Raw genomic sequence first — 54,753 nt, 5'->3', positions numbered from 1 at the left:
AGCATTATGGCGGCGAGCATTGATGAGCTCGATGAAGTGGACGGCATCGGAGAGGTGCGGGCGCGCACGATTAAAGAAGGTCTGAAGCGTCTGCAGGATCAAGTATTTATTGACAGACAAATGTAAATATCATACAATCTATTAACGTGATGTAAAATCTAACGAGGTGAACAACCCATGACGAAATCAATTCCGAACATGTTTACTTTAGGTAATCTGTTTCTCGGAATGATTGGCATAATTCTTGCGGTAAACGGTAACACCAGCACAGCGGCTATTATGATTATCGTCGCTATGCTGCTTGACGGACTGGATGGCAGAGTGGCTCGCGCCCTCAATGCGCAGAGTGATTTTGGCAAAGAGCTGGATTCCCTGTCTGACATCGTATCGTTTGGCGTAGCACCGGCGCTCATTATGTATTCCGTAGCTTTTATGGATATGAACAGTGCGCTGGCCTGGACTGTAACCGCGGTCTTTCCGATGTGCGGAGCGCTCCGACTGGCACGATTCAATGTCCGCCCGGGTATTCCGGGATATTTCATCGGGCTGCCAATTCCGGCGGCGGGCGGTGTACTGGCTACACTGGCTCTGTTCCACGAAGAAATTTCAGCGCCCTATATGATGATTGCCATGCTGCTGCTCTCTTATCTGATGATTAGCCGTGTGAAATACCCGAACTTCAAGAAGATCGGCCTTCCGAAGAAGGCGATCAAGTTTACGCCGCTGGTCGTTATTGCTGCGGTCGCTGTAGCGGTGTTCTTTCCGGAGCAGACCTCTATGCTGATCTTTGTACCCTTGGTGCTGTATGCAGGCTTTGGCCTGAAGCAGAGTGTGCAGCGTCTCATTCGCGGCCGCCGTATGAAGCGGAATTCTGAGGAAGAGGCGTATCGTTCTTCGGACCGGTAATGCCATCTGTGACCATGTATAGCGTTACTCGGATCCATACCGACATATCCACGAATGAATAAAAAGCATTTATTTCCTGTCCTTGAACGTAAGGGCAGAGAAATAAATGCTTTTTTTGCTTAGAACATCTTTACGATAGATTGAACAATCCCAGCGTCGAGCATTTCTTGGATTCCTTGTTGAGTACTTCCTCCAGCTGAATATCGAGCAGGTTGGCCATAGCAGACATATAAAACAAATTGCGCCCCAGCTCAGAGCTTACAGCCTCCCGGCAATTCTCGCACAAGCTTCCCTCGATATGAGTGCCGGCATGCGCTCTGGCCGATTCAAGATCGGTCCCGGCGTCAAAGCTTTGTTTGGTGGCATGCAGCTCAATACAACCGCATTCCGTGATCGCTTTGGTGACAGCCCGGTTAACGGAAGCACTGCTTTGGCCATTCTTGGAGAGGACGTCCAGCAGACTGCGGTGGCGGAGCAGCAATTCGGAGACCTGATCCTGAAAGGCCTGTAAATTAGGAGCGTTCATCGTTTAACATCCACCTCGATTTGTTGATATAGTTGCATTCATTATAGTCCACCCCATCTAGGGATTCAACCTGGCCAGCTTGCCGGGAATCGGCTTGAACCGGGGATTCTCTCCGTCATGCCCTGATATGCCCTGAAAGTCAGCCACATGACCGCGCATTTTCCTCTTCCAATAAAATTTTACATTTCTATACGATTATCCATTGGAAAATCAGACCATACTGAGTGCTATAAGTTGACACTATTTTGTTAAAGGAGGTGCGCCGGACCTATGTTAAAAAAAGCTATCTTAGTATTCACCTTACTGTGCGGGGCATGGTGCGGAAATTCGTTATATGAGTGGCTGGAGCCATCGTTTCCCGAGCTGGGGCTCGTATTTGGCCAAGGCATGCTGGGAGGGGGAAGCGGGGTGTTTGCTCTCTTGGGTGCGCTGCTGTTCGGGATGAGCGGGACGCTTCTGGCCGACCGATTCGCCGGAAGGCTGCAGGGAGTGATTGCTGCCTGCGCAAGAGTGCCTATGAACGAGCTGGCTGCCGGTATGGCGGGTCTATTGGGAGGCCTGCTGCTGTCGCTGCTCCTCTCCCCAGGCCTTGCCTGGCTGGGCCAGGGAGGACGCCTGCTTCAGGTCGGCCTGACGCTGCTGGGAGGCTATGCGGGCTACCGGATCGGCCTGGAGAAGAAGGACGAGCTGGCATCCTTCTGGATGAGCGGCCGCTGGAGTCAGAGCGCCGAACCGGAGCCGAGCTGGTTCGAGGAGCATAAGATTCTGGATACCAGTGTCATTATTGACGGCAGGATTGCTGATATTTGCAAGACCGGGTTTATTGAGGGGACGATTGTCATTCCTGAGTTTGTGCTGGAGGAGCTGCAGCATATCGCGGATTCATCTGACCTGCTGAAGCGCAATCGGGGACGGCGGGGACTGGATATTTTGAACAAGATCCAGAAGGAGCTGGACGTCAAGGTACTCATCTATGAAGGAGACTTTGAAGACATCTCCGAGGTGGACAGCAAGCTGGTCAAGCTGGCAAAGGTGCTTCAGGGCAAGGTGGTAACCAACGATTTCAATCTCAACAAGGTATGTGAGCTGCAGGGCGTGTCGGTGCTGAACATCAATGATCTGGCGAATGCGGTGAAGCCGGTCGTGCTGCCAGGCGAGGAAATACTCGTGCAGATCATCAAGGATGGCAAGGAGCACGGTCAGGGCGTGGCTTATCTGGATGACGGGACGATGATCGTCGTGGAAGGCGGACGGGATTATATCGGCAACATGATGGAGGTGCTGGTCACAAGTGTCCTTCAGACCTCGGCGGGACGGATGATTTTTGCGAAACCGAAACTGTTGGAAAAAGCGCAGTAAACAGGTATGATGGAACATGTACCTATACTGCGCGCCGCAGCAGGGATGACAGGCAAGCTTCTCTAAAGCGGGGCATTTTGGAACAGGGGTTTTGATATGTTTACGGGCTTCGGAGCCGTGATTGTAGCGGCAGGAAAAGGTTCAAGAATGGGCACCCGGGAAAGCAAGCAGTTTCTGGACATTGGCGGCAGGCCAATTGTGGTCCAGACCCTGGATATATTTAACCGCCTGCCATGGATGGAAGAAATCGTGCTGGTGACGGGGGAAGACGATGTGCCGCGCTGTCAGGACTGGATCTCGGAGTACGGATTGGACAAGGTCAAGGCTGTCGTCCCCGGCGGCCGGGAGCGTCAGGAGTCCGTGTATCTCGGGATCCTGCAGCTGCACAGTGAATGGGTGATGATCCATGACGGGGTACGTCCCTTCGTGACGCACGAGGAGATCGCAGCCTGCAGGGATACCGCGATCCGGGAGGGAGCGGCTGTGCTGGCCGTGCCTGTGAAGGATACGATCAAGCAGGTCAACGGGCAGGGCCTGATTACGGGCACACCGGCCCGTCAAAGTCTGTGGGCTGTGCATACGCCGCAGGCTTTTCGTCTTGCTGATTTGCTGCGAGCCCACGAGACGGCACAGCAGGACGGCTTTACGGCAACGGATGATGCGATGCTGCTGGAGCATCTCGGGCTGCCGGTGGCGATTACAGAGGGCAAATACAGCAATATCAAAATTACGACGCCGGATGATCTGGTGCTGGCGGCGTTGATGACACGAAACAAGGAGGAGTCGGATTCATGATTCGCGTAGGCCAGGGATTTGATGTGCATCAGCTGACGGAGGGCAGACCCTGCATTATCGGCGGGGTGCATATTCCGTACGAGAAGGGACTGCTGGGGCATTCCGATGCCGATGTGCTGCTGCATGCTTTGAGTGATGCGATTCTCGGCGCATTAGGTCTGGGCGATATTGGCAGACATTTTCCGGACACTGATCCCGCTTTTAAGGATGCCGACAGTCTGAAGCTGCTGGAAGAGGTGTGGAGCATGGCCAAGGAGAAGGGCTATTCGCTGGGGAATGCGGACTGTACCATTATTGCACAGAAGCCGAAGATGGCGCCGTACATCCCGCAGATGGCCGAAATTATGGCCAAGGCCATGAATGCCGAGCCGGAGCAGATCAATGTGAAGGCGACGACGACCGAGCAGCTGGGCTTTACGGGACGGGGCGAAGGCATTGCCGCGCAGGCGGTTGTCTGTCTCGTTTCAGATATGCTATCATCTTGAGCAAAGAAATCATTCAATATTTTACCAAAAAATGAATATGCCTACGGAGGAATCATCCATGACTGAAGAAGTCCGCGTCCGTTATGCGCCGAGTCCAACCGGACATCTACATATCGGCAATGCCAGAACGGCGCTGTTTAATTATTTGTTTGCCCGCAAGCATGGCGGGAAATTCATTATCCGGATCGAAGACACAGACGTGAAGCGCAACGTGGCCGGCGGCGAGGAGAGCCAGCTGAAATATTTGAAATGGCTCGGCGTGCAATGGGATGAAAGCGTGGACGTAGGCGGCGCCTACGGCCCTTACCGCCAGACCGAGCGCCTGGACCTGTACCGCACCTACTGGCAGGACCTGCTTGACCGCGGCCTGGCATACTACTGCTACTGCACAGAGGAAGAGCTGGAGCAGGAGCGGGAGGAGCAGATGGCCCGCGGTGAAACGCCGCGCTACTCCGGTAAGCATCGGAATCTGACAGAAGAGCAGCGCGCAGGCTTTGAGGCTGAGGGCCGGGTACCGAGCATTCGCTTCCGTGTTCCGGACGAACGCATTTATACCTGGGATGACATGGTGAAGGGCACGATCTCCTTCAACAGCAAGGAAACCGGCGACTTCGTCATTGTGAAAAAAGACGGCATCCCTACGTACAACTTTGCTGTAGCGCTGGATGATTCGCTGATGAAGATCAGCCACGTGCTTCGCGGCGAGGATCACATCTCCAATACGCCGCGTCAGCTGATGATCTACGAAGCGCTGGGCCTGACTCCGCCGCAGTTCGGTCATATGACCTTGATTACGAATGAGCATCACAAGAAGCTGAGCAAGCGGGATGAGTCGATCATCCAGTTTATCGAGCAGTATGACCAGCTGGGCTATTTGCCGGAGGCGCTGTTCAACTTCATCGCGCTGCTGGGCTGGTCCCCGGAAGGCGAGGAGGAAATTCTCTCCCGGGAGCAGCTGATCGAGATGTTTGATGCAAACCGTCTGTCCAAGAGCCCGGCTGTATTCGATACGAAGAAGCTGGAGCATCTGAACAATGCTTATATCAAGCAGGCGGACCCGGATGTGGTGGCGAATCTGGCGATTCCTCACCTCCAGAAGGCCGGCCGTCTTCCTCAGGAGCTGGATGCACAGGAAGAGTCTTGGGCACGCGCTTTGGTTGCCCTGTATCAGGAGCAGCTGACATCCGCTTCAGAAATTGTTGAATTATCCAGCGTATTTTTCCGCACTCATCTGGAAATGGATGAAGAGGCGGCAGAGATTATGGCAGGAGAGCAGGTGCCTGCTGTGCTGTCCGCACTTCGCCAGAAGCTGGAGGCAAGCGAGACATTTACCGCTCAGCACATCGCTGCCCTGATTAAGGAAGTGCAGAAGGAGACCGGCTTTAAGGGCAAGCAGCTGTTCATGCCGATCCGGGTAGCATTGACCGGGCAGACGCATGGCCGGGATTTGAATCAGACCATCTGGCTGCTGGGCAGAGATCGGGTGCTGGTGCGCCTTGAATCCCAGATCAAGGGCTAGGCTTGCAGCCTGGGCATGGAGACCTCTTGCCACAGCGTCTTCTTTTGAGTAGAATATAGAGCAGTATCAAGGTACGAAGTCATAATGAAACAGCAATGATCAGGAGAAGTACGCGTGAATGAAGGCGGATTACAGAGAGGATTGCGGGAGTGATGGTCATGCCAGGCATGGCTCCTCCAGGCTGAAAGCGATCCACTGCCGAGAGCGGAAATGCGCCTGGGAGCTGCATTGTTGAAGCGGTTTTTACGTTAGACAATGCCGGTCGTCCCCGTTACGGACTGGAGTGGAATCCGGGGTTTACCCTTGTTGGCGCTGTCAAGACGGCAGCTGATCAGGGCGTGCCAGGATTCAAGCAGAGTGGGACCGCGTAATCGACGTCTCTGCAGCGAGAGCTGCAGGGGCGTTTTTTGTTTTATATTTTGCAGACAGCGGGACGGTAGTGGTAAAGAGAGAGGGGGAGGACCATGTTCAAGCAGATGAAGTCGGATATTCGCACGGTGTTCGAGAACGATCCGGCCGCCCGTGGGTGGTTTGAGGTTGTATTCACGTACTCCGGACTTCATGCCCTGTGGGCGCACCGGGTGGCTCATGCGTTGTTCAAGAGACGATGGTACACGCTGGCCCGCGTCATTTCACAGATCAGCCGGTTTATGACCGGCATTGAGATTCACCCTGGTGCGCGCATCGGCCAGCGGCTGTTTATCGACCATGGAATGGGTGTAGTGATTGGGGAGACCTGTGAGATCGGCGATGATGTTGTCATTTATCAGGGAGTTACCCTGGGGGGCACGGGCAAGGAAAAGGGGAAACGGCATCCGACCATCGGCAGCAACGTGGTTGTCGGCTCTGGCGCCAAGGTACTGGGCTCCTTCTCCATTGGGGATAATTCCAATATCGGCTCCAATGCCGTCGTGCTCCGGGAGGTGCCGGCGAACAGCACGGTGGTGGGCAACCCGGGCAAGGTCGTGAAGCAGAACGGAGAGCGGGTGCGGGATCGGCTGGATCATACCCGGCTGCCGGATCCGGTGGTGGATATGCTGCGAACGATGCAAAAGGAAATTGATGAGCTGCGCGAGGAGCTGAGCCGCCGTCAGGAGACGGGGTCTGGGTCCGGTGATCCCGCTCGTGAACCTCTGGAGGCAGCGGTGCATAAAGATTTACAAAAGCGATAGGACGAAAGGAATGTGACCCTAACCATGGCACTTCACCTGTATAATACACTAACCCGCAAGAAGGAAGCTTTTCAGTCCAATGAACCTGGCAAGGTCAGCATGTATGTGTGCGGCCCGACCGTATACGACTATATTCATATCGGCAATGCGCGCCCGATGATCTTTTTTGATGTGGTGCGCGGTTATTTGGAGCAGCAGGGCTATGCTGTGAATTATCTCGTTAACTTTACCGATGTGGATGACAAAATGATCCGCAAGGCGGAGCAGACCGGAACGACCGTGCCGGAAGTGGCAGAAAAGTTTATTTCTGCTTATTACGAGGATCTGGACGGCCTGGGCATTCCGCGGGCAACGCTGAACCCGCGGGTGACAGAGAACATGAAACCGATCATCGGGTTCATCTCGGAGCTGATCGACAAGGATTTCGCTTATGAGAATGGTGGAGACGTATTCTACCGGACGCGCAAGTTTCAGGACTATGGAAAGCTCTCTCAGCAGAACCTGGATGAGCTGCAATTCGGCATCCGGATCGAGGTAGACCGGCGCAAGGAGAATCCGGAAGACTTCGTGCTGTGGAAAGCAGCCAAGCCCGGTGAAATTTCCTGGGATAGCCCATGGGGAAGCGGCCGCCCGGGCTGGCATATTGAATGCTCGGCCATGGCCCGCCGGTACTTGGGGGATACGCTGGATATTCACGGCGGCGGCCAGGATCTCCAGTTCCCGCACCACGAGTGCGAGGTGGCTCAGTCGGAAGCCTTGACGGGCAAGCCGCTGGCGAACTATTGGATGCATAACGGCTACATTCGAATCAACAATGAGAAAATGTCGAAATCACTCGGTAACGGTGTGCTGGTGCGGGAGCTGCGGAATCAATATACGAAGGAAGCGATTCGCTATTTCATGCTCTCGACACACTACCGCAACCCGCTGAATTTCAGTGATGAGGTGATGGATCAGGCACAGAGCAGCATTGATCGGATCAGCAATGCAGCCGGCAACATCCGTCACCGTCTGGAGCTGGCTGTGTCTTCACCGGATGGACATCCCAGCGAGACGGTTACTAAGAGAATGGCTGCTGTGCTGGCGGAGTTCCATCACAAAATGCAGGATGACTTCAATACACCGGACGCCATCACAGCGATGTTCCAATGGGCAGCAGAAGCCAATCAGCTGCTGCAGCAGACCTCCATCCCGTCAGAGGACCTGAAGCTTGCGCTGGCTGCCTTTGAAGAGATGAACGGGGTGCTTCGCATCGTGGACACACCGGCAGAAGAGCTGCTGGATGAAGAGGTTGAGCAGCTCATCCGCGAACGTGTAGAGGCCCGCAGCAGCAAGAATTGGGCGAGAGCCGATGAAATTCGCGATTTGCTGGCAGCTCGGGGCATCCTGCTGGAGGATACGGCGCAGGGGATGCGCTGGCGGCGTAAATGAGCGGCGGTCCTATGCAGGGACAGGACGGATGGTTTCCTTATCCGTCCTCCCGCCCTCTCCGCTTAATACCGCCGATTGTACTGGCGTATATAGGAGATGCTATATATGAGATGGCAGTTCGCCAGTATTTGATTTCCAAGCCGGGCTTGCGGCCGAATCACCTGCACCGGGCTGCAACCAGCCTGGTCTCCGCCCGGGCCCAAAGCGCAATTCTAAGCTTTCTGGAGTCCCGGTTAACGGAAGAGGAGAGAGATGTGGTCCGCCAGGGACGGAATGCCAAGTCCGGCAGCGTACCCAAGAATGCCGATGTACTGGAGTACAGGCATGCTACGGCGTTTGAATGTCTGGTAGGCTATCTGTATTACGCCAATCAGCATGACCGGCTTCGGGAGCTGATCGGCCAAGGTATTGAATACAAAGAAAATCATGTCGAATCATAAATGTCGAATCATGAAATAACCCAGCCGCCGACCTGCAGCACTCGCAGCATTGGCAGGCATCAGGAGGAAGCTGTTATGCAGGAAGAAGAAATCATTGCCGGGAAGCACTCGGTAACAGAGGCGCTCCGTTCGGGACGCACCATCAATAAAATATGGATTGCTGAAAATGCACAAAAGCATCTGACGCAGCCCATCATTGCTGAAGCCAGAAAAGCGGGGATCGTCATTCAAAATGTGGACAAGCGCAAGCTGGACCAGATGGTGCCCGGCGTGCAGCACCAGGGTGTTGTAGCCCAGGCAGCCCCATACGCGTACGCAGAGCTGGATGACCTGCTCAAGCGTGCTGAAGAGAAGGGGGAAGCGCCCTTCCTTTTGCTTCTCGATGAGATCGAGGATCCTCACAATCTGGGCTCCATCCTGAGAACCGCAGACTGCACGGGCGTTCATGGCGTCGTTCTGCCCAAGCGCCGGTCTGCCCAGGTGACAGCCACGGTATCCAAAACCTCGGCCGGAGCAGTAGAGTACGTTCCTGTCGCCCGCGTGACGAATCTTGCGCAGACGATTGAGCAGCTTAAGGAAATGGGTGTATGGATCGTAGGCACGGCCGTGGATGCAGCGGAGGATCTTTTTGAATCGACGGTATTCGACGGACCGGTTGCTATTGTTATTGGCAACGAAGGCAAAGGCATGGGGCGGCTGATCCGGGAGAAATGTGACGTGCTGGTCAAGCTTCCAATGTCCGGACAGATCAACTCCCTCAACGCTTCCGTAGCGGCAGGAGTCATTATGTACGAGGTGCTCCGCCGCCGCCGCGCCAAGGGGTAACGGGAAGATGGCCGATTGGCGGGATGTACTGCTGGTCGACGGCTATAATATGATCGGCGGCTGGCCCTTTCTGGCGAAGCTTGCCAAGGTCAGCATGCAGGAGGCGCGGGATGGCCTGTTGGAGAGGCTGGCGGACTATCAGGCTTTTTCGGGACTGCGCGTTATTGCGATTTTTGATGCTTATCTGGTGCCGGGGATCGGCAAGTCGTTTACGCAGGGGAAGGTGCAGGTGTATTTCACCAAGGAAAAAGAAACCGCTGATGAGTGCATCGAGCGCCTGGTAGTGGAGTTCAGCCATCGTCGACGCAAGATCTATGTCGCGACCAGCGATCTCATGGAGCAGCATGTTATTTTTGCGCTGGGCGCGCTGCGGATTCCGGCACGGGAGCTGCTAAGCCAGATCGAGCAAAGCGAGCAGGAGGTAAAGCGCCGGATCAGAGAGGACCGGGAGCGTTCACAGCGAAACACCCTGGAAGGCAAGGTTTCCGATAACATTCTTCAACAGCTGGAGCGCTGGCGGCGTGAGAAATAAAGACCGTTTAAAGACATCAAGCAGCACTTTACAGTTATGTTATTAATGTTCTAAAACAGGGATACTGTGGTTGACGGTCTGAAAGGCATCATATATACTTGTCATATATTTCAAGCGAGTGACGGGCTACCGTGCGTTCCGGGCCGGAGGGATTCTATTGAGTGTCGACCTCAAGGAAGTCATATTATTGTCGAGGTATGATGTTGCTAGTGATGAAGACATTGTCGAGGCGGTCCGTGAAGGTGAAATCGGGGCGTTGGAATATCTGATCAATAAGTACCGGAATTTTGTTCGTGCCAAGGCGCGCTCTTACTTTCTTATCGGCGCCGACCGAGAGGACATCGTTCAGGAAGGCATGATCGGTCTGTACAAGGCTATTCGGGATTTTAAGGGAGACAAGCTGTCTTCATTTAAAGCGTTTGCGGAGCTGTGCATTACACGGCAGATCATTACGGCCATCAAGACGGCTACGCGTCAGAAGCATATTCCCCTGAACTCCTATGTATCCTTGGACAAGCCGATTTATGATGAGGATTCGGACCGGACGCTGCTGGATGTCATTTGCGGCACGGCGGTGTGTGATCCGGAAGAGTTAATTATTAACCAGGAAGAGTTTGTCGGGCTGGAAGATAAGATGTCAGAAATTCTGAGCGACCTTGAACGCAAAGTACTCATGCTTTATTTGGACGGCCGCTCTTATCAGGAAATTGCCGTGGATTTAAGTCGTCATGTTAAGTCGATTGATAACGCCCTTCAGCGTGTAAAGCGGAAGCTGGAGCGATATTTAGAGGTGCGGGATCATTGATTGCGGAAGGGGAAGGCTCGGATTCGGGCCTTTTTTTGTTAGTGTGGGCTCTTGCAAAGGTTTCGTCTGGAGCGAGATTGACCATAATGGAAAGTAATGCATCCTTGGGATCAGAGAGAAAAAGGCTTGAAATGGCGAGTTCCATGTGATAAAGTGTTTCAGGTAGGCCTAAATTCGCGTTTTCATGAATGATCGCAGGAGCACCTAAAGCTCTAGCGGTTTATTCAGAATATGAGCAGGTACTGATTTTTTTTATTTGTGCAGGCTTATGTTCCGCGGGAATATTGGTGATCCGTCTTTATTCGGATAGCCGGTATTTCTACTAGGATTAATATCGGTTCTTCTGATGAAGAAGGACGTCTTCGGGAGGTGTACATCATGCGGGTAATTATCACTTTGGCTTGTACAAGCTGCAAACAAAGAAACTACACAACCACCAAAAACAAGCGAAATCACCCCGACCGCATGGAGATGAAGAAATTTTGCAAGTTCTGTAACGAGCAAACTCCTCATCGCGAAACCAGATAGTTTTTTGGAGGTGTAGTCGGCGTGAAACGTGGTTTCAAGTCTCTGTTTTCCTTTTTCTCTGAAAGCTGGGGTGAACTTAAAAAAGTTCGCTGGCCCAATCGTAAAGAATTGACAAACTACACGTTGATCGTTATCGGCACCATTGCGTTTGTCACTGTTTATTTTTGGGTTCTAGACATCGGCATCTCCGCTGTGATCGAAGCGATAATTTAGAAGGGTCCCAGGTGGCTTGATATGGAAAAAAGATGGTACGTAGTTCATACCTACTCTGGGTATGAGAATAAGGTCAAAGCCAATTTGGAAAAACGCGTCGAGTCCATGGGCATGGAGGACAAAATATTCCGCGTTCTTGTTCCGATGGAAGAAGAAGTGGTAGACAAGGACGGTAAGAAGAAGACCGTCATGCGTAAAGTTTACCCGGGATATGTCTTGGTCGAAATGATTCAAACGGATGACTCCTGGTATGTTGTTCGCAACACGCCTGGGGTAACGGGATTTGTCGGATCGACAGGTTCGGGCTCCAAACCCACAGCTTTGCTTCCAGAAGAGGTAGAACAGATTCTGAAGCATATGGGCATGGCAGAACCGAAGCCGAAGATCGAGTTCGACATCAAGGAATCCGTTCGGATCAAGGTAGGTCCTTTTGCGAATTTTGTGGGCTCCGTGGAAGAAATCTTGGTTGAGAAGAGTAAGCTGAAGGTGCACGTCAACATGTTTGGACGGGAAACCCCGCTGGAGTTGGATTATACTCAAGTGGAGAAGATATAAGGTTTCTTGTGGGAGGGCGCTACAAGGCGTCCGAGTACCACTATTGATGCAAGGAGGTGTCTCACATGGCTAAAAAGGTAATCAAGGTTGTTAAACTGCAAATTCCTGCAGGTAAAGCGAATCCAGCTCCTCCAGTAGGTCCGGCATTGGGTCAAGCGGGTGTCAACATCATGGCATTCTGTAAAGAATTCAACGCTCGTACTGCTGATCAGGCTGGCCTCATTATTCCGGTTGAAATCTCGGTATTCGAGGATCGTTCCTTTACATTCATCACTAAAACTCCACCGGCTGCTGTTCTGCTGAAGGTTGCTGCTAAGATCGAAAAAGGATCCGGCGAACCGAACAAGAAGAAGGTTGCAACGGTAAAGCGTGACGCAGTGCGTCAAATCGCGGAGCAAAAGATGGAAGACCTGAACGCTGCATCTGTTGAAGCTGCAATGCTGATGGTTGAAGGTACTGCCCGCAGTATGGGTATTACAGTTGAAGACTAGGTTCTATTGATCTTTACCCCGGACTTGATCCGGAATATGTGGGAGGACATTCCGCTAATACCACAAAGGAGGAACATTTAACATGGCTAAACATGGTAAGAAATATGCCGAAGCTGCCAAGCTGATTAACAGCGAAGCAACTTACGAGCCTTTGGAAGCCGTTGAACTGGTGAAGAAGGCAGCAACTGCCAAATTCGACGAGACGGTCGAAGCGGCTGTACGTTTGGGCGTTGACCCGCGTAAACAAGACCAGGCTGTCCGCGGTGTTGTAGTCCTGCCTCACGGCACGGGTAAAACACAGCGCGTACTGGTATTTGCAAAAGGTGAAAAAGCGAAGGAAGCCGAAGCGGCTGGCGCTGATTTTGTTGGCGATCAGGACATGATCAACAAAATCCAACAGGGCTGGTTCGAATTCGACGTCTGCGTAGCTACACCTGATATGATGAGTGAAGTAGGTAAATTGGGCCGTCTGCTCGGCGGTAAAGGTCTGATGCCTAACCCTAAAGCCGGAACGGTTACTTTTGATGTTGCCAAGGCTGTTCAAGAAATTAAAGCCGGTAAAATCGAGTATCGTCTGGACAAAGCAGGTCAAATCCACGCGCCAATCGGCAAAGTGTCCTTTGATGCGGCTCAACTGAACGACAACCTGAAAGCTTTGGTTGACGCTCTGAACCGCGCGAAGCCAGCGGCTGCTAAAGGTGTATACCTGAAGAACATCGCGATCTCTTCGACGATGGGACCTAGCGCACGCGTGAGCACAGCTAGTTACAGATAATAATTGCCATTGACTTTTGTCATGGACATTGATATGCTGTAACAGTTGTCATGAAGATGACTTGTTATTACATTCGAATATGCTTACCGTAGACAGTAGGTGCCGTTAGCAGGCTTAATCTCCTACCGAGGTGTTATGATAGAACGTCAACAGCTATGCCGATGATTCGGTATAGTGATGATTCATCAGGCCTTCGTGATTCTACGGAGGCTTTTTTGATGCCCGTAGGATGGGAAGTGTGACTTTCCAGCTAACCATACAATCAGGAGGTGTAAATATTGGCAAACGCAAAAGTGATTCAATCCAAGCAGGAAGCGGTGGACGCGGTTACTTCCAAGCTGCGCGAAAGCGTATCGACCGTTGTAGCGGACTATCGTGGACTGAACGTTGCCCAGGTAACTGAACTGCGTAAGCAGCTTCGTGAAGCCGGCATCGAATTTCAAGTATTGAAGAACACACTGCTTCGTCGTGCGACAGCAGCTGCAGAGCTGACTGAGCTGGACGAAGCGCTGACAGGACCTACCGCGATTGCATTCAGCAAAGACGATGCTGTTGCTGCGGCTAAAATCCTGAATGATTTCGCCAAGAAGAACGACGCATTGAAATTGAAGGGTGCCGTTGTTGAAGGCCGTGTTATCAGCACGGAAGAGATCAAGGCACTGGCAGAGCTTCCTTCTCGCGAAGGTCTCCTCTCCATGCTCCTCAGCGTGCTTCAAGCGCCAGTTCGCAACTTCGCGCTTGCAGTTAAAGCTGTGGCCGAGAAAGAAGAGCAAGGAGCGTAAGCTTCCTGTTCACCTAGCAGTATAAAACCAATAAACCTAATATAAATGGAGGTTCAACCCAAATGAGCAAAGAGCAAATCTTGGAAGCAATTAAAGGTATGTCCGTTCTGGAACTGAACGATCTGGTTAAAGCAATCGAAGAAGAATTCGGCGTAACTGCTGCAGCTCCAGTTGCAGTAGCTGGTGGCGGCGCAGCAGCAGCTGAAGCTGAGCAAACTGAGTTCGACGTAATCCTGAACTCCGCAGGCGCGTCCAAAATCAACGTAATCAAAGTTGTTCGCGAAATCACAGGTCTTGGCCTGAAAGAAGCGAAAGAACTGGTTGACAACGCACCGAAGCCACTGAAAGAAAAAGTATCCAAAGAAGACGCTGAAGCTGTTAAAGCGAAGCTGGAAGAAGCAGGCGCTGCAGTAGAAGTGAAGTAATTCATTTCTCCAAAGCTTGTGATTGAAATGACCAAACCCCTTGAATTTCGGTTCAAGGGGTTTGTTATTATAGGCAGCCACGGGAAGCTGATCCAGCTAGAATATGGCTTGCTGCATTCGGGTATACTGAAACTATGCAGGCATTTTTCGGCCCGAGGGTGCTAAGAGGTTGATAGGATGATTTCGGAAGGTGTGAGAAGGAGAGATTATGCCGAATCAGCATTACTATTCTAACAATCCGGAGTCGGGTCATGATCGGCGAAAGCTGGATGTTGTTCTTCGCGGTACGAAGCTGAGCTTCATCAGTGACGCGGGGGTGTTCTCCAAAGGGGGAATCGATTACGGCAGTAAGGTCTTGATTGAAGCCATGGAATTTCCGGCACAGGCTAAGGTGCTGGATGTGGGCTGCGGCTACGGGCCTATCGGATTGTCTGCAGCAAAGCTCGCCTCTGCCGGGCATGTCACGATGATAGATGTGAACAGCCGGGCTGTTGAACTGGCGAAGGAGAATGCTGCTCTGAACGGGATTGGCAATGTCACCATCCTGGAGAGTGATTTGTTTTCGTCTATTCAAGGCGAAGCCTTTGATGTCGTGCTGACCAATCCGCCGATCCGTGCAGGCAAAGAAACAGTGCACACTATTTTTGAAGAAGCGTATCGCCATCTTCGGGACGGCGGGGCGCTGTGGATCGTCATTCAGAAGAAGCAGGGCGCTCCATCTGCGAGAGCCAAGCTTGAAAGTCTGTTTCAGCAAGTAGAGGAAGTGACCAAGGATAAGGGATACCGTATCCTCAAGGCCGTTAAAGCGACAACATAAATGCAACAAACTGGGCATTGACCCGGCTTGTTCATTGTGGTATTATTATAAAATGTCAGTATTAGGATGGTCTCTTTATCTGTAGTTTGCTGAAATGTCAAGCCTTGACATGGCTAAGGCTGAATAAAGTCAGTCGTGTTGACGTATAATATGTACATTTTGGGCAAATCTACTGGATATGAGATGATTATCATAACCATGGATAAGCTGCTCTTTTTTCGAAACGTCTTCGATAAGGGCTTTTCTCTATTTATGGGAGTATCCTCTGTATGTTCCATTATAGTGTTACAAACAGAGGTTCGCAATGTATTTTTAAAAGTGAGTAGACATGAGGGGTGAGTTTAAGTTGGCAGGACATCTTGTTCAATATGGTCGACGCACTCGGCGAAGTTATGCACGTATTAACGAGGTACTCGAAGTTCCGAACCTGATTGAGATCCAACAAAAATCCTACGAATGGTTTTTGGAGGAAGGACTTCGCGAAATGTTTCAGGACATCTCGCCAATTCAGGACTTTACAGGAAACTTGGTGCTGGAGTTTATTGACTACAGCCTCGGAGAACCGAAATATACCGTCGATGACGCGAAAGAACGCGACGTTACTTATGCGGCGCCGCTCCGCGTAAAGGTTCGTCTCATCAACAAGGAGACAGGAGAAGTCAAGGAGCAGGAAGTGTTCATGGGAGATTTCCCGCTGATGACGGAAACCGGAACATTCATCATTAACGGTGCCGAACGGGTCATTGTCAGCCAGTTGGTTCGCTCTCCCAGCGTCTATTTCAGCACTAAAGTGGACAAAAACGGAAAGAAAACATACACCGCTACCGTTATTCCGAACCGTGGTGCCTGGCTGGAGCTTGAAACGGATGCGAAGGACATCGTTTATGTCCGGATCGACCGTACACGCAAAATTCCAGTGACGGTGCTGCTTCGCGCTCTGGGTTTTGGCACGGATGCCGAAATTCTGGACCTGCTCGGCAATGACGAGTACATTCGCAATACCCTAGATAAAGATAATACAGATTCTACAGAGAAGGCGCTCATTGAGATCTATGAACGTCTCCGTCCAGGCGAACCGCCGACGCTGGAGAATGCAAAGAGCCTGCTCGTCGCACGTTTCTTCGATCCGAAGCGTTATGACCTGGCGAATGTAGGCCGCTATAAGATTAACAAGAAGCTCCATATCAAGAACCGGCTGTTTAACCAGCGTTTGGCTGAAAGTCTGGTTGATACAGAGACGGGTGAAATTATCGCTGAAGCGGGTCAAACCGTGGATCGCCGTCTGCTGGATGAAATCATTCCGTACCTGGAGAACAATGTAGGCTTCAAAACCTATCATGTTGCCGGTGGCGTTATGGAAAGCGATGATATTCCGCTTCAGACTATTGATGTGTTCTCTCCGTTTGAGGACGGCAAGGTCGTTAAGGTTATTGCGAACGGAATTATCGACAAATCCGTAAAGCACATTACTCAAGCGGACATCATTTCTTCGATCAGCTATTTCATTAACCTGCTGCATGGCATCGGCGATACGGATGATATTGACCACCTGGGCAACCGTCGTCTTCGTTCTGTGGGTGAGCTGCTGCAGAATCAATTCCGTATCGGTTTATCCCGTATGGAGCGCGTAGTACGGGAGAGAATGTCCATTCAGGACGCTAGTGTGATTACGCCTCAGGCGCTGATCAACATTCGCCCGGTTATCGCATCGATTAAGGAATTCTTCGGAAGCTCTCAGCTGTCACAGTTTATGGACCAGACGAATCCGCTGGCAGAGCTGACGCATAAGCGTCGTCTGTCTGCACTCGGACCGGGTGGTTTGACTCGGGAACGTGCCGGCTTTGAAGTACGGGACGTCCACCACAGTCACTACGGCCGGATGTGTCCGATTGAAACACCGGAGGGACCGAACATTGGTCTGATCAACTCCCTTTCGACCTTTGCCCGCATTAACGAGTACGGCTTTATTGAAGCGCCGTATCGCTGGGTAGATCCGAAGACCGGACAAGTGACCACGCAGATTGATTACTTGACCGCGGACGAAGAGGATAACTATGTCGTGGCCCAGGCTAATGCGGAATTGACAGAAGAGAGTAAATTTAGGGACGATATGGTTATTGTCCGTTACAATAAGCAGTCGGATAACATTTTGCCAATGCCAAGTGAACGTGTAGACTACATGGACGTTTCACCGAAGCAGGTTGTATCTGTTGCGACCGCGCTTATTCCGTTCCTGGAGAACGATGACTCCAACCGCGCACTGATGGGATCGAACATGCAGCGTCAGGCTGTACCTCTGTTGATTCCTAAAGCTCCGCTGGTTGGAACGGGAATGGAACATAAATCCGCGAAGGATTCCGGTGTATGTATTGTATCCAAATACGATGGAATTATTGAGCGTTCGTCTGCGAACGAGATCTGGCTGCGCCGAGTTGAATCGGTAGACGGTCAAGAGGTCAAAGGCGATATCGTTAAGTATAAATTACACAAATTTATGCGTTCGAACCAAGGTACCTGCATTAACCAGCGCCCGATCGTACAGCGCGGTGATGTGATCCAGAAGGGTGACATCCTGGCGGACGGTCCATCCACGGAGATGGGTGAACTGGCACTGGGACGTAACGTAGTCGTTGCTTTCATGACCTGGGAAGGCTACAACTATGAGGATGCAATCCTGCTCTCCGAGAAACTCGTGAAAGAGGATGTTTACACATCCATTCATATTGAAGAATATGAGTCTGAAGCACGGGATACGAAGCTCGGTCCGGAAGAGATCACACGGGATATTCCGAACGTCGGGGAAGAAGCACTGAAGAACCTGGATGAGCGCGGTATTATTCGCATCGGAGCAGAAATCAGCGCGGGCGACATTCTCGTTGGTAAAGTAACGCCTAAGGGTGTTACTGAGCTGACAGCAGAGGAACGCCTCCTGCACGCAATCTTTGGTGAGAAGGCTCGTGAAGTCCGTGATACCTCGCTCCGCGTACCGCATGGTAGTGACGGGATTATCGTGGATGTTAAGGTGTTTACTCGCGAGAACGGCGATGAGCTGCCTCCGGGCGTGAATCAGCTGGTGCGCGTGTATATTGCTCAGAAGCGGAAGATCTCGGAAGGCGATAAGATGGCCGGACGCCATGGTAACAAGGGTGTCGTTGCGCGGATTTTGCCGGAAGAGGATATGCCTTTCCTTCCAGACGGCACGCCGGTACAGGTTGTTCTTAACCCGCTGGGGGTACCTTCCCGGATGAACATCGGACAGGTGCTGGAGGTTCACTTGGGTATGGCTGCGCTGCAGCTGGGAATCCATGTCGCGACCCCGGTATTTGACGGTGCCAGCGAGTACGACGTGTTTGATACGATGGAAGAAGCAGGCATGCAGCGCAATGGTAAGACCGTGCTGTATGACGGACGTACGGGAGAGCGCTTTGAGCGCGAGGTTACCGTTGGCGTCATGCACATGATCAAGCTCGCGCACATGGTTGACGATAAGATTCACGCCCGTTCCACGGGTCCTTACTCTCTCGTTACACAGCAGCCGCTGGGTGGTAAAGCTCAGTTCGGCGGTCAGCGTTTCGGGGAGATGGAGGTATGGGCACTGGAAGCCTATGGTGCTGCATATACCCTTCAGGAAATCCTCACCGTCAAGTCCGATGATGTGGTTGGTCGTGTGAAGACTTACGAGTCTATCGTCAAGGGCGAGAATGTACCGGAGCCAGGAGTTCCGGAGTCGTTCAAAGTATTGATCAAGGAGCTTCAGTCCCTCGGTATGGATGTCAAAATCCTGAGCGAGGACGAGCAGGAGATCGAAATGAAAGAGCTGGACGACGAGGATGAGGGCGGCAACGATAAGCTGAGCCTCAACCTGGAAGGTGCGGAAGTCGGAGTAGAATAATTGTCATGCCACCCCGCCGGTGAACAGCCGGCGGTGGTGTTGTGAGTGAAAGCCATATAACTAGGACTAGGTTGAGGAGGGTTGCTCCTTGTTGGATGTTAACAATTTTGAGTACATGAAAATCGGCCTGGCTTCCCCGGAGAAGATTCGTTCTTGGTCCCGAGGTGAAGTCAAGAAGCCGGAAACGATTAACTACCGTACATTGAAGCCGGAGAAGGAAGGCTTGTTCTGCGAACGTATTTTTGGTCCTCAGAAGGACTGGGAATGTCATTGCGGCAAGTATAAGCGCGTCCGTTATAAAGGCGTTGTGTGCGATCGCTGCGGCGTTGAGGTTACTCGCGCGAAGGTTCGCCGCGAACGCATGGGCCATATCGAGCTCGCTGCTCCTGTATCTCATATCTGGTACTTTAAAGGCATTCCGAGCCGGATGGGCCTTGCGCTGGATATGTCTCCACGATCCCTGGAGGAAATTATTTATTTCGCTTCGTATGTCGTGACTGACCCGGGTGATACACCTCTTGAAAGAAAGCAGCTGCTGTCCGAGAAGGAATACCGCAGCTACCGTGAGAAGTACGGGTACGGATTCCAGGCTGGTATGGGTGCCGAGGCTGTGAAGAAGCTTCTTCAGGACCTGGACATCGATAAAGAGCTGGAGTTCTTGAAAGAAGAGCTGCGTACCGCTCAAGGGCAGCGCCGCAACCGTGCGATCAAGCGGCTGGAGGTTATTGAGGCCTTCCGTAACTCCGGTAACAATCCAGAGTGGATGGTTATGGATGTGCTTCCGGTCATTCCGCCGGAGCTGCGCCCGATGGTTCAGCTGGACGGTGGACGTTTTGCGACATCGGACCTGAATGATTTGTATCGCCGCGTCATTAACCGGAACAACCGTCTGAAGCGTCTTTTGGACCTGGGTGCGCCGGATATTATCGTTCAGAATGAGAAGCGGATGCTGCAGGAAGCGGTAGACGCCCTCATTGACAACGGACGCCGTGGCCGTCCGGTAACTGGTCCCGGCAACCGTCCTTTGAAATCTCTCAGCCATATGCTGAAGGGTAAGCAGGGCCGTTTCCGTCAGAACCTGCTGGGTAAGCGGGTAGACTACTCCGGCCGTTCGGTTATCGTAGTCGGTCCTTACCTCAAAATGTATCAGTGCGGCCTGCCGAAGAAGATGGCACTGGAGCTGTTCAAGCCTTTTGTGATGAAAGAGCTCGTGAACAAGGGTCTTGCCCACAATATCAAGAGTGCTAAACGCAAGGTAGAACGCGTAAGCCCTGAGGTATGGGACGTTCTTGAAGAAGTTATTAAGGAGCATCCGGTTCTGCTGAACCGTGCCCCAACTCTGCATAGACTCGGAATCCAGGCGTTCGAGCCGATTCTGGTAGAAGGTCATGCAATCCGTCTGCATCCGCTCGTATGTACGGCCTACAACGCCGACTTTGACGGTGACCAGATGGCGGTGCACGTACCGCTTTCGGCGGAAGCTCAAGCAGAGGCTCGTTTGCTCATGCTGGCCTCCGGTAACATTTTGAACCCGAAAGACGGCAAGCCAGTCGTGACTCCGTCCCAGGATATGGTTCTCGGCTCCTTCTACCTCACGATGGACAACAAAGAGGAAAAAGGCACCGGCATGATTCTGGGTAGTGTCAACGAAGCAGTGTCCGCTTATCAGCGTGGTGCTGCAGGACTGCATGCACGCGTAGCCATTCCGGTGAAGGCATTGGGCAAAACCAGCTTTACCGACAAGCAGCAGCAGGCTATGCTCGTGACAACGGTCGGGAAGATTATTTTTAACGAAATTTACCCGGCAACCTTCCCTTATATCAACGAACCGACTCGTGAGAACCTGTTCCAGGGCACTCCGGAGAAGTTCTTTGTATATGAAAAAGGCGCTGACATCCAGGAGGTTATTCAGAGCCTGCCAATCAGCGGGGCGGTCGGCAAAGAATACCTGGGTCAAATCATTGCACGCTGCTTCGAGACGTATCATACAACCGAGACCTCTGTGATTTTGGATAAAATCAAACAGCTCGGCTTTACGTATTCCACACGTGCAGGCGTCACTGTCGCAGTATCCGACGTTATTGTACCGGATGAGAAGAACGAGATTCTGAAGGAATCTGATGGTAAGGTCAGCGTCGTTATGAATCAGTACCGCCGTGGTCTGATTACGAATGAAGAGCGCTATGACCGCGTTATTGATATCTGGTCCAAGGCGAAGGATGATATTACCGAAGTGCTCATGAAGTCGATGGACCGCTTCAACTCCATCATGCTCATGGTAGATTCCAAGGCACGGGGTAACAAATCCCAGATCACACAGCTCGGCGGTATGCGCGGTCTGATGGCGAACCCGTCCGGACGAATCATTGAATTGCCGATCAAATCGAACTTCCGTGAAGGTCTGACGGTACTCGAGTACTTCCTGTCCACGCACGGTGCGCGTAAAGGTCTGGCTGATACGGCGCTACGTACAGCGGATTCCGGTTACCTTACCCGTCGTCTGGTTGACGTGGCCCAGGATGTCATTGTACGTGAAGACGAGTGCAGCACGGATAAAGGCTTCACTGTAAGCCGGATTCAGGACGGTAAGGAAGTAATCGAGGATCTGTATGATCGGATTGAAGGACGTTACTCCTTTGAAACGGTTCGTCATCCGGAAACCGGAGAAATTCTCGTGCACCGTAATGAGCTTATTGACTCCGATAAGGCAGATGCTATCGTAAAAGCTGGTGTCGAGAAGCTTCAAATCCGGTCTATTCTAAGCTGTCGTGCCCGTCACGGCGTCTGCAAAAAATGCTACGGCCGTAACCTGGCTACCGGCAAATTTGTGGAAATTGGCGAAGCTGTCGGTATTATCGCAGCCCAATCCATCGGGGAGCCGGGAACCCAGCTCACGATGCGTACGTTCCATACCGGGGGCGTAGCGGGTGATGATATCACGCAGGGTCTTCCGCGTATTCAGGAGCTGTTTGAGGCCCGGAATCCGAAAGGTCAGGCTACCATCAGTGAGATTGACGGTGTCGTGAAAGAAATCCGTGAAACCAAGGACCGCCGCGAGATTGAGATCCAGGGTGAAGCGGAGACCAAGGTGTATTCTGTCACCTACGGTTCTCGTCTGCGCGTAAGCGAAGGCAAACAAATCGAAGCCGGGGATGAATTGACCGAGGGCTCGATTGACCCTAAAGAAATGCTGCGCATTAAAGGAATCCGAGGCGTGCAGAACTATATCCTTCAGGAAGTTCAGCGCGTATACCGGAACCAGGGCGTAGAAATTAACGATAAGCACGTGGAAGTCATGATCCGCCAGATGCTGCGTAAATTCCGCATTGTTGACGCGGGAGATACCAGCCTGCTTCCAGGCTCCTTCGTGGATCTGCACGAATACGAGTCTGCGAACAAGGTGGCGATCCTGTCGGGTAAAGAGCCGGCAGTGGCGAAGCCGGTGCTGCTCGGTATTACCAAGGCATCTCTGGAGACAGATTCATTCCTGTCCGCGGCCTCCTTCCAGGAGACAACCCGCGTACTGACAGATGCCGCAATCAAAGGTAAAGTTGACCAGCTGCTCGGTCTGAAAGAAAATGTAATCATTGGTAAGCTGATCCCTGCAGGAACAGGTATGAACCGTTACCGCAGTGTGAAGTTTGAAGGCCAGGACGAAGTCTCTGACAACCAAGAGCTGGAAAGTGTAAACGCGGAGTAATCTGCACTGAATAGAATCCAAAGAGGCGGCTGCAGCGGCACGAAATCCGGCAGCTGCAGCCCTGCCTCTTAAATTCTAACTGTAATTATATAAATGCTTGACATCGCTATATGCAGATGCTAATATAGCAAAGGTGCTTGAGCATCAGCTCTATTCCTGTTCTTTTGGAGGGTATGTTCGTGTCTGGTGATAAGAAATGGCAGGACGCTCAACTGAAGATCGGTACGAAGCAAACCATGAAGGCCGTGGAGAACGGTCAGGCTGCTGAGGTATATGTAGCCGAAGATTGCGACAAGCGTTTGATAACGAAGATTGTATCCCTGTGTCAGAAGCATGGTGTGGATATAACGTATGTGCCAACAACGAGGCAACTCGGCGAGGCGTGCGGAATCGAAGTCGGTGCTGCGATGTCAGCAGTCTTGAAATCTTAGGTTAAGAAACTGTTTTTGTTGCAGGAGGTCACTTCTGTCGGCAAAAACTTTTCATTTGTTCTTTTATGAACCGCCTGGGTCTGTGGACTTAAATCAGGTTTGTAACAGGATGATAAATTGAGGAAGGGGGTGGCAGCATGCCAACAATTAACCAACTGGTCCGTAAAGGCCGTCAAGCTAAAGTTTACAAATCGAAATCTCCGGCTCTGCAAAAAGGCTTCAACGCTTTGAAACGTGAGGAAACCGATTTGAGCGCTCCGCAAAAACGCGGTGTTTGTACTCGTGTAGGTACAATGACGCCGAAGAAGCCGAACTCCGCGCTTCGTAAATACGCGCGTGTACGCTTGACTAACCGTATCGAGGTTACAGCTTACATTCCGGGTATCGGTCATAACCTGCAGGAGCACAGTGTAGTACTGGTTCGTGGCGGTAAAGTAAAAGACCTTCCGGGTGTACGTTACCACATCGTTCGCGGCGCACTTGATACCGCTGGTGTGAACAACCGGATGCAGGCTCGTTCCAAGTACGGCGCGAAGCGTCCTAAAGCGAAGAGCTAATTCATACAACCATCAACAAGCTAGCTTAACATAAAGAAAGGGGGATATCCATGCCACGCAAAGGTCCAGTTACTAAAAGAGACGTGCTGCCAGATCCGGTTTATAACAGCAAGCTGGTTACTCGTCTGATCAACCGCATTATGCTGGATGGTAAAAGAGGTGTAGCACAAAGCATCCTTTACAACGCATTCAACCTGATCCAGCAGCGTACCGGCAATGATCCGATGGAAGTGTTTGAAGCAGCCATCAAGAACATCATGCCAGTATTGGAAGTTAAAGCACGCCGTGTCGGCGGTGCAAACTACCAGGTGCCGATCGAAGTTAAACCTGAAAGACGTACATCCCTGGGATTACGTTGGCTCGTAAACTACTCCCGCAACCGCGGCGAGAAGACAATGGAAGAGCGTTTGGCGGCTGAGATTATCGATGCTTCCAACAACACAGGCGCTTCTGTTAAGAAACGCGAAGACACGCACAAAATGGCTGAAGCGAACAAAGCGTTTGCTCACTACCGTTGGTAGGATTAAGCCGTTCATAAAACTTCAATTTTGAAGGGAGACTATTGTCATGGCAAGAGAGTTCTCCTTGAAAAATACACGTAATATCGGGATCATGGCGCATATTGACGCTGGTAAGACGACCACCACAGAGCGGATCTTGTTCTACACAGGCCGTACGCACAAAATCGGTGAAGTTCACGAGGGTGCGGCTACAATGGACTGGATGGAGCAGGAACAGGAGCGCGGGATCACGATTACTTCCGCTGCGACTACCGCTCAATGGAAAGGTCATCGCGTTAATATTATCGACACCCCGGGACACGTTGACTTCACAGTAGAAGTTGAACGTTCCCTTCGTGTATTGGATGGGGCAGTAGGTGTATTCAGTGCGAAAGAGGGCGTAGAGCCTCAGTCCGAGACCGTATGGAGACAAGCAGACCGCTACGGCGTTCCGCGGATCGCATACGTGAACAAGATGGACATCATCGGCGCGGACTACCTGAATGTTGTGAAAGACATGAGAGACCGTCTGCAAGCGAATGCGGTAGCTATTCAGTTGCCAATCGGCGCTGAGTCTGACTTTGTAGGAATCATCGATATCGTTGAGGAAAAAGCTTATATGTATAAGGATGACCTCGGCCAAAATATCGAAGAAGCTGAAATTCCAGCGGACTACAAGGATCAGGTAGAAGAGCTCCGCAATGAGCTGATCGAGAAGGTTGCAGAACTGGATGAAGAGCTGACCATGAAATACCTCGAAGGAGAAGAAATCTCCATAGCTGAGCTGAAAGGTGCTCTTCGTAGAGGTGTAGTAGAGGTTAAGATCTTCCCAGTGATTTGCGGCTCATCTTACCGCAACAAAGGTGTTCAGCTGATGCTGGATGCAGTTATTGACTATCTGCCGGCTCCAGTTGACGTACCAGACATTAAAGGTACACTGGAAGACGGAACAGAAGCAATCCGTAAGTCTGGTGACGACCAGCCGTTCTCGGCTCTGGCGTTCAAGATTATGACGGACCCTTATGTGGGTAAACTGACATTCTTCCGCGTATACTCCGGTATTCTGCAATCCGGTTCATACGTATTGAATGCTACTAAAGGCAAGCGCGAGCGGATCGGACGTATCCTTCAAATGCACGCGAACAGCCGTCAAGAAATCTCTGAAGTATACTCCGGAGATATCGCAGCAGCTGTAGGTTTGAAAGATACAGGCACAGGTGATACACTGTGTGATGAGAAGAATCCGGTTATTCTGGAATCCATGAACTTCCCGGATCCAGTAATCGAGATCGCTGTGGAGCCAAAGACCAAAGCGGACCAGGACAAGATGGGTGTCGCTCTTGGTAAATTGACGGAAGAGGATCCAACTCTCCGTGCTCATACTGATGAAGAAACCGGTCAAACGATTCTTGCAGGTATGGGTGAGCTTCACTTGGATATCATCATCGACCGTATGCGTCGTGAGTTCAAGGTAGAGACCAATGTGGGTAAACCACAGGTTGCTTACCGTGAAACCTTCCGCACCCCAGGTCGCGTTGAGGGTAAATTCGTTCGTCAGTCCGGTGGTCGTGGTCAATACGGTCACGTTTGGGTTGAGTTCGAACCTCTGGAGCCGGGTACTGGCAACCAGTTCGAGAGCAAGATTGTCGGCGGTTCCGTACCTAGAGAATATGTTGGTCCTGCACAGCAAGGGATTGAGGAGCAAATGAAGAACGGTGTACTCGCCGGCTTCCCTCTCGTTGACGTTAAGGCAACGATTGTTGACGGTTCCTACCATGATGTCGATTCCAACGAAATGGCGTTTAAAATCGCCGGCTCCATGGCATTGAAAGCAGCTAAAGACAAGTGTAAGCCTGTCCTGCTTGAGCCAATCATGAAAGTGGAAGTTACCGTCCCTGAGGAATACATGGGCGACGTAATGGGTATGCTGAACTCCCGTCGTGGACGCATCGAAGGTATGGATGCTCGCGGTGGCGCTCAAATTATCCGTGCGAAGGTGCCTCTGTCCGAAATGTTCGGTTACTCCACAACCCTGCGTTCCGGTACACAAGGACGCGGTGTGTTCTCCATGGAACTCTCTCATTATGAAGAAGTTCCGAAGAACATCTCCGAAGAAATCGTGTCCAAGAACAAAGGCGGAGAATAATAACGTTTTACCTGTCGGAGCGGAGGGCGGAAACTTCATCGTTGCCGTAGCTCCCAACCGGCCCAAACATATATATCCCCTTAAGGAGGAATTGTTCAAATGGCAAAGGCTAAATACGAACGTACGAAACCCCATGTTAACATCGGTACTATCGGTCACGTCGACCATGGTAAAACTACGCTGACTGCAGCAATCACAACTGTACTGTCCAAAACTTACGGCGGTGCTGCTGTAGCATTCGATCAAATCGATAAAGCTCCAGAAGAGCGCGAGCGCGGTATCACAATCTCTACTGCACACGTAGAGTACGAAACTGACAACCGTCACTATGCACACGTTGACTGCCCAGGTCACGCTGACTATGTTAAAAACATGATCACTGGTGCAGCTCAAATGGACGGAGCAATCCTGGTTGTATCCGCAGCTGACGGCCCAATGCCGCAAACTCGTGAGCACATCCTGCTGTCCCGTCAGGTAGGCGTTCCTTACATCGTCGTATTCCTGAACAAATGCGACATGGTTGAAGACGAAGAGCTTCTGGAACTGGTAGAAATGGAAGTTCGCGATCTCCTGAGCGAGTATGACTTCCCAGGCGACGACACTCCAATCACTCGTGGTTCTGCTCGTGAAGCGCTGACGAATCCGGATGGCGAATGGGCTCAAAAGATCGTTGAAATGTTCAAAACGATCGATGAGTACATCCCTCTTCCAGAGCGCGACACTGACAAGCCTTTCCTGATGCCTGTCGAGGACGTATTCTCCATCACTGGTCGTGGTACCGTTGCTACAGGTCGTGTAGAGCGTGGTACTGTTAAAGTCGGCGACGAGATCGAAATCGTTGGTATTCAAGAAGAAACTAAGAAATCCGTTGTTACGGGCGTTGAAATGTTCCGTAAATTGCTGGATTCCGCTCAAGCGGGCGACAACATCGGCGCACTGCTGCGCGGTGTAGACCGTACTCAAATCGAGCGTGGTCAAGTACTGGCAAAGCCAGCTTCCGTTAAGCCGCACACTGAGTTCACTGCTCAAGTGTACGTGCTGAGCAAAGAAGAGGGCGGACGTCATAAGCCTTTCTTCACTGGCTACCGTCCACAGTTCTATTTCCGTACAACTGACGTAACTGGCGTTATCAACCTGCCAGAAGGCGCAGAAATGGTTATGCCTGGTGATAACATCACTGTAACGGTTAACCTGATCTCCCCAATCGCGATTGAAGAAGGAACTAAGTTCTCCATTCGTGAAGGCGGTCGTACAGTAGGTGCGGGTTCCGTAGCTACAATCATTAAGTAATATAAAGACTTAACGTCTGATTATAAAGCAACAGTGTACTGGAACGAGCAACAATGTGATGTCCCGTAGAAGAGTCTGGCTTAGCAGCCAGACTCTTTTTTAATGAAAATCTGCTGAGGTCTTTAGCTTTGTTTGGAAGGGTATTCCTGCCAGATAAAACGGTAAAGATAAATTATAAAGAAAAGCTTGCATTGAGCCTATCTATTCTATATAATAATGAATGTTGTTCTGCGACGTTGCGATGATGTGAGAGGTTACTGACACACCCGGCCCCTTTGCCATGGAGCAGGTGGTTAGAAAATTTTCACGGAGTATGTCCGATACCAAATTGGGCGATAGAAGGAGGGAAAATAAAATGGCAAAGCAAAAAATCCGTATTCGTTTGAAAGCTTACGACCACAGAATTCTTGATCAATCCGCTGAGAAAATTGTTGAAACAGCAAAGCGTTCGGGTGCCGGCGTATCTGGTCCGATCCCATTGCCAACTGAGAAACAAGTAATTACCATTCTCCGTGCGGTACACAAGTACAAGGATTCTCGGGAACAGTTCGAGATGCGCACACATAAGCGTCTGATCGACATTGTGAACCCGACTCCACAAACTGTGGATGCCTTGATGCGCTTGGACCTGCCGTCCGGTGTAGATATCGAAATCAAGCTGTAATATACGAAATTTATTGAGAAGAGAAAAGAGGTGTCAACATGAAAGGTATCTTAGGGAGAAAGCTCGGAATGACTCAAGTATTTACCGCTGAAGGTAATGTAATTCCTGTTACTGTTATCGAAGCAGGTCCTTGTGTTGTTTTGCAAAAGAAAGATCTCGAGAACGACGGCTACGAAGCGATTCAAGTCGGATTCTCTGACAAGAAAGAAAAGAACGCCAACAAGCCAGAGGCAGGACATGCGAAAAAAGCTAACACTGCACCTAAGCGCTACGTTCGCGAAATTCGCGGTGTTGACCTCGCGTCTGTCGAGGTTGGCCAAGAGCTGAAGGCTGATGTCTTCGCTGAAGGCGAGTTTGTTGACGTAACCGGCATTTCTAAAGGTAAAGGATTCCAAGGTGTTATCAAGCGCTGGGGCCAAAGCCGCGGACCTATGTCCCACGGTTCCCGTTATCACCGCCGTCCGGGCTCCATGGGTTCCATTCAAGCGAACCGTGTTCCTAAAGGCAAGCGCCTGCCAGGTCACATGGGCCATAACACTGTAACAATCCAGAAGCTTGAAGTCGTTCGTGTAGATACAGAGCGCAACGTACTGCTCGTGAAAGGTTCCATTCCAGGACCTAAGAAAGGCTATGTACAAATTAAAGAAACGGTGAAGAAGTAATCTCGCCTGAAGAAAGGAGGAACAAACAATGCCTAAAGTAGCACTTTTTAGTATCGACGGCAGCCAAGTGGGTGAAGTGGAACTGAATGATTCCGTCTTCGGAATCGAGCCTAACGCTCATGTTCTGCACAGCGCAGTATTGCTGCAGCGTGCTTCCCTGCGCCGTGGTACACACAAAGTTAAAGGACGTTCTGAAGTACGCGGCGGCGGACGCAAGCCGTGGAAACAGAAAGGTACTGGTCGTGCCCGTCAAGGTTCGATCCGTTCACCGCAATGGAAAGGCGGCGGCGTCGTATTTGGACCGACTCCACGCAGCTATTCCTTTAAATTGCCGAAGAAGGTTCGCCGTCTAGCGATCAAATCCGCGCTTTCCTCGAAAGTACAGGATAACAGCATCATCGTGCTGGATCAGCTGACAATGAACGCTCCAAAGACCAAAGAGTTTGCTAACATTCTCAGCAACCTGAAAGTGGGAAGCAAAGCTCTGATCGTGGCTCCTAGCTATGATGACAATGTAGCCTTGTCCGCTCGTAACATCCCAGGTGTGAAGTTTGTAGCGGCTGATGGCATTAATGTTCTTGACGTACTGACGTACGATCAACTGATCATTACGAAAGAAGCAGTCCAGAAGGTAGAGGAGGTGCTCGCGTAATGAAGGATCCTCGCGATATCATTAAGCGCCCAGTGATCACGGAACGTACGGCTGACTACATGGCTGAGCTGAAATATGCTTTTGAAGTAGACATTCGTGCGAACAAGACGGAGATCAAGAAAGCTGTTGAATCCATTTTTAACGTAAAAGTTTCGAACGTTAACACCATGCGTGTTCCTGCGAAGCCGAAGCGTTATGGCCGTCACTCCGGTTACACATCGGAATGGAAGAAAGCTATCGTAACTCTTACTGCTGACAGCAAGCCGCTTGAGTTTTTTGAAGCAGTTGAATAAGAATCTGTAAAGTTAGGAGGGAAACACAGTGCCTATTAAAAAGTATAAACCGACATCCCCGGCTCGACGCAACATGTCCGTGTCGACGTTTGAAGAAATCACAACAAACCAGCCGGAGAAATCGTTGCTGGCGCCTCTGAGCAAAACAGCAGGCCGCAACAACCAAGGTAAAATTACAGTTCGTCACCATGGCGGCGGACATAAGCGTAAATACCGTATCATCGACTTTAAGCGTACGAAGGACGGCATTCCAGGTCGCGTTGCTACTATCGAATACGATCCAAACCGTACTTCCAACATCGCTCTGATCCATTATGCAGACGGTGAGAAGCGTTATATCATCGCTCCTAAAGGCTTGAAGGTTGGAGACCAGGTCGTTTCCGGCGCTGGTGCTGACATCAAGATCGGTAACGCACTTCCACTGGAGAACATTCCGGTCGGTACCGTTATCCACAACATCGAGCTTCAACCAGGTAAAGGCGGACAGCTGGTTCGTGCAGCCGGTACTGAAGCACAGCTTCTCGGTAAGGAAGAAAAGTATGTTACGATTCGTCTGACTTCCGGTGAAGTGCGTCACATCCTGAAAACCTGCCGCGCGACAATCGGCTCCGTTGGTAACGGCGATCATGAGCTGATCAAGATCGGTAAAGCAGGCCGTAGCCGCTGGCTGGGTCAACGTCCAGAAGTTCGTGGTGTTGTAATGAACCCTAACGATCACCCTCACGGTGGTGGTGAAGGCCGCGCTCCAATCGGACGTAAGTCTCCAATGTCTCCATGGGGTAAACCAACCCTGGGTGCGAAGACTCGTAAAAAAGGAAAAGCTTCTGACAAATATATCGTTCGCCGCCGCACGAAGTAATACACATTGTGCATAACTTCGTGTCACGTGCGAGTGACGAGACAATTTGGTGAAGGGAGGATTACCATATGAGCCGTAGTTTGAAAAAAGGACCTTTCATTGACGGATATCTGCTCAAAAAAGTGGAGGAGCTGAACAGCACGGAGAAAAAGGTTGTAATTAAAACCTGGTCCCGCCGCTCCACGATTTTCCCGCAATTTATCGGTCACACATTCGGAGTATACGATGGCCGTAAGCACGTGCCAGTATACGTAACGGAAGACATGGTAGGACATAAGTTGGGCGAGTTCGCGCCAACCCGTACCTACAAAGGTCATGAAGACGATAAGAAAACCAGAAGATAATTTTGATAGCTCTTTGTTTGAGAGGAGGTTAAACCCATGGAAGCAAAAGTACATGTAAAATCGATTCGGATCGCTCCTCGTAAAGCTCAACTGGTAGTTGACTTGATCCGCGGCAAGCAGGTCGGCGAAGCAATTGCAATTCTTCGTCACACTCCGAAAGCTGCTTCACCGGTTGTAGAGAAGCTGCTGAACTCGGCGATCGCAAACGCTGAGCATAACTATTCTTTGGACGTTAGCAAGCTGGTCGTAACTCAAGCTTACGTCAACCAAGGTCCGACAATGAAACGTTTCCGCCCTCGCGCGATGGGACGTGCAAGCCGGATTAACAAACGCACCAGCCATATTACTTTGGTGGTAGCTGAAAAATAAGGAGGGAAAACGTGTGGGTCAAAAGGTAAATCCAGTAGGACTCCGTATCGGAATTATCCGTGACTGGGAATCTAAATGGTATGCAGGCAAAGATTTCGGTGATCTTTTGCTGGAAGACGTGAAAATCCGTGAATACCTGAAGAACAAGCTGAAAGATTCCGCTGTATCCCGTATCGAGATCGAGAGAGCAGCGAATCGCGTGAACGTAACCATCCATACTGCGAAACCAGGTATGGTTATCGGTAAAGGTGGTTCGGAAGTTGAAGTACTGCGCGGTCAAGTGACCAAAATCGCTGGCGGCAAAAAAGTCCACATCAACATTTCCGAAATCAAAAACCCTGAGATCGACGCAATTCTTGTTGCGGAGAGCATTGCACAACAGCTGGAGCGTCGTGTATCGTTCCGTCGTGCTTTGAAGCAAGCAATCCAAAGAACTATGCGTGCCGGAGCTAAAGGGATCAAAACATCGGTCAGCGGACGTCTTGGCGGCGCCGAGATCGCTCGTACGGAAGGCTACAGTGAAGGAACTGTTCCACTTCATACGCTTCGTGCAGACATTGACTACGGTACAGCAGAAGCGCATACGACTTACGGCCGTATCGGCGTGAAAGTATGGATCTATCGTGGAGAGGTTCTTCCTACGGCTAAGAAACAAGCTGCTCAGGAAGGAGGCAACTAATCATGTTGGTACCAAAACGTGTAAAACACCGCAAGCAACAGCGCGGCCATATGAGAGGCCAAGCTAAAGGCGGTACTGAACTGAACTTCGGTGAATTCGGTCTGCAGGCTATGGAGCCGGGCTGGATCACGAACCGTCAGATCGAAGCTGCGCGTATTGCGATGACTCGTTATATCCGTCGTGGCGGTAAAGTATGGATCAAGATTTTCCCTGACAAGCCGATTACTCAAAAGCCTCTCGAAGTGCGGATGGGTAGCGGTAAAGGTAACGTTGAGAAATGGGTTGCCGTTGTGAAGCCAGGCAAGATCATGTTTGAACTTGGAGGCGTCTCTGAGGAAATCGCCCGCGAAGCGATGCGTCTTGCCGCTCACAAGCTGCCTGTAAAAACAAAGTTTGTGAAACGTGAAGAAGTGGGTGGTGAAGCAAATGAAAGCTAATGAACTGCGTAACTTGACCACTGCAGAAATCGAGCAAAAAATCGCCGGATTTAAAGAGGAACTCTTTAACCTCCGTTTTCAATTGGCTACTGGTCAGCTTGACAATCCGACCCGGATTCGTGACGTACGCAAAGAAATAGCTCGTGCTAAAACCGTGATCCGTGAAAGAGAACTTGGGATTAGTTAATGAAACAGACCCTGTTGTCTGTATTCAGAAAGGAGGCCAACAATGAGCGAAGAACGCAATGCTCGTAAGGTGCAAATCGGTAAAGTAGTCAGCGACAAAATGGATAAAACCATCGTGGTAGCTGTTGAAACTTATAAAAAGCATGACCTGTATCACAAGCGCATTAAATACACCAAAAAATTTAAAGCGCATGATGAGAACAACACGGCTCAAATCGGAGATACCGTTAAGATCATGGAAACTCGCCCTCTCTCCAAAGACAAGCGCTGGAGACTGGTTGAAGTTGTAGAGAAAGCGGTCATCATCTAAATATAGCAAGCAGCTTTTGTTGAAAGGAGGAAATATCAATGATTCAACCATTTACACGTTTGGCTGTTGCCGACAACTCTGGTGCGAAGGAACTGATGTGTATCCGCGTATTGGGTGGTACTGGTCGCCGTACAGCTCAAATCGGTGATTTGATCGTGTGCTCCGTCAAACAAGCAACACCAGGCGGCGTTGTCAAAAAAGGTGATGTAGTCAAAGCGGTTGTCGTACGCACTAAGCGTTCTGTACGCCGGAAGGACGGATCTTACATCTCTTTTGATGAGAATGCAGCGGTCGTTGTGAAAGAGGACAGAAGCCCGCGCGGAACTCGTATTTTCGGACCAGTCGCTCGCGAACTTCGCGAAAGAGACTACATGAAGATCGTTTCCTTGGCTCCGGAAGTTATCTAATTGGACGGATCAGTTAAGTAATGCTTGTGAATCACAGGCCCCAGGAGGTGTAACGAATGCCTAGAGTGAAAAAAGTTCTGGAATCCCATAACAATAAGCTTCACGTGAAGAAAGACGATAACGTGATTGTGATCAGCGGTAAGGACAAAGGCAAAAAAGGCCGCGTCATCGCAGCTTACCCTCGTGAGAACCGCGTTTTGGTGGAAGGCGTAAACATGATCAAGAAGCATCAGAAGCCAAGCCAGCAAAACCCGCAAGGTGGTATCATCGAGAAGGAAGCTCCAATCCACGTTTCGAACGTAATGCATATTGATCCGAAGAGCGGAGGCGTAACCCGTATCGGTTACAAAGTGCTGGACAACGGCAAAAAGGTTCGCGTCGCTAAGAAATCCGGAGAAGCAATCGATAAATAAGACGTTAAGAAAGGAGGTCCTTGAATCATGGCAGCAAGAATGAAAGAACGTTTTCTGAATGAAGTAACTCCTGCTCTGATGCAGAAGTTCAGCTACAAAACAGTTATGCAGGTTCCGAAAATCGAGAAGGTAGTCATCAACATGGGTGTAGGTGACGCTGTTGCTAACTCGAAGGTGCTGGATTCCGCGGTGAACGACATGCAGCTGATCGCTGGCCAGAAGCCGGTTATCACTCGCGCTAAGAAATCCATCGCCGGATTCAAACTGCGTGAGAACATGCCAATCGGTGTGAAGGTTACTCTGCGCGGCGAGCGCATGTACTACTTCCTCGACAAGCTGTTCAACGTTACGCTTCCACGCGTACGTGACTTCCGCGGCGTATCCACTAAAGCTTTTGATGGCCGTGGCAACTACACGCTCGGCTTGAAAGAGCAGCTCATCTTCCCAGAGGTTGAGTATGATCAAGTAGATAAGGTTCGTGGTATGGATATCGTTATCGTTACGACGGCTAAGTCGGACGAAGAGTCCCGTGAACTGCTGGCTCAACTGGGCATGCCTTTCGCGAAGTAACACCGTCGTTCTTTCTCCGAAACTATTTAGGAGGTGTCAGGCTAAGTGGCAAAAACTTCGATGAAAGTTAAACAACAACGCACACCAAAGTTCAAAGTGCGGGCTTATACCCGCTGTGAGCGTTGCGGTCGTCCACATTCGGTACTGCAGAAGTTTAAAATTTGCAGAATTTGTTTCCGTGAATTAGCTTATAAAGGCCAGATTCCTGGCGTGAAAAAAGCAAGCTGGTAAGAAGTTTATAACCGGGAAGGAGGTACACCCTACATGACTATGTCCGATCCAATTGCAGATATGCTTACTCGTATCCGTAACGCCAACACTGTGCGTCACGAGACAGTAGAAATGCCTGCATCGACCATTAAGAAGCAAATCGCTGACATTCTGAAGCGTGAAGGTTTCATCCGTGATGCAGAATTCGTGGAAGATAACAAACAAGGGATCATCCGCGTATTCCTGAAATACGGTTCCAATAACGAACGTGTTATTACAGGTCTGAAGAGAATCAGTAAGCCTGGTCTGCGTGTTTATACGAAGAGCAACGAAGTTCCTCGTGTACTCGGCGGTCTCGGTATCGCGATCATCTCTACTTCCAAGGGAGTAATGACCGACAAAGAAGCTCGTCAAAGCAAAGCCGGCGGAGAAGTTCTCTGCTACGTTTGGTAATTAACGTCACAAGATAGGAGGTGCAATGAATGTCCCGTATTGGTCGTAAACCAATTGCAATCCCAGGCGGTGTGGAAGTCACACTCGATAACTCTGTAATCACAGTTAAAGGACCTAAAGGTACCCTGACTCGTGCATTGCATAAAGATATGCAGGTTTCGGTAGAGAACAACGAGATCAACGTCGTTCGTCCTTCCGATCAAAAGACTCATCGTTCTTTACACGGCACAACCCGCAGCGTTGTCTCAAACATGGTCAGCGGTGTTACTGAAGGCTTCTCTAAGAACCTTGAGCTCGTGGGTGTCGGTTACCGTGCAACAAAGTCCGGTGACAAAATCGTTCTGAACGTGGGTTACTCCCATCCGGTTGAAATTACACCGGAGCCAGGAATCGAGTTTGAGGTTCCATCCAACACCAAGATTACGGTTCGTGGTATCGATAAAGAGCGCGTAGGTGCTTACGCTGCTAAGATCCGTTCCGTTCGTGAACCTGAGCCGTATAAAGGCAAAGGTATCAAGTACGAAGGTGAGCGCATCATCCGTAAAGAAGGTAAGGCTGGTAAGAAGAAGTAAGACTGATCACCTGCGGGTCAGCCCGCTGGCTTGGTCTAGTGTTAGCTTTTACTTACCCCTTGCATCTTAAAGTGAAGCTGTAAAGGCATAACTGAAAGGAGTGAAAGGGAAGCATGATCACCAAACAGGATAAGAACAAGGCTCGTTTGAAAAGACATCTGCGTGTTCGGAAGAAAATTCAAGGAACTGCAGAGCGTCCACGTTTGAACGTGTTCCGTTCTTCAAAACATATCTATGCTCAACTGATCGATGACGTAGCTGGCGTAACACTGGCTTCGGCTTCTACATTGGATAAAGAATTGAGCAGCGACATCTCCAACGGCGGCAGCGTGGAATCCGCGCGTAAAGTCGGTGAGCTGGTTGCAAAGCGTGCAGCAGATAAAGGCTACAAAGCAGTCGTGTTCGACCGCGGCGGATATCTGTATCACGGACGTATTCAAGCGCTGGCTGAAGCAGCTCGCGAAGCAGGCCTTGAATTTTAAGAAAATTTTCAAAAGGAGGTAAACGACTTGCGTGTAGATCCTAACACTTTAGAACTGACTGAAAGAGTTGTAAATATTAACCGCGTTGCTAAGGTTGTAAAAGGCGGACGCCGTTTCAGCTTTAGCGCTCTCGTTGTTGTCGGTGATGGCAAGGGTTGGGTTGGAGCAGGTATCGGTAAAGCTGGCGAGGTTCCAGATGCCATTCGCAAAGCTATTGAAGATGCGAAGAAAAACCTGATCCACATTCCACTCGTGGGAACCACAATTCCTCACCAAGTAACAGGTCACTTCGGTGCTGGCCGCGTGTTCATGAAGCCTGCATCTGAAGGTACTGGAGTAATCGCTGGCGGACCGGTTCGTGCTGTATTGGAACTGGCTGGCGTAGGCGACATTTTGACAAAATCATTAGGTTCTTCGAACTCCATGAACATGGTCAATGCAGCTTTGGAAGGCTTGTCCCGCCTGAAGCGTATTGAAGAAGTTGCGAAGCTTCGCGGCAAATCTGTCGAAGAGCTAATGGGTTAAGGAGGGAATCTCATGAGTAAACTTGAAATCACCCTCGTGCGCAGCGTGATCGGCCGTCCGGAAGATCAGCGTGTGACTGTGAAAACACTGGGCTTGCGTAAAATCAACCACTCCGTGGTTCATAACGACAATCCAGCTATTCGCGGTATGGTCAAGAAGGTTAATCACCTGGTTTCTGTTAAAGAAATCGAAGGTTAATCCCGGGTACTCAACCCGGATACATTAAGGAGGTGCAACGACAGATGAAGTTACATGAGCTGAGCCCAGCTGCAGGATCCCGCAAAGAGCGTAAGCGCGTTGGACGCGGAACAAGCAGTGGTACGGGTAAAACATCAGGTCGAGGTCACAAAGGACAAAACTCCCGCTCCGGCGGTGGCGTGCGTCCAGGCTTCGAGGGCGGTCAAAATCCGCTGTATCGTCGTCTTCCGAAACGTGGTTTCGTGAACCCGACCCGGAAAGAATACGCGGTTGTGAACATCGAAGAACTGAACAGCTTTGCAGAGGGTACTGAAGTGACTCCAGAAGTTTTGGTTGAGAGCGGCATCGTAAAAAATACGAAGAGCGGCATCAAAATTCTTGGTAACGGCGAAGTGTCCGTAAAGCTGACTGTAAAAGCGAATAAGTTCTCTCAAACTGCGGTAGAAAAGATCGAGGCTGCCGGCGGTAAAACCGAGGTGATCTAATGTTTAAGACCCTGCAAAATATATGGCGTGTCGAGGATCTTCGCAATCGGATCATATTTACCCTGTTAGTCCTCATTGTGTTTCGTATCGGCTCCTTCGTACCGGTTCCCGGTGTGAACAAGGATGTCTTTACGCAAAGCAACGAGGCGGGCAATGAGCTGTTTGGTCTCCTTAACACGTTTTCGGGGGGCGCGTTATCGCAGTTTTCGATCTTCGCTCTCTCGATCTTTCCATATATTACATCGTCCATTATCGTACAGCTTCTGTCGATGGACGTCATTCCGAAGTTTGCGGAATGGGCCAAACAAGGGGAACACGGTAAAAAGCAGTTGGCTCAGATTACTCGTTATGGTACGGTAATACTGGGTCTGATCCAAGCATTCGGGATGTCGATCGGCTTTAACCGTCTATACGGCACCGAGATGATTCCTAATGCAGGCTTTGTCGATTATCTGGTCATTGCGATCGTGCTGACCGCAGGTACATCCTTCTTGATGTGGCTCGGTGAGCAGATTACAGAAAAGGGTATCGGCAACGGTATTTCGATTATTATCTTCGCAGGTATCGCAGCTGGTATTCCAATGCATATCCGCTCTACAATCGAATCCAATTTCATTCAAGACAATCAGATTTTCCTGAACAGTCTGAAGGCAATTGTGATCGTACTGATCCTGATTTTGATTGTAACGGGCGTTGTGTTTATCCAGCAGGGGATCCGCAAGATTCCAGTACAATACGCGAAGCGTGTTGTAGGCAACAAAATGTTTGGCGGACAGAACACGCACATCCCGCTGAAGGTCAATGGCGCTGGCGTCATTCCGGTCATCTTCGCGATGTCGCTGCTTCAATTTCCCGTCATTCTGGCCAGCTTCTGGTCCACAACGGACTGGGCGAAGTGGATTACCGCTTATCTGGCTTATGACGCGCCGCTGGGCATGGTCCTTTATGTATTGATGATCATCGGTTTCACGTTCTTCTACACCTTCGTGCAGATGAATCCGAACCAGATGGCTGATAATATGAAGAAAAACGGCGGCTACATTCCGGGCATCCGTCCTGGTAAAGCTACCGAGAAGTACTTGACCCGTGTTATGACACGGTTGACGATGACAGGAGCGCTGTTCCTGGCCGTAATTTCTGTACTTCCTGTCTTCTTTGGCGCTTTGGCCGGCTTGCCTCGTACCGTCCAAATCGGTGGTACATCCTTGCTGATCGTGGTGGGCGTTGCGCTCGATACGATGAAGCAGATTGAGAGCCAGCTGATCAAGCGTCACTATAAAGGATTTATCAATAAATAAGTAATAGGTTCCGGGTAGTGGCTTGTCCCCTTCCGGCACCTATTATGCTGTTCTAACTACAGGCTAGAGGAGGGACTAGGGTGAACATCTTATTCATGGGACCTCCTGGGGCAGGCAAAGGTACACAAGCAGAAGCGATCGTCAATACATTCGGTATTCCTCATATCTCTACAGGTGATGCATTTCGCCTGGCGATCAAGCAAGGAACACCTATTGGTGTGAAAGCCAAGGAATATATTGATCAAGGTCTGCTAGTGCCTGATGATGTGACGATCGGGATTGTGGAAGAGCGTCTGCAGCAGTCCGATTGCGAAAAAGGTTTCTTATTGGATGGCTTTCCAAGAACCCTTTCGCAAGCGGAAGCGCTGGATGACATTCTGAACCGCATGAACACCGGTCTAGATCATGTCATTAACCTGAAGGTTGACCGCGACAAGCTGCTTGCTCGTCTGACAGGACGCCGTATTTGTAAATCCTGCGGCGCTACCTATCATGTCATCTTCAACCCGCCTAAACAGGAAGGTATTTGTGATAAATGCGGCGGCGAGCTGTACCAGCGCTCTGATGATAATGAAGAGAGTGTGGGCATTCGCTTGGACGAATATATCAACAAAACAGCACCACTCCTCACGTTTTATGAAAATAAAGGCCTTCTGCGTCAAATGGATGGTGAACAGGAAATCGACGTGGTTTCGGAAGAGATTGCGTCTATACTGCGGGGCTCACGTGAATGATCATTTGTAAATCCGAAACGGAACTGGGCTTGATGAGAGAGGCGGGCCGGATTGTGGCTGAGTGTCACAAGCTGCTGGCTTCTCACGTTCAACCGGGGATAACCACGGGGGAACTGGACCACATAGCCGACGTGTTTATTCGCAGCCAAGGCGCTTTGGCGTCCTTCAAAGGCTACAACGGATTTCCTTCCAGCATTTGCGCATCAGTGAACGAAGAACTGGTGCACGGATTTCCCGGTACACGCAAATTGATCGAGGGCGATATCGTCACGTTTGATATCGGTGCACAGTATGAGGGTTACCACGGTGACTCGGCATGGACGTACCCGGTGGGCAGAATCTCTGATGAGGCTCAGCGCCTGCTAGAGGTTACAGAAGGCGCATTATATGCGGGACTGGCACTAATTAAACCTGATGTCCGCTTGTTTACAATCTCTCATGCCATCCAGCGTCACATCGAGGAGGCGGGCTTTTCCGTCGTCCGGGAGTATGTTGGCCATGGCGTAGGGGCAGAACTGCATGAAGATCCGCAGATCCCGAACTACGGCATTCCGGACCGGGGACCGAGGCTTAAGCCGGGCATGGTGCTCGCGATTGAACCGATGGTCAATGCCGGTAAACGGAATGTAAAGACGCTGGAAGACAATTGGACGGTTGTTACGGTTGACGGCTCATTGTGCGCTCATTTCGAGCATACAGTTGCAGTCACCGCAGAAGGTATGGAAATCTTGACGAAGCTGCCGGAGTAGGTGATACGTTGAATAAACCAGTCACATTGAGCTTGGGTCAGGTCGTTAGGATCTTGAGAGGCAAAGGTGCCGATCAGCATGCCGTTATCGTTTCTATTGAGGACAGCAAGTATGTTAAGATAGCGGATGGGCACAGCATTAAATTCGATCAGGCGAAGAAAAAGAATATTCTTCATCTGATGCCTCAATCCTTTATTAGCAGCGAAGTTGTAAACAGTTTGCAAGAAAGCGGTCGGGTAACAAATGGAAAGCTGCGGTTCGCCGTCAGCCGATTTTTATCCGAGAATCCGAATGCTGATCAGAAAGGAGAATGATTGTGGCCAAAGAAGATGTCATTGAAGTCGAAGGCACGGTCATCGAGCCGTTGCCGAATGCAACATTCAAGGTCGAGCTGGAAAATGGTCATCAGATTTTAGCTCACGTCTCCGGGAAGCTGCGGATGCACTTTATCCGTATCCTTACAGGTGACAAAGTGGTTGTCCAACTTTCACCATACGATTTAACTAAAGGTCGTATCACTTACCGTAAATAGATGTCGTTTCCGTCTGGAAACAACAAAAGCTGCGAAGCGGTTTTACTGATGTAAAACTTGGAGGAGGTAATTGACATGAAGGTAAGACCTTCTGTGAAGCCTATTTGCGAGAAATGCAAAGTCATTCGCCGCAAAGGGAATGTAATGGTTATCTGTGAAAATCCGAAACACAAACAAAAACAAGGTTAAAGAAGGGGGTGTAGCGTAATGGCTCGTATAGCTGGTGTGGATTTGCCACGTGACAAACGCGTTGAGATCGCCTTGACTTACATTTTCGGAGTCGGCAAAACGACTTCCCAGAAAATTATCAATGAAGCAGGCATCAATCCGGACACTCGTGTCCGTGATCTGACAGAAGACGAAGTAAACAAATTGCGCGAAACGATCGACGGTAATGTGAAGGTTGAAGGTGACCTGCGTCGTGAAATTTCTTTGAATATTAAACGTCTCTCGGAGATTGGCTGCTACCGCGGTATTCGTCACCGTCGTGGTCTGCCTGTCCGTGGTCAACGTACTAAAACCAATGCTCGTACACGTAAAGGTCCTCGTCGTACGGTAGCGAACAAAAAGAAATAAGAAAGGGGGATAACAGACAATGGCTAAACCAAAAAAAGTCGTACGTACTAAACGTCGTGACCGCAAAAATATTGAATCTGGCGTGGCTCACATCCGTTCCACGTTCAACAATACGATTGTTACCATTACGGATCCCCACGGAAATGCTATTTCTTGGGCGAGCTCCGGCGGCATGGGTTTCAAAGGTTCCCGTAAGTCCACTCCGTTTGCTGCACAGATGGCTGCTGAAACAGCGGCTAAAGCAGCAATGGAACATGGCATGAAGGCTGTAGAGGTTATGGTTAAAGGTCCGGGCGCTGGCCGTGAGGCAGCTATCCGTTCCCTCCAGGCTGCAGGTCTTGAAGTTAACCTGATCAAGGACGTAACACCAATTCCGCATAACGGATGCCGTCCGCCAAAACGTCGTCGCGTATAATGAAGTCATCCTGTTAATGTGGTATAAATCCGGTGCAATCTGCTAAGAATGGTTGTTTAGGCATACTACATGGATTACTGGATAAGATGACAGTTTCATATAGGAGCGACGTTTGAAGGAGGGGTACTTGCGTGATTGAAATCGAAAAGCCGAAAATTGAGACCGTTGATGTCAATGAGGAAGGAACCTATGGAAAATTCATAGTTGAACCGCTGGAGCGTGGCTACGGCACAACGCTGGGGAATTCTCTCCGCCGCATTTTGCTGTCCTCGCTGCCTGGCGCAGCTGTCACATCTATTCAGATTGACGGCGTTCTGCATGAGTTCTCTACGGTTCCGGGTGTCATGGAAGACGTGACTGAAATCATTTTGAACCTGAAGGCTTTGTCGCTGAAGATTCATTCCGACGAAGAGAAAGTGTTCGAAATTGATGCGGAAGGCGAAGGTGTCGTGACTGCCGGAGACATCCGTGCAGACAGCGATGTGGAGATTCTTAATCCGGATCTGCATATTGCGACGCTTGGCCCGGGTGCAAGACTTCATATGCGTGTTTTCGCCAATCGCGGTCGTGGCTATGTCCAGGCGGATCGGAACAAGCACGATGACCAGCCTATCGGCGTCATTCCCGTCGATTCGATCTATACGCCGATCAGCCGTGTCAACTACAGCGTTGAAAACACCCGCGTAGGTCAAGTGACCAACTATGACAAGCTGACTATGGAAATCTGGACGGATGGCAGCATTCGCCCGGAGGAAGCCGTCAGCCTTGGCGCCAAAATCCTGACCGAGCACCTCTTCCTGTTCGTCGGTCTGACCGACGAAGCGAAGGATGCCGAGATCATGGTCGAAAAAGAAGAAGACAAGAAAGAAAAAGTGCTTGAAATGACGATCGAAGAGCTGGATCTCTCCGTACGTTCCTATAACTGCCTCAAACGTGCCGGCATCAATACGGTACAAGAGCTGACGACGAAAACTGAAGAGGATATGATGAAGGTCCGTAACCTGGGCCGCAAATCCTTGGAGGAAGTTCAAGAGAAGCTTGAAGAGCTAGGTTTGGGACTCCGTTCGGAAGAATAGTCTCGCGATTGCTTTAGCAAAGGAGGGAAAACACATGGCATACCAAAAGTTGGGCCGCGATTCCAGCGCGCGTAAAGCGTTGTTTCGTGACCTGGTAACTGATCTGTTCTTGTACGAGCGTATTCAAACAACCGAGGCGAAAGCCAAGGAAGTGCGTTCCATCGCTGAAAAGCTGATCACCAAGGCAAAGCGCAATGACCTGCATGCACGTCGTCAGGTAGCTGCATTTGTTCGTCGTGAAACGGTTGATGGTGAGCAGGATGCAATTCAAAAGCTGTTTGCTGAGATTGCACCTCGTTACTCCGAGCGTGCCGGCGGATACACTCGTATCCTGAAGCTGGGACCTCGTCGTGGTGACGCAGCTCCTATGGTCTATCTGGAACTGGTAGACCGCGCTTAATCATTACAATCTAACCTGTTAGATCACTATTGAAATCTTGTGGCTGCAGCCGAAAGGTTTCAATAACGACAGTGAGCTTTGCATCCGAAGTGACTGTAGTTATGTATGCCCGGCTCGTTACCGATTTATCCCCTGTGATAATCGTTCAGAGCCTAGATCAGGGACGTGGTTCGAGATGGAACATGCCGTACTTGTTCGGCTCCTCTCGGCTACACCTGTGGCATCGTAAGGTAGGCCTTCTAGTCATGCAGCTGACTGTGAAGGATCGGCTGGCATGATGAAAAGGAGCTCCTTGGTGGGCTCTTTTTTTAGGTGTTTTTGGACCAGGCTGCACTCACCTAACCGGGGAGAACGACATCAGGCACCAGGCAGGAGGGAAATTATGCGCAATCTTCTGATGAGAGTAAGCTACGACGGTACGAACTATAATGGCTTTCAGACACAGCCGGACGGCAACACCGTTCAGGATGTGATTGAGCAAGCCATCTACGGCTTGACGGGGGAATCGTTGAAAATCACGGCCTCAGGCCGAACCGATGCCGGCGTTCATGCTCGGGGACAGATTTTTAATTTCTGCTCCGCAGCCATGATTCCTCCGGAGCGGTGGTGTTCGGCTCTGAACTCCAGGCTGCCTTCGGACATTGTCGTAACTGATGCACAGGAGGTTTCGCTTGATTTTCATTCCCGCCGGGAGGCGAAGCGCAAAACCTACCGATATACGATCAACGCCAACCAGTTTCCGGATCCTTTTCATCTCCGTTATCAATTTCACCATTACGGGCGGCTGAATGTGAGCGCAATGGAGGAAGGCTTGAAGCATTTACTGGGCACGCACGATTACACCAGCTTTGCTTCCCGCCGCTCCACCAAGCCATCTCATGTTCGGACGATTTATGATGCATGGATGGAGGTTGACACCAGCATGAGCCGGGATCACCCACGAGATCAGGGTGTCGTACACACCTATATCACGGGCAGTGGATTTTTACAGCATATGGTGCGGATTATTATGGGTACGCTGATTGAGGTCGGTGAGGGCAAACGTACGCCTGAAAGCGTTAGGACTGCGTTAATCGCGCAGAATCGTGCAGCGGCAGGGCCAACAGCGGTCAGCCATGGCTTGATGCTGTGGGACGTTGAACTGGATGCAGCCTCTTATATAATCAGGACTTAACAGGCACTGGGCTAATGCTGAGATCGCTGTTTTTGGAGACGGTGTAAACGTCCTGGCAGCAGCGCTGTTTTCAAGGTCATTACCTTAAAAAACACTTGCAGTTTATGCGTGTATCCTGTATTATATAAGTTGTGTTTTCTTAACGGCTCTCCCACAGCCCCGGTTGAGAAAATGCCGTAATACGATCCATCTAACACTTAAATTTGCTTCACACATGAACGAAGATAAATGATGAACATTTGAAACTTTTTCGGATGAATACAAGGAGGAAACTTAACATGCGTACCACCTATATGGCGAAGCCAAATGAAGTTGAGCGTAACTGGTACATCGTTGATGCCGAAGGCAAAACGCTTGGCCGTTTGGCAAGTGAAGTTGCGGCTCTGATCCGCGGCAAGCACAAGCCACAATTTACTCCACATGTGGATACTGGCGACTTTGTAGTCGTAATCAACTCGGAGAAGATTGTACTGACCGGGAAGAAGATGTCCAACAAGAAATACTACCGTCACTCCATGCATCCAGGTGGATTGAAAGTGACTGTTGCTGAAGACCTGATCAAGAAATTCCCTGAGCGCGTGATCGAAAGCGCCGTTCACGGCATGCTTCCTAAAACTCGCATGGGCGAGAAAATGAAGCTGAGACTGAAAGCATATGCAGGCACAGCACATCCACACGAAGCTCAAAAACCAGAAGTTTACGAACTTCAAGGTTAATTAAAAGGAGGACAGTTTCATGGCACAAGTACAATACTATGGGACAGGTCGTCGTAAGCATTCGGTAGCACGTGTTCGCCTTGTACCGGGTGAAGGACGAATTGTCATCAATAAACGCGATATCAACGAATATTTCGGTTTGGAAACTCTCAAGCTGATCGTTAAGCAACCTCTGACACTGACTGAAACATTGGGCAAATACGATGTTCTTGTCATTGCTCATGGCGGCGGCATTTCCGGTCAAGCTGGCGCAATCCGTCACGGTATTTCCCGTGCATTGCTGAAGGCTGACCCTGAATTCCGTGGTTCCCTGAAGAAAGCTGGATTCCTGACTCGTGACCCTCGTATGAAAGAACGTAAGAAATACGGTCTTAAAGCGGCTCGTCGCGCTCCTCAGTTCTCCAAGCGTTAATATTGTTTTTGCTCTTACGAAAGCTCTTGGCCAACCGGCCAAGGGCTTTTTTTGTCGTTCACAAATTGTCCTGCTGTTCATATTATGCTTTCAAATAACCAGCAAAAAGGCTAACTCAGGTGTTGACAATATATAGGAATGGTCTATACTTAATTCATACTAATTACGTAGGATTATGTGGGATTAATAAGTACTGGAGGTCAAAGACATGAACTTATTAGAGAAAGAGCAGTTAATCCAAGAGCAGGCTATTGCATTAGAGACGGCTTCTGCTGAAGAAATCATTCGATACGCTGTTCAAACCTTTCCCAACATTACGTTTGCCTGCAGCTTTGGTGCAGAGGATGTAGTGCTTGTGGATATGGTTCAGAAGATCAGCCCGGGAACGGATATCTTTTATTTGGATACCGACTTTCACTTTGAAGAGACGTACCATACCCGGGATCGGTTAGTAGCGAAATATAATATGGAATTTGTTCGCGTTGCACCAGTCCTCTCGCCGGAAGAGCAGGCGGCACAGCATGGAGATACGTTATGGCAGGTGAACCCGAACCAATGCTGTAATATCCGCAAGGTAGAGCCGCTCACACGAATTTTGTCTCAGTACGATGCCTGGATTACAGGGATCCGACGCGATCAGGCGCCCACACGCGCCAATGCTAAAAAGATCGAGTATGACCATAAGTTTGGCCTGGTGAAGTTTAATCCGATCGCAGATTGGACTCAGGATGAGGTATGGGCATATATCCGGGAGCATGACGTTATTTATAATCCGCTTCATGATCAGAATTATCCGAGTATCGGCTGCCACTATTGCACTCGTCAGGTGATGCCGGGTGAGGATCCGCGTGCTGGACGCTGGTCCGGGAATGAGAAAACGGAGTGCGGACTTCATAAATAAATCAATTCATACCTGAAGAAGAACAAGAACAAAGAACAGGAGGCTCACTTCATGACAACCATTCAGCCGCACGGTGGTGCGCTTATTAACCGTATTGCAGAACCGGAACGACGTCAGGCTTTATTGGAGTCTGCAGGCAACCTGCCTGCCATCCCTATCAATACATGGGCCATTTCAGATCTGGATCTGATCGGAGTCGGTGCGTTTTCACCTCTACAAGGCTTTATGAGTAAAAAAGATTATCGTGCTGTCCTGGACACGATGCGTTTGGCAGACGGAACCGTTTGGAGCATTCCCGTGACACTAGCCGTGCCGGATGCTACAGCCGTTACTTTGAGTGCCGGTGAGCAGGCCGCATTGATAGGGGAAGAGGACGGCGTGATCTACGCCATTCTGACCGTTGAGGACGTCTATAGCGTAGATCAGCGGGAAGAAGCGCTGAAGGTGTTCAAAACCGAGGATCCGGAGCATCCAGGGGTCAAGAAGCTGTTTGAGCGTCCTAATATATATGTGGGAGGCTCTGTAGAGATTCTCAATCGGCCTCAGCCTGCCCGTTTCCAGGAGTTTTACTTCGATCCGGCGCAGACACGTGCTTTATTCGAAGAGCGTGGGTGGAAGACCGTAGTGGGCTTTCAGACCCGCAATCCGGTGCATCGGGCTCATGAATACATTCAGAAGAGTGCCATGGAAATTGTGGATGCGCTGTTTCTGAACCCGCTCGTCGGTGAAACCAAGTCGGATGATGTGCCGGCTGATGTACGTATGAGAAGCTATCTCGCTTTGCTGGAGCACTATTACCCACAGGACCGCACATTTCTGGGCGTATTCCCGGCGGCAATGAGGTATGCAGGACCAAGGGAAGCCATTTTCCATGCGATGGTCCGCAAAAATTACGGCTGTACCCATTTCATCGTCGGCCGGGACCATGCGGGGGTGGGCGATTACTACGGTACATATGAAGCCCAGGAAATTTTCCGCCATTTTGCAGCAGAAGAGCTTGGCATTACCCCGCTGTTCTTTGAGCACAGCTTCTTCTGTATCCAATGCGGCAATATGGCATCCAGCAAGACCTGCCCGCACGATAAGGAGCAGCACCTGACCTTATCCGGCACGAAAGTGCGCGGACTGCTGAGAGAGGGCAAGTGCCCGCCGCCGGAGTTCACACGGCCTGAGGTTGCAGCGATCCTCATTGAAGGCATGAAAGAGCAGGTCAGCGTCTAGAACGCCGCGACATATTTATCCATCTTGTCCCATACATATAAGTACAACACTTATAGGGACGAGGTGGATTTTTTATGTCCAGGCCGGAACGCGATAAGGTGACCATATGGATCTCCTGGAAAAAGATAAAGCAAAGCCTGATCGGGCTTGGACTGCTGCTCTTACTGCTTGCCGTAGTGACCTACGAAATTCCAACGAACAAAACCGTTCAATATTGGAGCCTGCCGCTGGCAGGAAAGGTCATCGCATTGGATGCGGGTCATGGTGGCCCGGATGGGGGAGCTGTCAGCCGCCAGGGCGTGATTGAGAAGGATATTAATCTGGCGGTCACGCTGTATTTGCGGGATTATCTTCAGCAGGCAGGAGCCTTGGTGATCTTAACGCGAGAAGGGGATTATGATCTGGCCTCTCCGGAAACCGCGGGATACTCCAAGCGAAAAACCGAGGATCTAAACAATCGGGTGCGGCTGATTGAAAATAAGCAGGCTGACCTGTTTATCAGCACTCATCTGAATAGCATTCCTTCTAACCGCTGGAGTGGTGCCCAAACCTTTTACCCACCGGGAAAAGAAGAAAGCAGACGTTTAGCGGAGCTGATCCAGGGTGAAATTCGTCACCAGCTCGAGAATACGCAGCGGCTGGCCAAGACGGATGACAAAATCTTTTTGCTGCAAGCGCTCAAAATCCCGTCCGCACTCGTAGAGGTCGGCTTTCTGTCTCATCCGCAGGAGTCCGAAATGCTGAGGGATGAGAAGTACCAGCGAAAGGTGGCAGCCTCTATATATAATGGCGTTCTGAGATATAGTGCAGGAGAGCGCTCCAACTAATCGGCAGCACGGGTGAAGTAGTGGTATAATGTAGGCTGAATAACATTCCAGAGATTGAGCCACTAACCAAAGTTGAGGTGCGATTCGATATGCTGATAAGCAGAGAGCAGGTACAGGAGATTTTACAGCCGCTGCAGGACCCGGAGACTGGACAGAGTCTAATGGAGCTGCAACGCATTCGTGACATTGTAGTTAAAGATAACACCGTGCGTTTATCCGTCACGTACACAACCGAAGAGACGCGGACGCTGCTGAATGCGCAGATTCGAGAGCTGCTGCAGGCACTGGGAGCAGAGGATATTCATATCCGGATGCGGCCGCTGGAGGACAAGTCGAAGGAAGAAGAGCTGGACCGCGAGAAGCTGACCAAAGGACACGCAGCCGGGATGAAGCATGAGCTGCTGGCCCCGGAATCGGGCGTTCAGTTTATTGCGATTGCGAGCGGGAAAGGCGGGGTGGGGAAATCTACCGTGACCGTTAACCTGGCGACCGCGCTTGTCCGCGAAGGCAAGAAAGTCGGCTTGATCGATGCAGATATTTACGGCTTTAGCGTTCCGGACATGATGGGGATGGAGGAAGGCCCCGTCGTTACGGATGACGGCGTCATCATTCCAGTGGAGCGGTTTGGCGTCAAGGTGATGTCGATGGGCTTCTTCATTCGGGAGAACAGCCCGGTCGTGTGGAGAGGGCCGATGCTGGGCAAAATGCTCCGTCAGTTTTTTGATGATGTAGCTTGGGGTGACCTGGATTACATGCTGCTGGATTTACCTCCCGGTACCGGTGATGTAGCGCTGGACGTGCACCAGATGATCCCGCAGAGCAAAGAGATTATTGTTACCACACCCCATGCCACGGCGGCGTTCGTAGCTGCAAGAGCGGGAGCTATGGCGCTTCAGACGAACCATGAGGTGCTGGGCGTTATCGAAAACATGGCCTATCGGAACTGTCAGCACTGCGGCGAGAAGGATTATATTTTCGGCCGTGGAGGCGGAGGAATGCTGGCAGACAATCTTCATACCGAACTGCTGGGACAGCTTCCATTAAGCGCACCGGACAACCTTCCGACAGATCCAGACTTCTCCCCATCGGTATATAAAGAAGACACTGAGAGCGGCCAGATTTATGAGGAGATTGCAAAGGCTGTAATTTCAAAGTGTGCACCCCGTTAAGACAACCTTAATGCATGAAATGTCCATAGACTAAAAATAAACTCCCTGATTTCCATAATCAGGGAGTTTATTGTATGGCCAGATCAGCACTGCGTTAGCTGCCACCACCACTGCCTTCACCGCCGCCACCGCCGCTTTCCCCTTCACTGCCGCCTTCACCGCCGGCCTCTCCGCCATTTTCACTGCCGCCGCCGCTCTCGCCGCCCTGCTCCTTTTCAACGGCTGGCTGCAGCTCATCCTTCACAACCGTCTTCAGCAGTTGCAGGACTTCCATCCGGAAGAGCGGGTTTTGCATGGCCTCTTGCATAATTGTCATCGTCTGCTTACGGTAATCCGGCGTTTTCGTCAGCTCTAAGAAGGATTTCATGATTTCAGGTGACTTCATAATTTCCTCCACGGACTTTTGATACGTAGGGTCCTTGATGAGCTGGAGATGAAGCTGCTTACTTTCAGCGTTGATCGCTTTAGCAAATTCACCTGCAAACTGGGGGTCGGTCATGATCTTCTCAATTTCTTTTTTATAATCCTCAGACACGAGTGTATCCTTGACGGCCAGACGAATATCGTCGCCCGACTGGGCCGACAAAATTTTAGCGCCAGAAGCTCCACCGCTTTCGCCGGACGATGAGCCGCCGCCCAGAGCCTCCTCGACCGCTTTTTTGCCCTCGTCTGTTTTGAGGATATCAACCACCATGGATTTCATCTCTTTATAGCCCATCTGCTGGGCAGTATAGCCTTGATCGGAGCCGCACCCCGTTACTAATACCAAGGTGAGTCCCAGACCGCTGAATAAACAAAATAAAGGCCGCTTCATGCCCGTAGTCCTCCTTTGTGTGGGTGCTGTCCATAGTATGTGATGGAATGTAAGAAATATGTCGAAGTGATCATGGTTTTTTATTGAGAAGGTTGGTAAAATAATGACTTGTGGGGGTGGAGATCACTTGAGCTTACGGAAGTGGGCAAGATTATTTTGGAAAACGATGCTGGTCGGCGCGATTGCCGCAGTGATAGCAGGTGTGGCGCTGCAGCTGGCGACGGGCAATATTGAGTTTAAGGGAGCGGTCGACCTGACCATCTATCCGTTAATCCTGCTGGGATACGGTGCACTGGTCAGTGTGTACTCGCAATTAGGTTTTTTTGCTTATCTAACGCTGAATTATATCGGAATTGGTGTATTTCGGCCAAAAACCTGGGGATACGTTCAGCTCGTCTTGTCCGTACTGGCTCTGATGGAGCTTATTTTTCTGCGGACATTTGTGGGGAACGAACAAAATTTCACTTGGGATTTAATCATTGCGATCGGGATTCTGCTGACCGCCGTTGTCGTTACTTACTTCAAAGTAAAAATGACAAACAGCAAAGCGCTGATCCCAACCATGTTTTTCATGCTGGCAGTGACCATTCTGGAAATCATCGGCGTATTAAAGATTGGCGAGAACAATGCCACTGTATTTTTAATTATTCCTTTACTGGCATGTAATGCCTATCAGATTCTGACGCTGCATAAAGTGACCCAGAACGTAGAAAAGAGCTAATTCACTTAGCTCTTTTTTTGTTGCAGCGTGTCTGGTTAGACAAGCATTTTCAATCCGGGCAGGTTTGAAGGGGAAGCGGGTTGATTCCTATGATTCGTGAAGAGATCGATTCCAAGTCACCGGAATCCACAGCTGCCATTATTTATGGTTCGCTTATCGGCTATGCCATGCTGAACATCCATCACCATATGCTGACTGAGATGGATATTGAAAGGATTGTGGATACGATTTTTTGGGGCATACAGTCGAAGGAGAGATGAATACAATGGTTACTCTGAAATCAAGAGCAGAAATTGAAGAAATGAGAAAAGCCGGTCGAATTGTTGCTGCTTTTCATCAGGCCGTGTCTGATTTAATCGTGCCTGGTGTTACGACCCTTGATATCGAGGCGTTCGCGCTTCGGTTTCTGAAGGAGAAAGGCGCTAAAGCAGCTATAGTCGGGAACCGTATAGGGGATGTGATGCACGCGGTGCAATCTCATGCTGAGCAGCATGGATTCTCCGTGGTTCGTCATCTGCTCGGACATGGTGTAGGACGGGAAATGCACGAGGAACCCAATTACCCTCATGTGGGCAAGCCTGGCAGAGGCTTTCCTTTAAAAGAAGGAATGGTTATGACGATCGAGCCGATGATCAACGCTGGAACAGCGGTCATGACGGTAGATGCTGATGGATGGACCGCGAGAACGGCTGACGGCTCGCTTTCGGCACAGTATGAACACACCATCGCTATTACTGCAGACGGTCCGATCATATTGACTACAATGTGAGTCACCCTGCCAATTCACTCTTTTTAAAACCCGTTTCCAGTCCACGGCCAAGCCAAAGAACCATTGCATAGCCTGGAAACGGGGATACAGGGCTGTTTAATCACTGTTACATTACTACCGAAGCTTTGATCGTCATGTATTCAAATTCATCATTTTATCCCCATCGTATTGATTTCTTCTTCAGTCTCCTTGTATAAAAGAACATCCTCTTCCATCATTTCTTCATGCGAAGTACAAACTCATAGGCAACCCACCGTGGAAAGGAATTCGCCTGCTGTGCTAACATGAACTTAAAAGCTACATCACAGTGAGCATTTAACGATTCACTGCATCCTCTATATGCTTTTGCATTGTAGATTGATCCTGAACGGGTGAGCCTTTGGTGCTGCTTTGCTGCAGCAAATCGGTTACGGTGACGAATTCATAGCCCTTGCGGCGCAGCTCATCAATAATGTCCGGAAGCGCTTCGTGAGTCTGTTTCACGGAGTCGCTGGCATGAAGCAGAACAATGTCTCCCGGGTGCGCCTTACTTACAACGCGATCTACAATCTGGTCGGTGCCAATGTTTTTCCAGTCCTGAGAATCGGTGTCCCACTGAATGACCGTATAGTTCAAGCTGTCGGCGATGCTCAGCACTCTTTTGTCGAAATCGCCGTTCGGAAGCCGGATTAGCCTCGGTTCTTGTCCCGTCACAGTGGTTAAAATAGAGTGAGCCGTTGTAATCTGCTTGCGTATTTCCTCATCTGACAGCGTACTATAATTATCATGCTTGAATCCGTGGCTGCCGATCTCAAAACCGCCTTCCTTGATCTTGCTCACGATATCAGGATGGCTTTTGCTCCAGGGTGCGGACAGGAAGAAGGAAGCCTTGGACACCCCCTTGTCTTTCAACACCTGTAAAATCGGCTCGGCGCGCTTCTCTCCCCAGCTAATGTCAAATGTCAAAGCAATCTGCTTCTTCTCTGTCGGGACACTGTACACGGCCGCAGGCGTGTTCTCCGAGAATACGGAAATATGATCACTTTCCACATAAATGACTCCGACCGCAAAGACGGCAGCAGCAAGAACAAAACTGAACCGCTTAATTTTCTGCCCATTCAAAACATAAAAGAAACTCATACCGGCAGGCTCCTCTCCCTTCATACTGCAAAAAGCTTGTTTACTAAAATCTATGCTCGTACCGATAACTTATTACTGTAAAGGAGGCAGCGTATGTATCGATTTACTACTTTTCTTAAAGACCTGGGCACGATTCGTGGTGTTCTGATTGTATCTGCTGTACTGTTTGTGCTCGCGGTCGCAGCGGGCTGGAACGCCAGCCAGGAGATCCAGGAAATCTTAGCTGGAGAAATTCAGGCCTTAGCAGAAACAAGCCAGAATTTGAGCGCGTCGGACAATCCGGAGCTGAGCTTTTTTGTGTTTATTTTTCTGAACAATGCGATCAAAAGTTTAATAGTCATGTTTGCAGGCCTGCTGCTCGGAATTATTCCTTTTGTGTTTCTGGCCATGAACGGGATGGTGCTTGGTTTTCTCATGGAGCTGGTTCGTGCAAACGGTGGAGATCTCAATGAGCTTATCTTTAAAGGCTTACTGCCGCACGGCATTATTGAAATACCGGTGCTCATCATTGCAGGAGCTTACGGACTCATGCTGGGTGCTCTGGTCATTCGTAGCATTCTTCCCGGTCAGGAAAAAGGGGAGGCTCTTGGCTTGAAGTGGAGAACAGCATGGAAAAAAACGGGCACGGCCTCTCTATGGATCCTAATACTGCTCTTCGTAGCCGCAATAATTGAAAGTACAATTACCCTGTGGCTGATGTCATAATTTTCCCGGAATATGAGCATACCTAATAAAGCAGTTTACGACCTATCGGATTTTGTTTATTGAACATTATGGATGGCAAGCAAGAAGGGTGGAAGTTCGACAGTTCATGCACATACATAGGGGAACGGAAGCGGGAGAGCAGAATAACCGCACCGGAATCCAGAGGAGGTCAGGATGATGCTCGGAATGCTATTTAACGAGAAAGAATGCAAAGAGCTGGATTACGTACTGCGAAAAGAGCTGGATGAAATGCTGCTGGATTTGAGTGACCAGCGATTGGATGCCAATATTAGACACGCTATTGCGAACCGGTACAAAACGGTGTTTCGGATGTATGCCCGGTTTGCGCCACAGAAAGAGCTTTCTAAATATGCGCGTAACGGGAAGTTTCCGCAAATCAAGCATTGAAATTCAAAAAAAGGGTTGACTGAGTCGGCGAATATATGATAAATTAATTTTCGCTTCCTTTGGCGATATACCGCCGATTCAGCAGCCAAGCAAGAAAGAGCTTCACCGCTCAAAAAACTTTTTGAAAAAAAAGCTTGCAAGCTTGCTAGGAAGTATGATATATTATAAAAGTCGCCGCTGAGAGATGCGACGATGAGGAATGAACAGAATTGATCTTTGAAAACTGAACAACGAGTGAGTTAAACCGATCTTGCCTTACGGTGAGATCAACAATGAGATTTTATAATCTCGTCAGTTTTGAAATGAGCAATTGAACTCAACTTTCATGGAGAGTTTGATCCTGGCTCAGG

Annotated in this window: 73 protein-coding genes and 1 other annotated feature (1 of these 74 only partly in view); of the genes, 70 read left to right on the top strand and 3 right to left on the bottom strand. The window is 50.2% G+C overall.

The genetic code is table 11. The features are described from left to right. Both disA and pssA read left to right on the top strand, forming a co-directional pair. Positions 1 to 126 carry the 3' end of a DNA integrity scanning diadenylate cyclase DisA gene (gene disA, locus JJQ72_RS17860; RefSeq protein WP_138227173.1) on the top strand. The gene continues 951 nt to the left of window position 1, outside the view, so 126 of the gene's 1,077 nt are visible here — the last part of the coding sequence; its start codon lies beyond the left edge, outside the window; its stop codon occupies positions 124 to 126. 51 nt (positions 127 to 177) lie between these two features. Then, positions 178 to 906: a CDP-diacylglycerol--serine O-phosphatidyltransferase gene (gene pssA / locus JJQ72_RS17855; RefSeq protein WP_138227172.1), complete on the top strand. Its 729-nt coding sequence runs from the start codon at positions 178 to 180 to the stop codon at positions 904 to 906. A gap of 130 nt (positions 907 to 1,036) precedes the next feature. On the opposite strand, the gene JJQ72_RS17850 is transcribed toward pssA, so the two are convergent. After that, positions 1,037 to 1,432 (bottom strand): nucleoside triphosphate pyrophosphohydrolase family protein, encoded by a 396-nt coding sequence (locus JJQ72_RS17850; protein WP_138227171.1) that lies wholly within the window; start codon positions 1,430 to 1,432, stop codon positions 1,037 to 1,039. Positions 1,433 to 1,702: 270 nt separating this feature from the next. Here JJQ72_RS17850 and JJQ72_RS17845 point away from each other — a divergent pair, with 270 nt between their 5' ends. The 63 genes from JJQ72_RS17845 (at position 1,703) to JJQ72_RS17535 (ending at position 49,867) form a co-directional block, all read left to right on the top strand. Then, positions 1,703 to 2,791: a PIN/TRAM domain-containing protein gene (locus JJQ72_RS17845; protein ID WP_138227170.1), complete on the top strand. Its 1,089-nt coding sequence runs from the start codon at positions 1,703 to 1,705 to the stop codon at positions 2,789 to 2,791. A gap of 96 nt (positions 2,792 to 2,887) precedes the next feature. Next, positions 2,888 to 3,586 carry a 2-C-methyl-D-erythritol 4-phosphate cytidylyltransferase gene (gene ispD / locus JJQ72_RS17840; RefSeq protein WP_138227169.1) on the top strand — a complete coding sequence of 233 codons (699 nt, stop codon included), beginning with the start codon at positions 2,888 to 2,890 and terminating at the stop codon, positions 3,584 to 3,586. Beyond that, a complete protein-coding gene (gene ispF / locus JJQ72_RS17835) occupies positions 3,583 to 4,071 on the top strand; it encodes a 2-C-methyl-D-erythritol 2,4-cyclodiphosphate synthase (RefSeq protein WP_138227168.1) in 489 nt (162 codons plus the stop codon). The genes ispD and ispF overlap by 4 nt, the downstream gene beginning before the upstream one ends. Before the next feature lie 58 nt (positions 4,072 to 4,129). Then, complete coding sequence (gene gltX / locus JJQ72_RS17830; protein ID WP_208204490.1) at positions 4,130 to 5,590, top strand: glutamate--tRNA ligase; 1,461 nt, start codon at positions 4,130 to 4,132, stop codon at positions 5,588 to 5,590. 464 nt (positions 5,591 to 6,054) lie between these two features. After that, on the top strand, positions 6,055 to 6,762 hold the full coding sequence (gene cysE, locus JJQ72_RS17825; protein WP_138227166.1) for a serine O-acetyltransferase: 708 nt from the start codon (positions 6,055 to 6,057) through the stop codon (positions 6,760 to 6,762). Between the two features lie 24 nt (positions 6,763 to 6,786). Beyond that, a complete protein-coding gene (gene cysS, locus JJQ72_RS17820) occupies positions 6,787 to 8,193 on the top strand; it encodes a cysteine--tRNA ligase (protein ID WP_208204489.1) in 1,407 nt (468 codons plus the stop codon). Then, complete coding sequence (locus tag JJQ72_RS17815; RefSeq protein WP_138227164.1) at positions 8,190 to 8,633, top strand: Mini-ribonuclease 3; 444 nt, start codon at positions 8,190 to 8,192, stop codon at positions 8,631 to 8,633. Before cysS ends, JJQ72_RS17815 begins: the two co-directional genes overlap by 4 nt. A gap of 75 nt (positions 8,634 to 8,708) precedes the next feature. Further along, the gene (rlmB, locus tag JJQ72_RS17810) at positions 8,709 to 9,458 is read left to right on the top strand and encodes a 23S rRNA (guanosine(2251)-2'-O)-methyltransferase RlmB (RefSeq protein ID WP_208204488.1); all 750 of its coding nucleotides are present in this window, start codon (positions 8,709 to 8,711) and stop codon (positions 9,456 to 9,458) included. 7 nt (positions 9,459 to 9,465) lie between these two features. Beyond that, positions 9,466 to 9,990, top strand: a complete 525-nt coding sequence (locus JJQ72_RS17805; RefSeq protein WP_208204487.1) for an NYN domain-containing protein — start codon at positions 9,466 to 9,468, stop codon at positions 9,988 to 9,990. Between the two features lie 157 nt (positions 9,991 to 10,147). Continuing rightward, a complete protein-coding gene (gene sigH, locus JJQ72_RS17800) occupies positions 10,148 to 10,795 on the top strand; it encodes an RNA polymerase sporulation sigma factor SigH (RefSeq protein ID WP_138227162.1) in 648 nt (215 codons plus the stop codon). Between the two features lie 378 nt (positions 10,796 to 11,173). Then, the gene (rpmG, locus tag JJQ72_RS17795; protein ID WP_006212941.1) at positions 11,174 to 11,323 is read left to right on the top strand and encodes a 50S ribosomal protein L33; all 150 of its coding nucleotides are present in this window, start codon (positions 11,174 to 11,176) and stop codon (positions 11,321 to 11,323) included. Positions 11,324 to 11,344: 21 nt separating this feature from the next. Continuing rightward, positions 11,345 to 11,536, top strand: coding sequence for a preprotein translocase subunit SecE (secE, locus tag JJQ72_RS17790; protein WP_138227161.1), 192 nt, complete (start codon positions 11,345 to 11,347; stop codon positions 11,534 to 11,536). 21 nt (positions 11,537 to 11,557) lie between these two features. Continuing rightward, positions 11,558 to 12,091 (top strand): transcription termination/antitermination protein NusG, encoded by a 534-nt coding sequence (nusG, locus tag JJQ72_RS17785; RefSeq protein ID WP_138227160.1) that lies wholly within the window; start codon positions 11,558 to 11,560, stop codon positions 12,089 to 12,091. A gap of 65 nt (positions 12,092 to 12,156) precedes the next feature. Further along, a complete protein-coding gene (gene rplK, locus JJQ72_RS17780; RefSeq protein WP_138227159.1) occupies positions 12,157 to 12,582 on the top strand; it encodes a 50S ribosomal protein L11 in 426 nt (141 codons plus the stop codon). A gap of 82 nt (positions 12,583 to 12,664) precedes the next feature. Next, the gene (gene rplA, locus JJQ72_RS17775) at positions 12,665 to 13,357 is read left to right on the top strand and encodes a 50S ribosomal protein L1 (RefSeq protein WP_138227158.1); all 693 of its coding nucleotides are present in this window, start codon (positions 12,665 to 12,667) and stop codon (positions 13,355 to 13,357) included. A gap of 68 nt (positions 13,358 to 13,425) precedes the next feature. Continuing rightward, positions 13,426 to 13,583: a sequence feature (ribosomal protein L10 leader region), on the top strand. Positions 13,584 to 13,635: 52 nt separating this feature from the next. Further along, a complete protein-coding gene (rplJ, locus tag JJQ72_RS17770) occupies positions 13,636 to 14,139 on the top strand; it encodes a 50S ribosomal protein L10 (RefSeq protein ID WP_138227157.1) in 504 nt (167 codons plus the stop codon). A 62-nt stretch (positions 14,140 to 14,201) separates the two neighbouring features. Next, the gene (gene rplL, locus JJQ72_RS17765) at positions 14,202 to 14,564 is read left to right on the top strand and encodes a 50S ribosomal protein L7/L12 (RefSeq protein WP_138227156.1); all 363 of its coding nucleotides are present in this window, start codon (positions 14,202 to 14,204) and stop codon (positions 14,562 to 14,564) included. Positions 14,565 to 14,772: 208 nt separating this feature from the next. After that, the gene (locus JJQ72_RS17760; RefSeq protein ID WP_208204486.1) at positions 14,773 to 15,381 is read left to right on the top strand and encodes a class I SAM-dependent methyltransferase; all 609 of its coding nucleotides are present in this window, start codon (positions 14,773 to 14,775) and stop codon (positions 15,379 to 15,381) included. Between the two features lie 346 nt (positions 15,382 to 15,727). After that, positions 15,728 to 19,273, top strand: a complete 3,546-nt coding sequence (gene rpoB / locus JJQ72_RS17755; RefSeq protein WP_138227154.1) for a DNA-directed RNA polymerase subunit beta — start codon at positions 15,728 to 15,730, stop codon at positions 19,271 to 19,273. 88 nt (positions 19,274 to 19,361) lie between these two features. Next, positions 19,362 to 22,973 carry a DNA-directed RNA polymerase subunit beta' gene (gene rpoC, locus JJQ72_RS17750; protein WP_138227153.1) on the top strand — a complete coding sequence of 1,204 codons (3,612 nt, stop codon included), beginning with the start codon at positions 19,362 to 19,364 and terminating at the stop codon, positions 22,971 to 22,973. 179 nt (positions 22,974 to 23,152) lie between these two features. After that, the gene (locus JJQ72_RS17745; protein WP_138227152.1) at positions 23,153 to 23,404 is read left to right on the top strand and encodes a ribosomal L7Ae/L30e/S12e/Gadd45 family protein; all 252 of its coding nucleotides are present in this window, start codon (positions 23,153 to 23,155) and stop codon (positions 23,402 to 23,404) included. 137 nt (positions 23,405 to 23,541) lie between these two features. After that, a complete protein-coding gene (gene rpsL, locus JJQ72_RS17740) occupies positions 23,542 to 23,961 on the top strand; it encodes a 30S ribosomal protein S12 (protein ID WP_138227151.1) in 420 nt (139 codons plus the stop codon). 50 nt (positions 23,962 to 24,011) lie between these two features. Further along, positions 24,012 to 24,482, top strand: coding sequence for a 30S ribosomal protein S7 (rpsG, locus tag JJQ72_RS17735; protein ID WP_138227150.1), 471 nt, complete (start codon positions 24,012 to 24,014; stop codon positions 24,480 to 24,482). Between the two features lie 46 nt (positions 24,483 to 24,528). Further along, positions 24,529 to 26,607, top strand: a complete 2,079-nt coding sequence (gene fusA, locus JJQ72_RS17730) for an elongation factor G (RefSeq protein WP_138227149.1) — start codon at positions 24,529 to 24,531, stop codon at positions 26,605 to 26,607. Positions 26,608 to 26,706: 99 nt separating this feature from the next. Beyond that, on the top strand, positions 26,707 to 27,897 hold the full coding sequence (tuf, locus tag JJQ72_RS17725; RefSeq protein WP_138227148.1) for an elongation factor Tu: 1,191 nt from the start codon (positions 26,707 to 26,709) through the stop codon (positions 27,895 to 27,897). Positions 27,898 to 28,252: 355 nt separating this feature from the next. Further along, positions 28,253 to 28,561, top strand: coding sequence for a 30S ribosomal protein S10 (rpsJ, locus tag JJQ72_RS17720; RefSeq protein WP_006676490.1), 309 nt, complete (start codon positions 28,253 to 28,255; stop codon positions 28,559 to 28,561). A gap of 38 nt (positions 28,562 to 28,599) precedes the next feature. Further along, positions 28,600 to 29,223: a 50S ribosomal protein L3 gene (rplC, locus tag JJQ72_RS17715; RefSeq protein WP_138227147.1), complete on the top strand. Its 624-nt coding sequence runs from the start codon at positions 28,600 to 28,602 to the stop codon at positions 29,221 to 29,223. Positions 29,224 to 29,251: 28 nt separating this feature from the next. Then, on the top strand, positions 29,252 to 29,875 hold the full coding sequence (gene rplD, locus JJQ72_RS17710) for a 50S ribosomal protein L4 (RefSeq protein WP_138227146.1): 624 nt from the start codon (positions 29,252 to 29,254) through the stop codon (positions 29,873 to 29,875). Further along, positions 29,875 to 30,168, top strand: a complete 294-nt coding sequence (gene rplW / locus JJQ72_RS17705; protein ID WP_138227145.1) for a 50S ribosomal protein L23 — start codon at positions 29,875 to 29,877, stop codon at positions 30,166 to 30,168. The genes rplD and rplW overlap by 1 nt, the downstream gene beginning before the upstream one ends. A 28-nt stretch (positions 30,169 to 30,196) precedes the next feature. Next, the gene (rplB, locus tag JJQ72_RS17700; protein ID WP_138227144.1) at positions 30,197 to 31,027 is read left to right on the top strand and encodes a 50S ribosomal protein L2; all 831 of its coding nucleotides are present in this window, start codon (positions 30,197 to 30,199) and stop codon (positions 31,025 to 31,027) included. 68 nt (positions 31,028 to 31,095) lie between these two features. Continuing rightward, positions 31,096 to 31,371, top strand: a complete 276-nt coding sequence (rpsS, locus tag JJQ72_RS17695) for a 30S ribosomal protein S19 (protein WP_138227143.1) — start codon at positions 31,096 to 31,098, stop codon at positions 31,369 to 31,371. 36 nt (positions 31,372 to 31,407) lie between these two features. Beyond that, a complete protein-coding gene (gene rplV / locus JJQ72_RS17690; protein WP_208204485.1) occupies positions 31,408 to 31,740 on the top strand; it encodes a 50S ribosomal protein L22 in 333 nt (110 codons plus the stop codon). Positions 31,741 to 31,753: 13 nt separating this feature from the next. Further along, complete coding sequence (gene rpsC / locus JJQ72_RS17685) at positions 31,754 to 32,419, top strand: 30S ribosomal protein S3 (RefSeq protein WP_046680965.1); 666 nt, start codon at positions 31,754 to 31,756, stop codon at positions 32,417 to 32,419. 2 nt (positions 32,420 to 32,421) lie between these two features. Next, complete coding sequence (gene rplP, locus JJQ72_RS17680) at positions 32,422 to 32,856, top strand: 50S ribosomal protein L16 (RefSeq protein ID WP_007132562.1); 435 nt, start codon at positions 32,422 to 32,424, stop codon at positions 32,854 to 32,856. Then, positions 32,846 to 33,043 carry a 50S ribosomal protein L29 gene (rpmC, locus tag JJQ72_RS17675; RefSeq protein WP_007132561.1) on the top strand — a complete coding sequence of 66 codons (198 nt, stop codon included), beginning with the start codon at positions 32,846 to 32,848 and terminating at the stop codon, positions 33,041 to 33,043. Before rplP ends, rpmC begins: the two co-directional genes overlap by 11 nt. Before the next feature lie 42 nt (positions 33,044 to 33,085). Further along, a complete protein-coding gene (rpsQ, locus tag JJQ72_RS17670) occupies positions 33,086 to 33,352 on the top strand; it encodes a 30S ribosomal protein S17 (RefSeq protein ID WP_025336666.1) in 267 nt (88 codons plus the stop codon). 38 nt (positions 33,353 to 33,390) lie between these two features. Next, a complete protein-coding gene (gene rplN / locus JJQ72_RS17665; protein WP_138227141.1) occupies positions 33,391 to 33,759 on the top strand; it encodes a 50S ribosomal protein L14 in 369 nt (122 codons plus the stop codon). Positions 33,760 to 33,815: 56 nt separating this feature from the next. Beyond that, positions 33,816 to 34,172 carry a 50S ribosomal protein L24 gene (rplX, locus tag JJQ72_RS17660; protein WP_138227140.1) on the top strand — a complete coding sequence of 119 codons (357 nt, stop codon included), beginning with the start codon at positions 33,816 to 33,818 and terminating at the stop codon, positions 34,170 to 34,172. Positions 34,173 to 34,199: 27 nt separating this feature from the next. After that, a complete protein-coding gene (gene rplE / locus JJQ72_RS17655; RefSeq protein WP_138227139.1) occupies positions 34,200 to 34,742 on the top strand; it encodes a 50S ribosomal protein L5 in 543 nt (180 codons plus the stop codon). A gap of 45 nt (positions 34,743 to 34,787) precedes the next feature. Then, the gene (locus JJQ72_RS17650) at positions 34,788 to 34,973 is read left to right on the top strand and encodes a type Z 30S ribosomal protein S14 (RefSeq protein ID WP_013312154.1); all 186 of its coding nucleotides are present in this window, start codon (positions 34,788 to 34,790) and stop codon (positions 34,971 to 34,973) included. Positions 34,974 to 35,006: 33 nt separating this feature from the next. Continuing rightward, positions 35,007 to 35,405, top strand: a complete 399-nt coding sequence (gene rpsH, locus JJQ72_RS17645; RefSeq protein ID WP_006212908.1) for a 30S ribosomal protein S8 — start codon at positions 35,007 to 35,009, stop codon at positions 35,403 to 35,405. A 29-nt stretch (positions 35,406 to 35,434) separates the two neighbouring features. Further along, entirely contained in the window at positions 35,435 to 35,977 is a 543-nt protein-coding gene (rplF, locus tag JJQ72_RS17640; RefSeq protein ID WP_138227138.1) for a 50S ribosomal protein L6, read from the top strand. Between the two features lie 113 nt (positions 35,978 to 36,090). Next, positions 36,091 to 36,459, top strand: coding sequence for a 50S ribosomal protein L18 (gene rplR, locus JJQ72_RS17635; RefSeq protein WP_138227137.1), 369 nt, complete (start codon positions 36,091 to 36,093; stop codon positions 36,457 to 36,459). 27 nt (positions 36,460 to 36,486) lie between these two features. Beyond that, positions 36,487 to 36,984, top strand: coding sequence for a 30S ribosomal protein S5 (gene rpsE / locus JJQ72_RS17630; RefSeq protein ID WP_138227136.1), 498 nt, complete (start codon positions 36,487 to 36,489; stop codon positions 36,982 to 36,984). 12 nt (positions 36,985 to 36,996) lie between these two features. Beyond that, positions 36,997 to 37,182, top strand: a complete 186-nt coding sequence (rpmD, locus tag JJQ72_RS17625) for a 50S ribosomal protein L30 (RefSeq protein ID WP_138227135.1) — start codon at positions 36,997 to 36,999, stop codon at positions 37,180 to 37,182. Positions 37,183 to 37,226: 44 nt separating this feature from the next. After that, entirely contained in the window at positions 37,227 to 37,667 is a 441-nt protein-coding gene (gene rplO / locus JJQ72_RS17620) for a 50S ribosomal protein L15 (RefSeq protein WP_138227134.1), read from the top strand. Continuing rightward, positions 37,667 to 38,965, top strand: a complete 1,299-nt coding sequence (gene secY / locus JJQ72_RS17615) for a preprotein translocase subunit SecY (RefSeq protein WP_208204484.1) — start codon at positions 37,667 to 37,669, stop codon at positions 38,963 to 38,965. The genes rplO and secY overlap by 1 nt, the downstream gene beginning before the upstream one ends. 80 nt (positions 38,966 to 39,045) lie before the next feature. After that, entirely contained in the window at positions 39,046 to 39,699 is a 654-nt protein-coding gene (locus JJQ72_RS17610; RefSeq protein ID WP_138227132.1) for an adenylate kinase, read from the top strand. Beyond that, positions 39,696 to 40,448, top strand: coding sequence for a type I methionyl aminopeptidase (map, locus tag JJQ72_RS17605; RefSeq protein ID WP_208204483.1), 753 nt, complete (start codon positions 39,696 to 39,698; stop codon positions 40,446 to 40,448). Before JJQ72_RS17610 ends, map begins: the two co-directional genes overlap by 4 nt. A gap of 8 nt (positions 40,449 to 40,456) precedes the next feature. Next, positions 40,457 to 40,762 carry a KOW domain-containing RNA-binding protein gene (locus JJQ72_RS17600; protein WP_138227130.1) on the top strand — a complete coding sequence of 102 codons (306 nt, stop codon included), beginning with the start codon at positions 40,457 to 40,459 and terminating at the stop codon, positions 40,760 to 40,762. A gap of 2 nt (positions 40,763 to 40,764) precedes the next feature. After that, complete coding sequence (infA, locus tag JJQ72_RS17595; protein WP_006212898.1) at positions 40,765 to 40,980, top strand: translation initiation factor IF-1; 216 nt, start codon at positions 40,765 to 40,767, stop codon at positions 40,978 to 40,980. 75 nt (positions 40,981 to 41,055) lie between these two features. Then, entirely contained in the window at positions 41,056 to 41,169 is a 114-nt protein-coding gene (gene rpmJ / locus JJQ72_RS17590) for a 50S ribosomal protein L36 (RefSeq protein WP_003333770.1), read from the top strand. 18 nt (positions 41,170 to 41,187) lie between these two features. Next, the gene (gene rpsM, locus JJQ72_RS17585) at positions 41,188 to 41,556 is read left to right on the top strand and encodes a 30S ribosomal protein S13 (RefSeq protein WP_138227129.1); all 369 of its coding nucleotides are present in this window, start codon (positions 41,188 to 41,190) and stop codon (positions 41,554 to 41,556) included. Between the two features lie 19 nt (positions 41,557 to 41,575). Further along, complete coding sequence (gene rpsK, locus JJQ72_RS17580; protein ID WP_054956043.1) at positions 41,576 to 41,971, top strand: 30S ribosomal protein S11; 396 nt, start codon at positions 41,576 to 41,578, stop codon at positions 41,969 to 41,971. Positions 41,972 to 42,102: 131 nt separating this feature from the next. After that, the gene (locus JJQ72_RS17575) at positions 42,103 to 43,047 is read left to right on the top strand and encodes a DNA-directed RNA polymerase subunit alpha (protein ID WP_138227128.1); all 945 of its coding nucleotides are present in this window, start codon (positions 42,103 to 42,105) and stop codon (positions 43,045 to 43,047) included. Between the two features lie 34 nt (positions 43,048 to 43,081). Beyond that, positions 43,082 to 43,447 (top strand): 50S ribosomal protein L17, encoded by a 366-nt coding sequence (gene rplQ, locus JJQ72_RS17570; RefSeq protein ID WP_138227127.1) that lies wholly within the window; start codon positions 43,082 to 43,084, stop codon positions 43,445 to 43,447. 382 nt (positions 43,448 to 43,829) lie between these two features. Continuing rightward, positions 43,830 to 44,621: a tRNA pseudouridine(38-40) synthase TruA gene (gene truA, locus JJQ72_RS17565; RefSeq protein ID WP_208204482.1), complete on the top strand. Its 792-nt coding sequence runs from the start codon at positions 43,830 to 43,832 to the stop codon at positions 44,619 to 44,621. Positions 44,622 to 44,899: 278 nt separating this feature from the next. After that, positions 44,900 to 45,337 (top strand): 50S ribosomal protein L13, encoded by a 438-nt coding sequence (rplM, locus tag JJQ72_RS17560; protein WP_138227125.1) that lies wholly within the window; start codon positions 44,900 to 44,902, stop codon positions 45,335 to 45,337. Between the two features lie 19 nt (positions 45,338 to 45,356). Beyond that, a complete protein-coding gene (gene rpsI, locus JJQ72_RS17555; RefSeq protein WP_046680986.1) occupies positions 45,357 to 45,749 on the top strand; it encodes a 30S ribosomal protein S9 in 393 nt (130 codons plus the stop codon). Between the two features lie 208 nt (positions 45,750 to 45,957). Next, on the top strand, positions 45,958 to 46,650 hold the full coding sequence (locus JJQ72_RS17550) for a phosphoadenylyl-sulfate reductase (protein WP_138227123.1): 693 nt from the start codon (positions 45,958 to 45,960) through the stop codon (positions 46,648 to 46,650). A 51-nt stretch (positions 46,651 to 46,701) separates the two neighbouring features. Beyond that, positions 46,702 to 47,871 carry a sulfate adenylyltransferase gene (gene sat, locus JJQ72_RS17545; protein ID WP_208204481.1) on the top strand — a complete coding sequence of 390 codons (1,170 nt, stop codon included), beginning with the start codon at positions 46,702 to 46,704 and terminating at the stop codon, positions 47,869 to 47,871. A 74-nt stretch (positions 47,872 to 47,945) separates the two neighbouring features. Next, entirely contained in the window at positions 47,946 to 48,698 is a 753-nt protein-coding gene (cwlD, locus tag JJQ72_RS17540; protein WP_208204480.1) for an N-acetylmuramoyl-L-alanine amidase CwlD, read from the top strand. A gap of 92 nt (positions 48,699 to 48,790) precedes the next feature. Then, the gene (locus JJQ72_RS17535) at positions 48,791 to 49,867 is read left to right on the top strand and encodes an Mrp/NBP35 family ATP-binding protein (protein ID WP_243896194.1); all 1,077 of its coding nucleotides are present in this window, start codon (positions 48,791 to 48,793) and stop codon (positions 49,865 to 49,867) included. Between the two features lie 94 nt (positions 49,868 to 49,961). Here the strand turns inward: JJQ72_RS17535 and gerD are convergent, their stop codons facing one another. Beyond that, complete coding sequence (gerD, locus tag JJQ72_RS17530; RefSeq protein WP_208204478.1) at positions 49,962 to 50,681, bottom strand: spore germination lipoprotein GerD; 720 nt, start codon at positions 50,679 to 50,681, stop codon at positions 49,962 to 49,964. A gap of 127 nt (positions 50,682 to 50,808) precedes the next feature. Here gerD and JJQ72_RS17525 point away from each other — a divergent pair, with 127 nt between their 5' ends. The 3 genes from JJQ72_RS17525 to JJQ72_RS17515 all read left to right on the top strand — a co-directional run bounded on the left by JJQ72_RS17525 (position 50,809) and on the right by JJQ72_RS17515 (position 52,171). Continuing rightward, positions 50,809 to 51,402 (top strand): KinB-signaling pathway activation protein, encoded by a 594-nt coding sequence (locus JJQ72_RS17525; protein WP_208204477.1) that lies wholly within the window; start codon positions 50,809 to 50,811, stop codon positions 51,400 to 51,402. A gap of 80 nt (positions 51,403 to 51,482) precedes the next feature. After that, positions 51,483 to 51,662: a hypothetical protein gene (locus tag JJQ72_RS17520; RefSeq protein ID WP_208204476.1), complete on the top strand. Its 180-nt coding sequence runs from the start codon at positions 51,483 to 51,485 to the stop codon at positions 51,660 to 51,662. Between the two features lie 5 nt (positions 51,663 to 51,667). After that, positions 51,668 to 52,171, top strand: coding sequence for a M24 family metallopeptidase (locus JJQ72_RS17515; protein ID WP_208204475.1), 504 nt, complete (start codon positions 51,668 to 51,670; stop codon positions 52,169 to 52,171). Between the two features lie 315 nt (positions 52,172 to 52,486). Here the strand turns inward: JJQ72_RS17515 and pdaB are convergent, their stop codons facing one another. Further along, positions 52,487 to 53,290 carry a polysaccharide deacetylase family sporulation protein PdaB gene (pdaB, locus tag JJQ72_RS17510; protein WP_138227117.1) on the bottom strand — a complete coding sequence of 268 codons (804 nt, stop codon included), beginning with the start codon at positions 53,288 to 53,290 and terminating at the stop codon, positions 52,487 to 52,489. A gap of 93 nt (positions 53,291 to 53,383) precedes the next feature. Here pdaB and JJQ72_RS17505 point away from each other — a divergent pair, with 93 nt between their 5' ends. Both JJQ72_RS17505 and JJQ72_RS17500 read left to right on the top strand, forming a co-directional pair. Further along, complete coding sequence (locus JJQ72_RS17505) at positions 53,384 to 53,995, top strand: stage II sporulation protein M (protein WP_208204474.1); 612 nt, start codon at positions 53,384 to 53,386, stop codon at positions 53,993 to 53,995. Positions 53,996 to 54,172: 177 nt separating this feature from the next. Next, positions 54,173 to 54,403, top strand: coding sequence for a hypothetical protein (locus tag JJQ72_RS17500; RefSeq protein ID WP_046680992.1), 231 nt, complete (start codon positions 54,173 to 54,175; stop codon positions 54,401 to 54,403). Positions 54,404 to 54,753 lie beyond the last annotated feature (350 nt).

It is taken from the genome of Paenibacillus sp. F411 (assembly GCF_017582705.1).
Classification (GTDB): domain Bacteria; phylum Bacillota; class Bacilli; order Paenibacillales; family Paenibacillaceae; genus Paenibacillus_AQ; species Paenibacillus_AQ algicola.
The sequence above is the reverse complement of the archived record's forward strand: the minus strand, read 5'-3'. Positions and strand labels throughout refer to the sequence as shown.

Bases quoted from the DNA above. Each gene is read 5' to 3' on its own strand.
- pssA (WP_138227172.1), top strand. From the start codon at position 178: ATGACGAAATCAATTCCGAACATGTTTACTTTAGGTAATCTGTTTCTC.
- JJQ72_RS17850 (WP_138227171.1), bottom strand. From the start codon at position 1,432: ATGAACGCTCCTAATTTACAGGCCTTTCAGGATCAGGTCTCCGAATTG.
- JJQ72_RS17845 (WP_138227170.1), top strand. From the start codon at position 1,703: ATGTTAAAAAAAGCTATCTTAGTATTCACCTTACTGTGCGGGGCATGG.
- ispD (WP_138227169.1), top strand. From the start codon at position 2,888: ATGTTTACGGGCTTCGGAGCCGTGATTGTAGCGGCAGGAAAAGGTTCA.
- ispF (WP_138227168.1), top strand. From the start codon at position 3,583: ATGATTCGCGTAGGCCAGGGATTTGATGTGCATCAGCTGACGGAGGGC.
- gltX (WP_208204490.1), top strand. From the start codon at position 4,130: ATGACTGAAGAAGTCCGCGTCCGTTATGCGCCGAGTCCAACCGGACAT.
- cysE (WP_138227166.1), top strand. From the start codon at position 6,055: ATGTTCAAGCAGATGAAGTCGGATATTCGCACGGTGTTCGAGAACGAT.
- cysS (WP_208204489.1), top strand. From the start codon at position 6,787: ATGGCACTTCACCTGTATAATACACTAACCCGCAAGAAGGAAGCTTTT.
- JJQ72_RS17815 (WP_138227164.1), top strand. From the start codon at position 8,190: ATGAGCGGCGGTCCTATGCAGGGACAGGACGGATGGTTTCCTTATCCG.
- rlmB (WP_208204488.1), top strand. From the start codon at position 8,709: ATGCAGGAAGAAGAAATCATTGCCGGGAAGCACTCGGTAACAGAGGCG.
- JJQ72_RS17805 (WP_208204487.1), top strand. From the start codon at position 9,466: ATGGCCGATTGGCGGGATGTACTGCTGGTCGACGGCTATAATATGATC.
- rpmG (WP_006212941.1), top strand. From the start codon at position 11,174: ATGCGGGTAATTATCACTTTGGCTTGTACAAGCTGCAAACAAAGAAAC.
- nusG (WP_138227160.1), top strand. From the start codon at position 11,558: ATGGAAAAAAGATGGTACGTAGTTCATACCTACTCTGGGTATGAGAAT.
- rplK (WP_138227159.1), top strand. From the start codon at position 12,157: ATGGCTAAAAAGGTAATCAAGGTTGTTAAACTGCAAATTCCTGCAGGT.
- rplA (WP_138227158.1), top strand. From the start codon at position 12,665: ATGGCTAAACATGGTAAGAAATATGCCGAAGCTGCCAAGCTGATTAAC.
- rplL (WP_138227156.1), top strand. From the start codon at position 14,202: ATGAGCAAAGAGCAAATCTTGGAAGCAATTAAAGGTATGTCCGTTCTG.
- JJQ72_RS17760 (WP_208204486.1), top strand. From the start codon at position 14,773: ATGCCGAATCAGCATTACTATTCTAACAATCCGGAGTCGGGTCATGAT.
- rpsL (WP_138227151.1), top strand. From the start codon at position 23,542: ATGCCAACAATTAACCAACTGGTCCGTAAAGGCCGTCAAGCTAAAGTT.
- rpsG (WP_138227150.1), top strand. From the start codon at position 24,012: ATGCCACGCAAAGGTCCAGTTACTAAAAGAGACGTGCTGCCAGATCCG.
- fusA (WP_138227149.1), top strand. From the start codon at position 24,529: ATGGCAAGAGAGTTCTCCTTGAAAAATACACGTAATATCGGGATCATG.
- tuf (WP_138227148.1), top strand. From the start codon at position 26,707: ATGGCAAAGGCTAAATACGAACGTACGAAACCCCATGTTAACATCGGT.
- rpsJ (WP_006676490.1), top strand. From the start codon at position 28,253: ATGGCAAAGCAAAAAATCCGTATTCGTTTGAAAGCTTACGACCACAGA.
- rplC (WP_138227147.1), top strand. From the start codon at position 28,600: ATGAAAGGTATCTTAGGGAGAAAGCTCGGAATGACTCAAGTATTTACC.
- rplD (WP_138227146.1), top strand. From the start codon at position 29,252: ATGCCTAAAGTAGCACTTTTTAGTATCGACGGCAGCCAAGTGGGTGAA.
- rplW (WP_138227145.1), top strand. From the start codon at position 29,875: ATGAAGGATCCTCGCGATATCATTAAGCGCCCAGTGATCACGGAACGT.
- rpsS (WP_138227143.1), top strand. From the start codon at position 31,096: ATGAGCCGTAGTTTGAAAAAAGGACCTTTCATTGACGGATATCTGCTC.
- rplV (WP_208204485.1), top strand. From the start codon at position 31,408: ATGGAAGCAAAAGTACATGTAAAATCGATTCGGATCGCTCCTCGTAAA.
- rplP (WP_007132562.1), top strand. From the start codon at position 32,422: ATGTTGGTACCAAAACGTGTAAAACACCGCAAGCAACAGCGCGGCCAT.
- rpmC (WP_007132561.1), top strand. From the start codon at position 32,846: ATGAAAGCTAATGAACTGCGTAACTTGACCACTGCAGAAATCGAGCAA.
- rpsQ (WP_025336666.1), top strand. From the start codon at position 33,086: ATGAGCGAAGAACGCAATGCTCGTAAGGTGCAAATCGGTAAAGTAGTC.
- rplN (WP_138227141.1), top strand. From the start codon at position 33,391: ATGATTCAACCATTTACACGTTTGGCTGTTGCCGACAACTCTGGTGCG.
- rplX (WP_138227140.1), top strand. From the start codon at position 33,816: ATGCCTAGAGTGAAAAAAGTTCTGGAATCCCATAACAATAAGCTTCAC.
- rplE (WP_138227139.1), top strand. From the start codon at position 34,200: ATGGCAGCAAGAATGAAAGAACGTTTTCTGAATGAAGTAACTCCTGCT.
- rpsH (WP_006212908.1), top strand. From the start codon at position 35,007: ATGACTATGTCCGATCCAATTGCAGATATGCTTACTCGTATCCGTAAC.
- rplF (WP_138227138.1), top strand. From the start codon at position 35,435: ATGTCCCGTATTGGTCGTAAACCAATTGCAATCCCAGGCGGTGTGGAA.
- rplR (WP_138227137.1), top strand. From the start codon at position 36,091: ATGATCACCAAACAGGATAAGAACAAGGCTCGTTTGAAAAGACATCTG.
- rpmD (WP_138227135.1), top strand. From the start codon at position 36,997: ATGAGTAAACTTGAAATCACCCTCGTGCGCAGCGTGATCGGCCGTCCG.
- rplO (WP_138227134.1), top strand. From the start codon at position 37,227: ATGAAGTTACATGAGCTGAGCCCAGCTGCAGGATCCCGCAAAGAGCGT.
- secY (WP_208204484.1), top strand. From the start codon at position 37,667: ATGTTTAAGACCCTGCAAAATATATGGCGTGTCGAGGATCTTCGCAAT.
- map (WP_208204483.1), top strand. From the start codon at position 39,696: ATGATCATTTGTAAATCCGAAACGGAACTGGGCTTGATGAGAGAGGCG.
- rpmJ (WP_003333770.1), top strand. From the start codon at position 41,056: ATGAAGGTAAGACCTTCTGTGAAGCCTATTTGCGAGAAATGCAAAGTC.
- rpsM (WP_138227129.1), top strand. From the start codon at position 41,188: ATGGCTCGTATAGCTGGTGTGGATTTGCCACGTGACAAACGCGTTGAG.
- rpsK (WP_054956043.1), top strand. From the start codon at position 41,576: ATGGCTAAACCAAAAAAAGTCGTACGTACTAAACGTCGTGACCGCAAA.
- rplQ (WP_138227127.1), top strand. From the start codon at position 43,082: ATGGCATACCAAAAGTTGGGCCGCGATTCCAGCGCGCGTAAAGCGTTG.
- truA (WP_208204482.1), top strand. From the start codon at position 43,830: ATGCGCAATCTTCTGATGAGAGTAAGCTACGACGGTACGAACTATAAT.
- rplM (WP_138227125.1), top strand. From the start codon at position 44,900: ATGCGTACCACCTATATGGCGAAGCCAAATGAAGTTGAGCGTAACTGG.
- rpsI (WP_046680986.1), top strand. From the start codon at position 45,357: ATGGCACAAGTACAATACTATGGGACAGGTCGTCGTAAGCATTCGGTA.
- JJQ72_RS17550 (WP_138227123.1), top strand. From the start codon at position 45,958: ATGAACTTATTAGAGAAAGAGCAGTTAATCCAAGAGCAGGCTATTGCA.
- sat (WP_208204481.1), top strand. From the start codon at position 46,702: ATGACAACCATTCAGCCGCACGGTGGTGCGCTTATTAACCGTATTGCA.
- cwlD (WP_208204480.1), top strand. From the start codon at position 47,946: ATGTCCAGGCCGGAACGCGATAAGGTGACCATATGGATCTCCTGGAAA.
- gerD (WP_208204478.1), bottom strand. From the start codon at position 50,681: ATGAAGCGGCCTTTATTTTGTTTATTCAGCGGTCTGGGACTCACCTTG.
- JJQ72_RS17515 (WP_208204475.1), top strand. From the start codon at position 51,668: ATGGTTACTCTGAAATCAAGAGCAGAAATTGAAGAAATGAGAAAAGCC.
- pdaB (WP_138227117.1), bottom strand. From the start codon at position 53,290: ATGAGTTTCTTTTATGTTTTGAATGGGCAGAAAATTAAGCGGTTCAGT.
- JJQ72_RS17505 (WP_208204474.1), top strand. From the start codon at position 53,384: ATGTATCGATTTACTACTTTTCTTAAAGACCTGGGCACGATTCGTGGT.
- JJQ72_RS17500 (WP_046680992.1), top strand. From the start codon at position 54,173: ATGCTCGGAATGCTATTTAACGAGAAAGAATGCAAAGAGCTGGATTAC.